General features: G+C 46.9%; 65 protein-coding genes and 4 riboswitches (2 of these 69 running past the window's edge). Of the genes, 22 read left to right on the top strand and 43 right to left on the bottom strand.

Going from position 1 to position 55199, the window contains the following annotated elements:
- Positions 1 to 1311, bottom strand: the 5' portion of a protein-coding gene (gene menD, locus ACXADP_RS06490; RefSeq protein ID WP_474969264.1) for a 2-succinyl-5-enolpyruvyl-6-hydroxy-3-cyclohexene-1-carboxylic-acid synthase. The gene continues 435 nt to the left of window position 1, outside the view; only the first 1311 of its 1746 coding nucleotides appear in the window; it begins with the start codon at positions 1309 to 1311; its stop codon lies off the left edge, out of view.
- Positions 1311 to 2702, bottom strand: coding sequence for an isochorismate synthase (locus tag ACXADP_RS06485; protein WP_474969265.1), 1392 nt, complete (start codon positions 2700 to 2702; stop codon positions 1311 to 1313). The genes menD and ACXADP_RS06485 overlap by 1 nt, the downstream gene beginning before the upstream one ends.
- A gap of 223 nt (positions 2703 to 2925) precedes the next feature.
- Here ACXADP_RS06485 and ACXADP_RS06480 point away from each other — a divergent pair, with 223 nt between their 5' ends.
- The 3 genes from ACXADP_RS06480 to ACXADP_RS06470 all read left to right on the top strand — a co-directional run bounded on the left by ACXADP_RS06480 (position 2926) and on the right by ACXADP_RS06470 (position 4801).
- Positions 2926 to 3867, top strand: coding sequence for a 1,4-dihydroxy-2-naphthoate polyprenyltransferase (locus tag ACXADP_RS06480; protein WP_474971122.1), 942 nt, complete (start codon positions 2926 to 2928; stop codon positions 3865 to 3867).
- A 124-nt stretch (positions 3868 to 3991) separates the two neighbouring features.
- On the top strand, positions 3992 to 4387 hold the full coding sequence (locus ACXADP_RS06475; RefSeq protein ID WP_474971121.1) for a hotdog fold thioesterase: 396 nt from the start codon (positions 3992 to 3994) through the stop codon (positions 4385 to 4387).
- 33 nt (positions 4388 to 4420) lie between these two features.
- Positions 4421 to 4801, top strand: coding sequence for a TraR/DksA C4-type zinc finger protein (locus ACXADP_RS06470; protein WP_474969267.1), 381 nt, complete (start codon positions 4421 to 4423; stop codon positions 4799 to 4801).
- A 38-nt stretch (positions 4802 to 4839) separates the two neighbouring features.
- Here ACXADP_RS06470 and ACXADP_RS06465 read toward each other — a convergent pair whose 3' ends face one another.
- Both ACXADP_RS06465 and ACXADP_RS06460 read right to left on the bottom strand, forming a co-directional pair.
- A complete protein-coding gene (locus ACXADP_RS06465) occupies positions 4840 to 5148 on the bottom strand; it encodes a hypothetical protein (protein ID WP_474971120.1) in 309 nt (102 codons plus the stop codon).
- A gap of 236 nt (positions 5149 to 5384) precedes the next feature.
- The gene (locus ACXADP_RS06460; RefSeq protein WP_027956467.1) at positions 5385 to 5987 is read right to left on the bottom strand and encodes an ECF transporter S component; all 603 of its coding nucleotides are present in this window, start codon (positions 5985 to 5987) and stop codon (positions 5385 to 5387) included.
- A gap of 160 nt (positions 5988 to 6147) precedes the next feature.
- Positions 6148 to 6294: riboswitch (FMN riboswitch) on the bottom strand.
- A gap of 193 nt (positions 6295 to 6487) precedes the next feature.
- Between ACXADP_RS06460 and ACXADP_RS06455 the strand changes: the two genes are divergently transcribed.
- Entirely contained in the window at positions 6488 to 7198 is a 711-nt protein-coding gene (locus ACXADP_RS06455; protein WP_474971119.1) for a hypothetical protein, read from the top strand.
- 281 nt (positions 7199 to 7479) lie between these two features.
- Positions 7480 to 8187: a hypothetical protein gene (locus ACXADP_RS06450; RefSeq protein ID WP_474969270.1), complete on the top strand. Its 708-nt coding sequence runs from the start codon at positions 7480 to 7482 to the stop codon at positions 8185 to 8187.
- Positions 8188 to 8236: 49 nt separating this feature from the next.
- Here the strand turns inward: ACXADP_RS06450 and ACXADP_RS06445 are convergent, their stop codons facing one another.
- From ACXADP_RS06445 to ACXADP_RS06435, 3 genes are all read right to left on the bottom strand, one after another.
- Entirely contained in the window at positions 8237 to 9148 is a 912-nt protein-coding gene (locus ACXADP_RS06445) for a methyl-accepting chemotaxis protein (protein ID WP_474971118.1), read from the bottom strand.
- Positions 9149 to 9280: 132 nt separating this feature from the next.
- On the bottom strand, positions 9281 to 9493 hold the full coding sequence (locus ACXADP_RS06440; RefSeq protein ID WP_474969272.1) for a hypothetical protein: 213 nt from the start codon (positions 9491 to 9493) through the stop codon (positions 9281 to 9283).
- Between the two features lie 423 nt (positions 9494 to 9916).
- The gene (locus tag ACXADP_RS06435) at positions 9917 to 10915 is read right to left on the bottom strand and encodes a M20/M25/M40 family metallo-hydrolase (protein WP_474972293.1); all 999 of its coding nucleotides are present in this window, start codon (positions 10913 to 10915) and stop codon (positions 9917 to 9919) included.
- Between the two features lie 179 nt (positions 10916 to 11094).
- On the opposite strand from ACXADP_RS06435, the gene ACXADP_RS06430 reads away from it, so the two are divergent.
- Together ACXADP_RS06430 and ACXADP_RS06425 are read left to right on the top strand one after the other, a co-directional pair.
- Positions 11095 to 11652: a thioredoxin family protein gene (locus tag ACXADP_RS06430; protein WP_474971117.1), complete on the top strand. Its 558-nt coding sequence runs from the start codon at positions 11095 to 11097 to the stop codon at positions 11650 to 11652.
- Positions 11653 to 11744: 92 nt separating this feature from the next.
- Entirely contained in the window at positions 11745 to 12743 is a 999-nt protein-coding gene (locus ACXADP_RS06425; protein ID WP_474969275.1) for a potassium channel family protein, read from the top strand.
- Here the strand turns inward: ACXADP_RS06425 and ACXADP_RS06420 are convergent.
- From ACXADP_RS06420 to ACXADP_RS06410, 3 genes are all read right to left on the bottom strand, one after another.
- Positions 12726 to 13142 (bottom strand): YugN-like family protein, encoded by a 417-nt coding sequence (locus ACXADP_RS06420; RefSeq protein ID WP_474969276.1) that lies wholly within the window; start codon positions 13140 to 13142, stop codon positions 12726 to 12728. The genes ACXADP_RS06425 and ACXADP_RS06420 overlap by 18 nt on opposite strands.
- Positions 13143 to 13226: 84 nt before the next feature.
- The gene (locus ACXADP_RS06415) at positions 13227 to 14573 is read right to left on the bottom strand and encodes a glucose-6-phosphate isomerase (RefSeq protein WP_474971116.1); all 1347 of its coding nucleotides are present in this window, start codon (positions 14571 to 14573) and stop codon (positions 13227 to 13229) included.
- Between the two features lie 158 nt (positions 14574 to 14731).
- The gene (locus ACXADP_RS06410; RefSeq protein WP_474971115.1) at positions 14732 to 15898 is read right to left on the bottom strand and encodes an iron-containing alcohol dehydrogenase; all 1167 of its coding nucleotides are present in this window, start codon (positions 15896 to 15898) and stop codon (positions 14732 to 14734) included.
- Between the two features lie 141 nt (positions 15899 to 16039).
- Between ACXADP_RS06410 and ACXADP_RS06405 the strand changes: the two genes are divergently transcribed.
- Entirely contained in the window at positions 16040 to 16285 is a 246-nt protein-coding gene (locus ACXADP_RS06405; RefSeq protein ID WP_474969279.1) for a DUF378 domain-containing protein, read from the top strand.
- 40 nt (positions 16286 to 16325) lie between these two features.
- Here ACXADP_RS06405 and yugI read toward each other — a convergent pair whose 3' ends face one another.
- The gene (gene yugI / locus ACXADP_RS06400) at positions 16326 to 16709 is read right to left on the bottom strand and encodes a S1 domain-containing post-transcriptional regulator GSP13 (RefSeq protein WP_027956455.1); all 384 of its coding nucleotides are present in this window, start codon (positions 16707 to 16709) and stop codon (positions 16326 to 16328) included.
- 167 nt (positions 16710 to 16876) lie between these two features.
- Between yugI and ACXADP_RS06395 the strand changes: the two genes are divergently transcribed.
- Positions 16877 to 17233, top strand: coding sequence for a helix-turn-helix domain-containing protein (locus tag ACXADP_RS06395; RefSeq protein WP_027956454.1), 357 nt, complete (start codon positions 16877 to 16879; stop codon positions 17231 to 17233).
- Between the two features lie 192 nt (positions 17234 to 17425).
- Positions 17426 to 18607, top strand: coding sequence for a MalY/PatB family protein (locus ACXADP_RS06390; protein ID WP_474971114.1), 1182 nt, complete (start codon positions 17426 to 17428; stop codon positions 18605 to 18607).
- Positions 18608 to 18732: 125 nt separating this feature from the next.
- Here ACXADP_RS06390 and ACXADP_RS06385 read toward each other — a convergent pair whose 3' ends face one another.
- Positions 18733 to 19302: a superoxide dismutase family protein gene (locus tag ACXADP_RS06385; RefSeq protein WP_474969281.1), complete on the bottom strand. Its 570-nt coding sequence runs from the start codon at positions 19300 to 19302 to the stop codon at positions 18733 to 18735.
- Between the two features lie 88 nt (positions 19303 to 19390).
- Positions 19391 to 19585, bottom strand: coding sequence for a hypothetical protein (locus ACXADP_RS06380; RefSeq protein ID WP_474969282.1), 195 nt, complete (start codon positions 19583 to 19585; stop codon positions 19391 to 19393).
- A gap of 119 nt (positions 19586 to 19704) precedes the next feature.
- On the opposite strand from ACXADP_RS06380, the gene kapB reads away from it, so the two are divergent.
- Positions 19705 to 20088: a kinase-associated lipoprotein KapB gene (gene kapB / locus ACXADP_RS06375; RefSeq protein ID WP_474971113.1), complete on the top strand. Its 384-nt coding sequence runs from the start codon at positions 19705 to 19707 to the stop codon at positions 20086 to 20088.
- 75 nt (positions 20089 to 20163) lie between these two features.
- Positions 20164 to 20874, top strand: a complete 711-nt coding sequence (gene deoD, locus ACXADP_RS06370) for a purine-nucleoside phosphorylase (protein ID WP_027956449.1) — start codon at positions 20164 to 20166, stop codon at positions 20872 to 20874.
- Between the two features lie 74 nt (positions 20875 to 20948).
- On the opposite strand, the gene ACXADP_RS06365 is transcribed toward deoD, so the two are convergent.
- Both ACXADP_RS06365 and ACXADP_RS06360 read right to left on the bottom strand, forming a co-directional pair.
- Entirely contained in the window at positions 20949 to 21143 is a 195-nt protein-coding gene (locus ACXADP_RS06365; RefSeq protein ID WP_474969284.1) for a hypothetical protein, read from the bottom strand.
- 229 nt (positions 21144 to 21372) lie between these two features.
- Entirely contained in the window at positions 21373 to 22848 is a 1476-nt protein-coding gene (locus ACXADP_RS06360; protein WP_474971112.1) for a leucyl aminopeptidase, read from the bottom strand.
- Between the two features lie 162 nt (positions 22849 to 23010).
- Between ACXADP_RS06360 and ACXADP_RS06355 the strand changes: the two genes are divergently transcribed.
- Complete coding sequence (locus ACXADP_RS06355; protein ID WP_474971111.1) at positions 23011 to 23493, top strand: divergent PAP2 family protein; 483 nt, start codon at positions 23011 to 23013, stop codon at positions 23491 to 23493.
- Positions 23494 to 23533: 40 nt separating this feature from the next.
- Here the strand turns inward: ACXADP_RS06355 and ACXADP_RS06350 are convergent, their stop codons facing one another.
- From ACXADP_RS06350 to ACXADP_RS06340, 3 genes are all read right to left on the bottom strand, one after another.
- Positions 23534 to 24157 carry a 3D domain-containing protein gene (locus ACXADP_RS06350; protein ID WP_474971110.1) on the bottom strand — a complete coding sequence of 208 codons (624 nt, stop codon included), beginning with the start codon at positions 24155 to 24157 and terminating at the stop codon, positions 23534 to 23536.
- Between the two features lie 106 nt (positions 24158 to 24263).
- Positions 24264 to 24581, bottom strand: a complete 318-nt coding sequence (locus ACXADP_RS06345) for a YuiB family protein (RefSeq protein WP_474969287.1) — start codon at positions 24579 to 24581, stop codon at positions 24264 to 24266.
- 138 nt (positions 24582 to 24719) lie between these two features.
- Complete coding sequence (locus ACXADP_RS06340) at positions 24720 to 25943, bottom strand: NAD(P)/FAD-dependent oxidoreductase (protein WP_474969288.1); 1224 nt, start codon at positions 25941 to 25943, stop codon at positions 24720 to 24722.
- Between the two features lie 298 nt (positions 25944 to 26241).
- On the opposite strand from ACXADP_RS06340, the gene ACXADP_RS06335 reads away from it, so the two are divergent.
- Positions 26242 to 27228 (top strand): NAD(P)/FAD-dependent oxidoreductase, encoded by a 987-nt coding sequence (locus ACXADP_RS06335; protein WP_474969289.1) that lies wholly within the window; start codon positions 26242 to 26244, stop codon positions 27226 to 27228.
- Between the two features lie 156 nt (positions 27229 to 27384).
- Here the strand turns inward: ACXADP_RS06335 and ACXADP_RS06330 are convergent, their stop codons facing one another.
- From ACXADP_RS06330 to ACXADP_RS06320, 3 genes are all read right to left on the bottom strand, one after another.
- Entirely contained in the window at positions 27385 to 27744 is a 360-nt protein-coding gene (locus ACXADP_RS06330; protein ID WP_474969290.1) for a HesB/IscA family protein, read from the bottom strand.
- A 145-nt stretch (positions 27745 to 27889) separates the two neighbouring features.
- Positions 27890 to 28120, bottom strand: a complete 231-nt coding sequence (locus ACXADP_RS06325) for a YuzB family protein (protein ID WP_027956440.1) — start codon at positions 28118 to 28120, stop codon at positions 27890 to 27892.
- A gap of 66 nt (positions 28121 to 28186) precedes the next feature.
- Complete coding sequence (locus ACXADP_RS06320) at positions 28187 to 28522, bottom strand: YuzD family protein (RefSeq protein ID WP_474971109.1); 336 nt, start codon at positions 28520 to 28522, stop codon at positions 28187 to 28189.
- A 160-nt stretch (positions 28523 to 28682) separates the two neighbouring features.
- Between ACXADP_RS06320 and ACXADP_RS06315 the strand changes: the two genes are divergently transcribed.
- A complete protein-coding gene (locus ACXADP_RS06315) occupies positions 28683 to 28904 on the top strand; it encodes a NifU family protein (RefSeq protein ID WP_244713039.1) in 222 nt (73 codons plus the stop codon).
- A 46-nt stretch (positions 28905 to 28950) separates the two neighbouring features.
- On the opposite strand, the gene ACXADP_RS06310 is transcribed toward ACXADP_RS06315, so the two are convergent.
- Positions 28951 to 29919: a 2-hydroxyacid dehydrogenase gene (locus ACXADP_RS06310; protein WP_474971108.1), complete on the bottom strand. Its 969-nt coding sequence runs from the start codon at positions 29917 to 29919 to the stop codon at positions 28951 to 28953.
- A 172-nt stretch (positions 29920 to 30091) separates the two neighbouring features.
- Between ACXADP_RS06310 and ACXADP_RS06305 the strand changes: the two genes are divergently transcribed.
- Both ACXADP_RS06305 and ACXADP_RS06300 read left to right on the top strand, forming a co-directional pair.
- Entirely contained in the window at positions 30092 to 30604 is a 513-nt protein-coding gene (locus ACXADP_RS06305; protein WP_474969293.1) for a phosphatidylglycerophosphatase A family protein, read from the top strand.
- Positions 30605 to 30700: 96 nt separating this feature from the next.
- Positions 30701 to 32260, top strand: coding sequence for a hypothetical protein (locus tag ACXADP_RS06300; RefSeq protein ID WP_474971107.1), 1560 nt, complete (start codon positions 30701 to 30703; stop codon positions 32258 to 32260).
- Between the two features lie 515 nt (positions 32261 to 32775).
- Here the strand turns inward: ACXADP_RS06300 and ACXADP_RS06295 are convergent.
- Both ACXADP_RS06295 and hepT read right to left on the bottom strand, forming a co-directional pair.
- Positions 32776 to 33552, bottom strand: a complete 777-nt coding sequence (locus ACXADP_RS06295) for a TIGR01457 family HAD-type hydrolase (RefSeq protein ID WP_474971106.1) — start codon at positions 33550 to 33552, stop codon at positions 32776 to 32778.
- Positions 33552 to 34007 (bottom strand): type VII toxin-antitoxin system HepT family RNase toxin, encoded by a 456-nt coding sequence (gene hepT, locus ACXADP_RS06290; protein WP_474971105.1) that lies wholly within the window; start codon positions 34005 to 34007, stop codon positions 33552 to 33554. The genes ACXADP_RS06295 and hepT overlap by 1 nt, the downstream gene beginning before the upstream one ends.
- Positions 34008 to 34141: 134 nt before the next feature.
- On the opposite strand from hepT, the gene ACXADP_RS06285 reads away from it, so the two are divergent.
- Both ACXADP_RS06285 and ACXADP_RS06280 read left to right on the top strand, forming a co-directional pair.
- A complete protein-coding gene (locus ACXADP_RS06285) occupies positions 34142 to 34408 on the top strand; it encodes a DUF3055 domain-containing protein (RefSeq protein WP_474969297.1) in 267 nt (88 codons plus the stop codon).
- A gap of 49 nt (positions 34409 to 34457) precedes the next feature.
- Positions 34458 to 34748 carry a cytosolic protein gene (locus ACXADP_RS06280; RefSeq protein ID WP_474969298.1) on the top strand — a complete coding sequence of 97 codons (291 nt, stop codon included), beginning with the start codon at positions 34458 to 34460 and terminating at the stop codon, positions 34746 to 34748.
- Positions 34749 to 34782: 34 nt separating this feature from the next.
- Here the strand turns inward: ACXADP_RS06280 and ACXADP_RS06275 are convergent, their stop codons facing one another.
- Positions 34783 to 35058: a YutD family protein gene (locus ACXADP_RS06275; RefSeq protein ID WP_027956430.1), complete on the bottom strand. Its 276-nt coding sequence runs from the start codon at positions 35056 to 35058 to the stop codon at positions 34783 to 34785.
- A 136-nt stretch (positions 35059 to 35194) separates the two neighbouring features.
- Between ACXADP_RS06275 and ACXADP_RS06270 the strand changes: the two genes are divergently transcribed.
- Positions 35195 to 35818, top strand: coding sequence for a YhcN/YlaJ family sporulation lipoprotein (locus ACXADP_RS06270; RefSeq protein WP_474969299.1), 624 nt, complete (start codon positions 35195 to 35197; stop codon positions 35816 to 35818).
- A gap of 74 nt (positions 35819 to 35892) precedes the next feature.
- Positions 35893 to 36837 carry a M23 family metallopeptidase gene (locus tag ACXADP_RS06265; protein ID WP_474971104.1) on the top strand — a complete coding sequence of 315 codons (945 nt, stop codon included), beginning with the start codon at positions 35893 to 35895 and terminating at the stop codon, positions 36835 to 36837.
- 214 nt (positions 36838 to 37051) lie between these two features.
- Here the strand turns inward: ACXADP_RS06265 and ACXADP_RS06260 are convergent, their stop codons facing one another.
- The 17 genes from ACXADP_RS06260 to ACXADP_RS06180 form a co-directional block, all read right to left on the bottom strand.
- Positions 37052 to 37297, bottom strand: a complete 246-nt coding sequence (locus ACXADP_RS06260; RefSeq protein ID WP_474971103.1) for a hypothetical protein — start codon at positions 37295 to 37297, stop codon at positions 37052 to 37054.
- Positions 37298 to 37988: 691 nt separating this feature from the next.
- A complete protein-coding gene (locus ACXADP_RS06255) occupies positions 37989 to 38087 on the bottom strand; it encodes a MetS family NSS transporter small subunit (protein WP_156896525.1) in 99 nt (32 codons plus the stop codon).
- Between the two features lies 1 nt (position 38088).
- Positions 38089 to 39615: a sodium-dependent transporter gene (locus tag ACXADP_RS06250; RefSeq protein WP_474969301.1), complete on the bottom strand. Its 1527-nt coding sequence runs from the start codon at positions 39613 to 39615 to the stop codon at positions 38089 to 38091.
- 270 nt (positions 39616 to 39885) lie between these two features.
- Positions 39886 to 41436 (bottom strand): Na+/H+ antiporter NhaC family protein, encoded by a 1551-nt coding sequence (locus tag ACXADP_RS06245; RefSeq protein ID WP_474969302.1) that lies wholly within the window; start codon positions 41434 to 41436, stop codon positions 39886 to 39888.
- 134 nt (positions 41437 to 41570) lie between these two features.
- Positions 41571 to 41754, bottom strand: a riboswitch (Lysine riboswitch).
- A 54-nt stretch (positions 41755 to 41808) separates the two neighbouring features.
- Positions 41809 to 42585 carry a sporulation protein YunB gene (gene yunB, locus ACXADP_RS06240; RefSeq protein WP_474971102.1) on the bottom strand — a complete coding sequence of 259 codons (777 nt, stop codon included), beginning with the start codon at positions 42583 to 42585 and terminating at the stop codon, positions 41809 to 41811.
- A 162-nt stretch (positions 42586 to 42747) separates the two neighbouring features.
- The gene (locus ACXADP_RS06235) at positions 42748 to 44133 is read right to left on the bottom strand and encodes a bifunctional metallophosphatase/5'-nucleotidase (protein WP_474971101.1); all 1386 of its coding nucleotides are present in this window, start codon (positions 44131 to 44133) and stop codon (positions 42748 to 42750) included.
- Between the two features lie 11 nt (positions 44134 to 44144).
- Positions 44145 to 44957 carry a sulfite exporter TauE/SafE family protein gene (locus ACXADP_RS06230; RefSeq protein WP_474971100.1) on the bottom strand — a complete coding sequence of 271 codons (813 nt, stop codon included), beginning with the start codon at positions 44955 to 44957 and terminating at the stop codon, positions 44145 to 44147.
- Between the two features lie 148 nt (positions 44958 to 45105).
- The gene (sufB, locus tag ACXADP_RS06225; protein ID WP_474969305.1) at positions 45106 to 46503 is read right to left on the bottom strand and encodes a Fe-S cluster assembly protein SufB; all 1398 of its coding nucleotides are present in this window, start codon (positions 46501 to 46503) and stop codon (positions 45106 to 45108) included.
- Positions 46504 to 46536: 33 nt separating this feature from the next.
- A complete protein-coding gene (gene sufU, locus ACXADP_RS06220) occupies positions 46537 to 46980 on the bottom strand; it encodes a Fe-S cluster assembly sulfur transfer protein SufU (protein ID WP_206933576.1) in 444 nt (147 codons plus the stop codon).
- On the bottom strand, positions 46970 to 48190 hold the full coding sequence (locus ACXADP_RS06215) for a cysteine desulfurase (protein ID WP_474971099.1): 1221 nt from the start codon (positions 48188 to 48190) through the stop codon (positions 46970 to 46972). The genes sufU and ACXADP_RS06215 overlap by 11 nt, the downstream gene beginning before the upstream one ends.
- On the bottom strand, positions 48190 to 49497 hold the full coding sequence (gene sufD, locus ACXADP_RS06210) for a Fe-S cluster assembly protein SufD (protein WP_474969307.1): 1308 nt from the start codon (positions 49495 to 49497) through the stop codon (positions 48190 to 48192). The genes ACXADP_RS06215 and sufD overlap by 1 nt, the downstream gene beginning before the upstream one ends.
- A gap of 18 nt (positions 49498 to 49515) precedes the next feature.
- A complete protein-coding gene (sufC, locus tag ACXADP_RS06205) occupies positions 49516 to 50295 on the bottom strand; it encodes a Fe-S cluster assembly ATPase SufC (RefSeq protein ID WP_027956417.1) in 780 nt (259 codons plus the stop codon).
- A 239-nt stretch (positions 50296 to 50534) separates the two neighbouring features.
- Positions 50535 to 50675, bottom strand: coding sequence for a YuzK family famiily protein (locus tag ACXADP_RS06200; RefSeq protein WP_169516222.1), 141 nt, complete (start codon positions 50673 to 50675; stop codon positions 50535 to 50537).
- 226 nt (positions 50676 to 50901) lie between these two features.
- Complete coding sequence (locus tag ACXADP_RS06195) at positions 50902 to 51267, bottom strand: carboxymuconolactone decarboxylase family protein (RefSeq protein ID WP_474969309.1); 366 nt, start codon at positions 51265 to 51267, stop codon at positions 50902 to 50904.
- 66 nt (positions 51268 to 51333) lie between these two features.
- Positions 51334 to 52176 (bottom strand): MetQ/NlpA family ABC transporter substrate-binding protein, encoded by an 843-nt coding sequence (locus ACXADP_RS06190; protein WP_474969310.1) that lies wholly within the window; start codon positions 52174 to 52176, stop codon positions 51334 to 51336.
- Positions 52177 to 52199: 23 nt separating this feature from the next.
- Positions 52200 to 52868 carry a methionine ABC transporter permease gene (locus ACXADP_RS06185; RefSeq protein ID WP_160838465.1) on the bottom strand — a complete coding sequence of 223 codons (669 nt, stop codon included), beginning with the start codon at positions 52866 to 52868 and terminating at the stop codon, positions 52200 to 52202.
- The gene (locus ACXADP_RS06180; protein ID WP_474969311.1) at positions 52861 to 53886 is read right to left on the bottom strand and encodes a methionine ABC transporter ATP-binding protein; all 1026 of its coding nucleotides are present in this window, start codon (positions 53884 to 53886) and stop codon (positions 52861 to 52863) included. Before ACXADP_RS06180 ends, ACXADP_RS06185 begins: the two co-directional genes overlap by 8 nt.
- Positions 53887 to 53964: 78 nt before the next feature.
- Positions 53965 to 54078: riboswitch (SAM riboswitch) on the bottom strand.
- A 164-nt stretch (positions 54079 to 54242) separates the two neighbouring features.
- Positions 54243 to 54343, bottom strand: a riboswitch (SAM riboswitch).
- 98 nt (positions 54344 to 54441) lie between these two features.
- Here ACXADP_RS06180 and ACXADP_RS06175 point away from each other — a divergent pair.
- Positions 54442 to 54861 (top strand): TlpA family protein disulfide reductase, encoded by a 420-nt coding sequence (locus ACXADP_RS06175; protein WP_474971098.1) that lies wholly within the window; start codon positions 54442 to 54444, stop codon positions 54859 to 54861.
- 132 nt (positions 54862 to 54993) lie between these two features.
- Here ACXADP_RS06175 and ACXADP_RS06170 read toward each other — a convergent pair whose 3' ends face one another.
- Positions 54994 to 55199: the 3' portion of a thioredoxin family protein gene (locus tag ACXADP_RS06170; protein ID WP_474969313.1), read on the bottom strand. 103 nt of this gene lie beyond the right edge of the window; 206 of the gene's 309 nt are visible here — the last part of the coding sequence; its start codon lies off the right edge, out of view — the gene reads right to left on this strand; the stop codon is at positions 54994 to 54996.

Here is a 55199-nt window from a genome sequence, read left to right as displayed (position 1 = left end):
ACTAATGACACCGTCAATCCCGTTGGCTCCCCGGTTGGCCATCATGGTCACCCGCTTCGGCGTCGACATGAAGAAACTGTCAACATCCCGGATCGGCATACTGTTTCCAATAAAAAAGGTGGACTGATCCGGAAGAGCCTCAGCGAGGTAAGCCACCGCATGCCCTTCGTTCAACGCTTTACCCGGGTCTTTCATCATTTCAGTTTTGGAAATCGTGTTCATCTGCTGCCACTCTGCAAGCCACGGTGTCTGAACATTCCCCTCCGGAAGTTCAGCAGCTAACCGGCGGCAGAGTTCCACGGATTCTGCCCAGATATACTGGACAGCAAGCCCTGCCGGCTCCCGGTATCCGGGTTCATCATCGACAACAAAATGTTCGACGGCCTCCTTATGGTGCTGAACCCACTTCAAGTACGTTTTGGATACAGGCATGGCTCCAAAACGGAGAATGTAGTCCGGCTTCATGTTCTCTTTTACCCAGGAGGATTTCAGCAGGGCCCCGTAACTTTCAATAACATGCCGTTTATCGTGATCCCCGGCCCTGAGCTGGGATAAAGGATCAGCAAAAACCGGAATGCCGAGGCGGGCAGCCAGGTCCGTGACAGCTTCCGCGAGCTCCTCATCAATTTGAGGACCTACGACGATCAGTCCTTTATCCAAACGTCCAAGCTGCTCCAACAGATGACTGAGCGCCTGTGAATCGAGCTGTTTTTTCCCTGCTGAAGGAACCGGAACGGGAGGCGTGTCCCCGCGCCAGGCCCCTTCCAGGGAAAAGTCAGGGATGAGCGGCTCCCTGAAAGGAAGGTTTAAGTGAACCGGACCCTGCTGTCCAGTGACGGCCTCCCCTACAGCTCTTGCCGCCTGTCTTCGTGCATACATGAAGTTATTTTCCTCGGGAAGCGCTAAATCCACATGGAATTTTGCGTAACTGCCATACATCTGGAGCTGATTGATGGCCTGAGGAGCACCGGTTTCACGCAGCTCGTGCGGCCTGTCCGCTGTCAGAACTACGAGTGGAACACGGCTGTAGTACGCTTCCACGACAGCGGGATAATAGTTGGCGGCGGCTGTCCCGGACGTACAGACAAGAGCCACCGGCTCATTGGTCTGCCTGGCTATCCCCAAGGCAAAAAAAGCAGCTGAGCGTTCATCAAGGTGAACCCAGTGTTTCACCTCTGAATGCTCAGCAAATGTCAGGGCCAGCGGCGTAGACCGGGACCCCGGAGAAATAACAACCTGTCTCACTCCTGAAAATGCAAGCTGGTCGACAAAATGTGTCACATACTTCGTTAAAGCTTCCACATGTCCCATTACAAGCCTCCTAAAACTGTCAGCATCGGCTTAAGTTTAACAGCCGTTTCCTCATATTCCGCCTGTGGGTCGGAATCTTCCACCACACCACATCCCGCAAATAAGGACGCCTTATCCTGTTGAATAAGCGCGGAGCGGATGGCAACCGCGAACTCGCCGTTATTCTTTGCATCAAACCAGCCTACAGGACCGGCATACCACCCTCTGTTCAAACGCTCATACTGACGGATATAGGAAACGGCTTCCTTCTGCGGCATCCCGCCTAAGGCTGGTGTCGGGTGAAGTTTTTCAACAACATCCAGAAGCGTATACCCTTCATCCAGTACGGCCGTTACAGGCGTATACAAGTGCTGAAGATTTTTCAACGGGTACAGCACAGGAGCTTCCGGAATCGAGACTGCGCTGGAACAGGCTTCCACCGCCTCTTTAATCATATCTACGACAAATTGATGTTCCTGGCGGTTTTTTGAATCGTTCAACAGCTCCAGCCCGAGTGCCTCGTCCTCTTCAGACGTAGCTCCCCGCGGTATTGTTCCTGCCAGACAGGTAGATACAAGCGTGCGGCTTTCAAGCTTGGCAAGCCGCTCAGGAGTAGCGCCGACAAAGTAATCCCCCTGGCTCTCAAAGGCGAAAATATAGCTGTTCGGCTGTGAATCAGCGAGCTCCTTAATCACAGAAGCGGCCTGAACAGCATCCTGAAACTTCAGACGCAGTTCCCTGGCCAGGACAACTTTGCTGATTTTTCCCTGTCTGATATCTTCTGTTGCTTTCTTCACCGTTTCTTTCCATTGGGCAGGCGCTATTTCCTCCCTGCCAGTCACTACGGGAAATAATGGTTCAAAAGTTTCGGATTGAAGCAGCATTCCGCGCTGCTCCAAAAGCTGATGGACCATCTGCTTCAAATGGTCTTCGGGGAAAATGAGAACATTCATTGTTAAGTAAGAAGCCCCGTCCACTTTCGTGAGCAGAAAAGCCGGAATTGTCATCTGACTGTCGGGGAAGCTTTCCCACAGACGTTCCTCCGCTTCTCCCGGATCAAAGCTGAATCCCCCCAAGGCGGTTAATCCTGTACCCTTTTTCTGATAATCGTCATAGACAACAGCATTGTCCATAAGCTTCTGCCACAATCTCTGCACTTCCTGAAAACGATCAGCACGTTCGGCGTAAAGCTGGCTGGCCCGTCCGATGCCGACCATCGTCAAGTCATTATCCGCACTCTGCCAGAACGTCCGGTGAAGATCAACCGCCTCACCGGTATGAAAAAACTGAAAAGCATCCATATCATCTATATGTTCAACGATACTTATACATTGAGGTTCCCCAAGAAGATGCGCTCTCTGAAGGGCTTCCCCTGCTATTTCTTCTATATGAGGGGCCTTCGTATGAAGCATATTCATTCCTCCCATTCCTTAAGGGACGTTGAGTAATCCATATTTACTACACAGTTAAATGGAACTGCATGCACCACTCTCTATTTTATTCTCTTTTTTCTATTGACTCAAGAAATCTTACCTTCCAGGAGCATTTTCACCGAATGATTGACACCCCGGGACTCTTTCCCTAAACTTAAATTGTTATCATAAAAATTGTAGAATGACAAGGGAGAGAACATCCATGAGTTCCATACAAAACCAAAATATAAAAGCTTCCTTGAATGAACGTGAAGGTTTTCAGGTGTGGTGGAGACTGCTGCGCCCCCACACCTTGACGGCTGCTTTTGTCCCCGTTTTCGTCGGGACGATGCTGGCCGCCATCGAACAGTCCTTTAATTTCTGGTTGTTCGCAGCCATGCTGCTGGCTTCCATTCTCATTCAAGCGGCTACGAACATGTTTAACGAATACTACGATTATGTCAGGGGGCTGGATAATGAGAACTCCGTCGGCATTGGAGGGACCATTGTCCGTGACGGGATCCGTCCGCAGATGGTATTGCTGCTGGCTCTCAGCTTTTTCGCTGCTGCCGGACTGCTCGGTGTCTATATATGTGCCTCCTCCAGCTGGTGGGTGGCTGCTGTCGGACTGGTATCCATGTTGTTCGGTTATCTTTACACCGGCGGACCGTTTCCCATCGCCTATACACCGCTCGGTGAACTGACAGCAGGCTTCTTTATGGGCACCATCATAATAGCGATCAGCTACTATATCCAAACGATGACGCTAACCGCAGATGTGCTGATCGTTTCTGTTCCCGTCGCCATCTTCGTCGGCTGCATCCTGTTAGCGAACAATATCCGCGACAGGGAAAACGATGCTGAAAACGGCAGGAAAACGTTAGCGATCCTTTTCGGCCATAAAGGATCCATCCGCTTTTTGACAGCTCTCTTTGCCATCGCTTATATTTGGACGGCTGTCCTAATGATGATCGGCCTCCTGCCATGGTGGTCGCTGGTGACTCTCATTAGTTTAGGAAAAGCCAGAAAGGCCATTCAGGGATTTATAGGAAAAAAAGAACCCCTGGAAATGATGCCGGCTATGAAAGCAACAGCGCAGACGAATACCCTGTATGGATTCCTACTCGGATTGTCGCTGCTTATACAACTGTACTTCCCTCTTTGATATAAAAGGGAAACGGCGTAAACACATTACACCATTGTCTGAAAGAAGGATGGAGAACCATCCTTCTTTTCTATAGGTTTGACCATTGGATCAATGGGAATATTACATAAAGGATGGGATGACTATGAATGAGATGGTGATGAAGAATACATTGATGGAAGCCCTGGGGATGGAAGTCATGAAAGCAGAACCGGATGCAGTGGAAATGCGCATGCCAGTGGATGCTCGCACTCATCAGCCGATGGGGTTCCTCCACGGCGGTGCGAACGTTGCCCTGGCTGAAAGCGCCGCAAGTATCGGCGGATTTTTAAACATCGATACCAACGAGCAGCAGGTCTTCGGTATTGAAATCAACGCCAACCATATAAAGAGCGCAAGAGAAGGCTGGGTGACAGCAACAGCCGTCCCTTCCCATATTGGTAAAACGACAATGGTGTGGGAAATCCGTATCGTCCATGAATCAGGCACGCTGCTCTGTATTTCCCGATGCACCCTCGGGGTTGTCCCTTTAAAAAAGTAAGCCATCCTTATAAAAAGGAAGGAGACATGAAGCATGTTATCAGACAAGCAGATTCAACAATTCAAACAACAGATCATAGAAATGAAAGAAGAAGCTGAACAGGAAATGGAAAAGTACAAAGAGGATGATGCCAAGGAGCTTTATCCGAATGACCGTACAGGGGAAATCTCCAGTGTCGCGGACCACCCGGGAAACCTTGGTACAGATCAGCACGAACGGGAAAAACGCCAGACGTTTTATGAACAGGCAAGGGAGAAGCACATGGCAGCGGAAGATGCCCTGAAACGAATCGAGGAAGGCCGTTACGGCGTCAGTGAGAAATCAGGGGACCCAATCCCTGTCGAAAGACTTGAAGCTCTTCCAACCGCCCGCTACACCGTTGAAGAAGAACGGGAAATAGAAAAGGATGCCTGATAAAAAGGATGCCGTCATCAAAACGGCATCCTTTTTTGTCAATCCATCTCACGAAGCTGTTCGGAAGGTTCTTCATCTAAATCCGGCTCTTCTTCGTCCATATTGAACGGCGTATCCCGTTCCCCGTTCTGACGCACATCCCTTTCATAATCCCGTCTCATTTCATCGATGTCCTGGTGCTCCCGGTTGTTGCGGAAACGCTGTTCCTCCGGCATTTCATTCCTATCTGTACGTTCATAACGGGCAGGCTCATAATTGATATCCTCCGGCCCATCCTCGTTCCCGTTCATTCCGCAGCCACTTAATGTAACCATCACCAGCAAAGCAGCTCCCATGATTTTTTTCATCCATAAACACCTCTTTCAAAATAGTAAGAGCATGTTTACTTTCTCCTTTTACGATGCTTTTACACATGGGAGAACGCACTGGTTTTCCAGCTCATAGATAAAGACCCTGACACCCCAGCCAGCATCTTGAAAAAAACCTTATGTTTTTCTATAAGGGAAGGATATTCTTTCCTCTATATCATTTTCCTTTTCGATATAAAAAGAGCCGGCGAGTTCATAACTCGCCGGCTCTCCCTTTACGCTGCGGATGAGGACCGCGGACTTTTCTGTTCGATCCAAGGTTTCATCCGTACAAAGAGCAGGGTGAACAGTGCACTCACAATGATTCCTTTAAGAGCATTGAATGGCAGAATCCCTGCTACTACTGTTATCCATTTCACTTGTGCACTCATCGTTTCCCATCCCATGAACCAGCTGTAGGCCGGAAGGATGACAAAGTAGTTCAGTACACCCATGCCGAACGCCATAATCAGAGAACTCGTCACAAGTCCTGATACAAGCGATTTAACACTCTTGAATTTATGATAGATCATCGTAACCGGAAGGATAAACAAGAGGCCTGCGGCAAAGTTTGCGACCACTCCCACCGGATCTCCTGCACCGGTATATATAAAATAAAGACCATTTTTTAACGCTTCAACAAGGATGCCTGCTGCGGGTGTAAACATGATGCCTGCAAGCAGGGCAGGAACATCACTGAAATCCACTTTCAAGTACTGCGGAAGCAGCGGCAGCGGAAAGTTCAGCAGCATCAGAACCATGGAAATGGTCCCAAACAAAGCAATCGTAATCAATGTAAATAATTTTCTTGATGACTGAGCCGGATAACGGTTCATCATCGATCTCCCCCTTCATCTTTACACATTGATTCACATCCCAGATGAAGGTGAGCGGCTGAGCCTGACCAATAAAAAAACCCCTGAAGCATTGGGCTTAGGGATGGTCTTGGTCCACGGCTAAATAGAGGCAGCATATCTAGCATGCGCTGCCTGTTCCGCTCGACATCTTCTCCCATCCAGACTGTAACTGTCGGTCCCGGACTCTCACCAGGTCAGCCATGCAGAAGAACTGCACGGGTCACGGACTTAAAGGTCACTATGCCTTCTTACCGTCGGTCGGGAATTTCACCCTGCCCCGAAGATGGAATCAATATAATTTTGTATCTTTATTTTATACAAAACCTGTACTCTGTGCAAGCAGGAAGTTCTGACGGCCGTTTCCCTCCTCTGTTTTGATCAAAAAGCAGATCTGTTAAATCTATCATTGGCCTACACCGGCTATCCGGGGATGAATACGATACCAATGTACCACACAATATTATGGATAAAGGTGGAAAAACATGGCGAATTGCAGGAAAGTTTCCGTTCCAGGGAAACTGCCGATAAAGTTTCCTAAGAAAAAAGAGAAAGGCGAGACAAAACATGACTGTCCATCCGGATGTAAGTGTCATTTTAAAAAGCCTGAACGTAAGCCCGCCAAACTAAACAGTGACTGCTTTGTAGAAAATGCTCTGGTTGGGACAAAACAGGTTCAAAAAGTAGCTGAATCCACCCTGCCACTCGGTTTATTCGCAGCTACCGGAATTACAATTGGCAGCCTGGTGTCTGTAGAAGTCGTCCCTAATCTGGAGAATATCACTATGAACGCCCGGATCATTAAAAACAAAGTCGTCAACATTGGTTTAATTCCGGCTGTAGTGACTGTCAGTTTCCTTGATAACGATGGTGCCTTGGGAACTGGTGTATTGAATACTTCCATCCCATTCCAAGCCCACACGGATTTCCCCGGGGCATGTCCGGAAGATACCCTGACAGAAACACCACTCGAAGTCGAAGGGATTTTTACGCAGGAGGGAGTTCCCGTTGTCGATCTGGCTGGATTAGGGCTGGTAGACGGGATCATTGTGAAAATCATTCTTCAAACCACCATTACGGTTACAAGACCTGTCATTCGTGACGCGCACGGCAACGTTTGTGATTTGAACCCCAACCGCTGCAAGCAGGACACAGAAACTTCATCCTTCACTTTCTCCGGATCCGAAGACGACTAAATTTTTCATTTGGAAGGAAAGAGAGCTTATCGATAAGCTCTCTTTTATCATTCCATTACCTATCATTCCTTAAAACAAATGCCCTTCTGTGCGGAGTCCATGACCGATAAACCGGTTTGCTGCAGACAGCCGCGTCCGTGATCAGGAAGTTCTTTCAGCAGCATCTAAACGAATCTTACAGCCTATTCCAGTAAATCTATCACACCGGCCTACACCGTCCATCTCTTCAGGAATAGTATACCTATGTACAACACAAATTTATTGATAAAGGTGGAAGAAATATGGCGCACTGCAGGAAAATTTCCGTGCCCGGGAAACTGCCGATGAAGTTTCCTAAGAAAAAAGAGAAAGGCGAGAAAAAACAGTATTGTCCGTCCGGATGTAAGTGCAGCTTCAAAAAACCTGAAATGAAGCCGGCTAAACTAAACAGCGACTGCTTTGTAGAAAATGCTCTGGTTGGTACAAAAGAAGTGCAGAAGGTTGCTGAAACAACGCTTCCTCTATCCCTTTTTGGTGCAATTACTATTGCCGGAATCTTATCAATTGAAGTCGTTCCTGACTTGAATAACATCACAATGAATGCAAGAATCATCAAAAATAAAGTCGTTAACATCGGACTGATCCCCGCTACAATCAACATCCGCACAAACATTCTAGGGTTGGAATTAGTTACCCTTTCGACAACCATTCCGTTCCAGGAACACACAGATTTCCCTGGTGCATGCCCGCAGGACACCCTGCAGGAATCACCGCTTGAAGTTGAAGGAATCTTCACTCAGGAAGGAGTTCCTGTAGTAGATTTAGCTGGATTGAGTCTTGTCGATGGAATCCTTGTGAAAATCATCCTTAAAACAACCATTACTGTCACCCGCCCGGTTATCCGGGATGCCCACGGCAATGTTTGCGACTTAAACAAGGACCGGTGCCAAAACAGCATGACACCTCCATCCTTCACCTTCCCAGCTCCAGATGATACAGGGATCCTATAATTAATAAGGGGGCCTATCAGGTGATAGGCCCCCTTATTTTTCTGACATGCTATATCATTTCCTTCAAGGACTGCGCTTCTTTGTTAACGGCTTCTCCTGCTTCGACAACCTGCTGGTAGCCACGGGATGCACCATCAAGGTTATTCAGTGCTTTCATCAGTTCCTTCTGAATCATCTCGGTTCCTTGATTGATACGAGAAATCTCCTGCGTAATCTGGTCCACATTTTCCCGGACTTCTCCAATGGAATGCTCCACTTTGTTGGAGAGCTTCCGGACTTCCTTCGCAACCACATCAAATCCTCGACCGTGCTCCCCAGCCCTTGCGGCTTCTATAGCAGCATTCAATGACAAAAGATTCGTCTGGGAGGCAATATCCTTAATGGTCTTCACGACACCCTGGATGTTCTGCGCCTGTATTTTCAAACCTTCCAGTGTTTTCGTGTTCTCTTTGGAAGTCTCATTAATGAGAGCAATCTGACTGTTCAAAGCCTCATGCTCCTCCATCCCATCCTCAGCCCTGGTGTTCAAGTCCAAGGATACACTCTGAAGCTTTTCCACCGTCCCATTTAATTCATTCTGCCTCGCTGTGATGTCAGAAGCCACCTTCATTATCCCTGTTATGCTCCCATTCTTATATACAGGCATATAAGTAGCTTCCAGCCACACTTCATGACCTGATGCATCTTTGCGCTTGATCTTATCCTGAAAGCTTTTCCCATTCCACAACGCACGCCAGAATTGTTCATAGGCGTTGCTTTCCGTGAAATCACTGAAGCAGAACTCCTTATGGTGCCTGCCTATCAAATCACGGCTCTTCCGATAGTTCATCGTCTGTGCAAAAATATCGTTCGCATAGGATACCCTGCGGTCCTTCCCAAAAAATATGAGGGCCAGATGATCTTCCACCGCTTTAAACAATTCGACATGGGTCGTTTCTTTTTCTACGACATCCCAATCCAAATTCCTCCGCCTCCAGAAATTGCAAAGTTTTTAAATCCAATCGTCTTGATTTCAGTATAACAGAGGCGGTTCCTGAACAGTCTTGAAAATGAACCGGGATCATGCAAAAAAATGCATAAAAAAATCCCGCTCCTAATGAGCAGGACCATCCACTTTATCCGTCGCGTCCAACAGCAGCCTCAGTGTTGCAGACACCGTTGAGACGTCTACGAGGCCGTCTTCACTGTCTTTTACTTTTCCTAACTGAAGCATAATGTAGTCATCATACCCCTGAACGTGAATTTGGCCGGCATTGATTCTTCCTTTCAACATTACAATCTGCTGATGCAGTGCTTCACGGTCCATGCCGATCACTCCTTAACACTATAGAAGATTATATCGGCTAGTGTCTCCAAATATGCATAAAAATAAACAACATACTATAGGACATTAAGGGAGTGGCTCGTATAAAACACTTTACAGACAGATGGTTGGTGATATCGGACTTTGTGAGAGCCATTGTTTTTCATGTAAGATCCATTCAGCTGTTAAACATGGAGCTCAACAGCTGGATGGATCTATGAGCACTGGACACGATGGTTTGGACAAAAAGAGGATTGTCAAACAGGTGCCAATTTCTCTCTTCCCTATTACTTCAGGTGAATGCACGATGAGTGCCCGGTGATAACGCCTGCAGGAACCGCTGAGTCCGTGCCCGCAGTAAGCATCCACCGATAAGCGGTTCACAAAATCCCTGACTTATTGAAGGAAAAACAGGTTTCAATCTCTTTATTCATCCAGTGGATTTAAGCTTTCTTTTCCCGTCATGCCGGCAATCATTTCGACAAGAAGGGTGATTTCCTCTTCCATATCTTGAATGCTCGCTGTTTCTACAGGGGAATGCATATACCGAAGCGGGAGCGAGACAAGACTGACCGGCACCCCTTTCCCTGTCAACCGCATCTTGTCAGCATCCGTACCTGTCGCTCTGGGAGTCAGTTCATATTGAACATCCATATCGAGAGAGGCAGCTGTCTTTTCCAGCAGTTGATTAATCTTGCGGTTAATCGGAGCTCCTTTAGCAAGTACCGGACCCTTTTCAAGACGGACGTCCCCGTGTTTCCGCTTGTCTACACCCGGATAATCAGTAGCGAACGTCACGTCACAGGCAATGGCCATCGTAGGTTCTACGCCGGCTGCGGCAAAATAGGCACCGCCCATATTCGTTTCTTCATTCACCGTGCTCGCTGCATATACACCGACATTCAATGTTTTCTCAGATAAGCGGCGCAGCACTTCTCCGACAACGAACTGGCCGGTCCGGTTATCAAGACCACGGCCGGCTATGTAACGGTCCATCAGGACTTCCGGTTCCCTTTTATAAACGGCCAGATCGCCAATCTGTACGAACTTTTCGACTTCCTCCTTGGACTTGGCTCCGCAGTCGATAAACAGTTCTTCAAGTCCGAAGTCTCCCTTCAGTCCACCATGGTGCTGGGCATTGACTCCAATGACGCCTGTTAACGTCCCGCCATGACCTTGAATACTCACTTTCATCCCAACGGCTGCTTTAGGGTTAATGCCGCCCATCTTATCGACATACACATACCCGTCCTCATCGATCCGATTGACGACAAGAGCAATTTCATCACAGTGACCGGCCAGCATGATTTTGAAATCCGCTTCCGGGTTGAGCACAGCAATCGCATTGCCGGCATGATCGGTTTGAATCTCATCTGCATACGGACGCATTTCTGCGATCCAGCGTTTTTGTATTTCCATCTCCATACTTGACGGAGACGGGGTATTTAACAATTCCAATAGAAAGTCCAGACGTTCTTTTTCCACAGGTAAACACCCTCCTTCGTAATTATCTTAACAAAAAACCAGACGGACTTCATACGGATGCATACTTCTGTTCTTTTTAGGGAAAAGGAATGGGTAGGCAATAGAAAGGAGAATTTCTTATGGACTTGAACCAGCAGTTTTATGAAGGCATGCATCCTCAGGAATATGTGGATCAGATGCAGTCCCACCAAAATGATTTTTTGTACATATATGAACACTTCTCTACACAAGTGGAGGATGTACCCCTTTTTGAAAACGTACAGAACAAACAGTGGAGAGCTTTGATACTGACCGAAGACTGGTGCGGCGATGCAATGCTGAACCTGCCTATTTTCCTCAGAATTGCAGAAGCCGGTCAGATCGATACGCGCTTTTTCCTCCGGGATGATAACCCGGAGCTGATGGACCGCTATTTAACAAATGGCACATCCCGATCGATTCCAAAAATTATTCTGATCGATCCAGAAGGGAAAGAATCAGCCGTCTGGGGTCCTCGGGCACCGGAGCTGGAACAGTACGTAGCCGATTCTCTGACAAGCCTCCCCGATAAAGAAGCACCGGATTATGAAGAAAAGCGCAGGGAAGTCCTGCTTTTCGTTACAAAAGCCTTCCGCGATAACCAGGAGCTGTGGCAGTACGTCTATGAAGATATGAAACAGACCATCAAATCCCGATAAAGCAAAACCTGCTTTCTCCTTGAAGCAGGTTCTTTTTACGTTTGTTTTGCCCGGATTAAAGCCATACTGTAGGTAAAAAAGGGGGCCGGGTTATGCAGCACCTCATCCGCCTTTACTTTCAACTGCCTTTATTTGTCCGCCTGTTAAGTACGGTTTTCTTCACGATGACGTTATTCGGCATCATTATCCATATCATAGAACCTGAGAACTTCCCCACCTTTTTTGACGGATTATGGTGGGCATTCGTAACAGGTGCCACTGTTGGGTACGGGGACTATGTGCCTTTAAGTCCTGCCGGGAAAGCTGTGGCTATTCTATTAATCCTCTCAGGAGGAGGGCTCGTCACCTTTTATATGGCCACATTGTCTGCTTCTACGGTGAAGCATGAAACGAGTTTGTCCGAAGGTCGTGTTGCGTATAAGGGAGCCGATCACATTGTCCTGATCGGCTGGAACGAGCGGACCCGCCATTTGATTGATATGCTGCAGGACCAGAACCTTCACGAACGGATCGTTATGATTGACCAGACTATGAACCAGTTTTATCAGCGCCTGCCGAGCGTCCACTTTATCAGCGGCAGTGCGACAAATGAAGACACGCTGGAGCATGCCAATATTAAAGAAGCCCGGATGGCCATCATTACGGCCGACCCATCCATGGAAGAACAGCAGTCGGATCAGGCCGTGATCCATCAGATCGTCGCCTTGAAAGGGCATCACCCGGAATTGTTCATTATTGCGGAAGTACTGACGGACCGCCAGAAAATTAACGCGCAGCGGGCCGGCGCCAGTACGATCATCCGCTCCAATGACTTTATGAGCAGCCTGTTTTACCAGGAGCTTTACCGCAATGATCCAGTCAAACCATTTGAGCTCCTCCTTTCCCTGTTGACCGAGCGTCAATTTCACGAAGAGAAAGTTCCCGAAACACTCGCAGGCCACCCGATATTAACGGCATACGAGTTTTTCTTGAAAAAAGGATGCCAGATTATCGGCATCCGAAAAAATGGAGAGCTGTCGTTTCACCTTGACGAAAGCATCGAATTGGAAAAGGGAGATGAGCTCATATTGTTCTCACCTCTGAGAAAGTAGCACCTCTTCCGCGGCCTGAAGAAGTTCTTGACCTGATTGGATGTGTTCTTCTGGAAAAGAGGCATCTTTATCCACGGGCTCCTGGAACTGGTCAAAAATGGCCCGTATGTTTCCTTCTTTTACATTGTCGTCAAGGCCGGGATTGTATTTATGAGAAAGCAGAAACGGTTCCGTCATTTCGATCATGGCGTAATCGGAAGGGGCATCAAGGGATCCGGACGTCACTACAAAAGGCAGGCGGATAAATTGATAGCCGACGCGGTCGTCAATTTTATAATCAAAATAGCCGTGTTCATAATCCCAGTTGTCCGCCAGTTTAAATCCGATTGTTTTCAAAGCTGCTTCTGCATCCTGAAAAGAAAAGACCTGTCCCGTCAATGAAGAGGTTAAAGGTATCATTGTCATTCCTCCTTTACGTTTTACTATGCCCAATAAAAAAAGCGCGGCTCATCCAATTCATGGATGAACCGCGCTTTTTTTGCTTTACAGGCGTTTTTCGAGTTTTTCTTTTTCTTCTTCAAATCCCGGCTTGCCAAGAAGGGCGAACATATTCTTCTTATATGCTTCCACTCCAGGCTGGTCAAACGGATTGACACCGAGAAGATAGCCGCTGATGGCACAGGCTTTCTCGAAGAAGTAAACGAGATAACCAAACGTGTAGGCATCACGCTTCGGAAGGTGGACAATCAAGTTCGGAACGTCCCCATCTGTATGCGCCAGCATTGTACCAAGGTAGGCTTTTCCATTGACCTTGTCCACGGTGCTTCCAGCCAGGTAGTTCAACCCGTCAAGGTTCTGATCATCTTCTTCAATGGTCATGTCAGAGCTTGGCGTCTCCACGTGAAGAACCGTCTCAAACAAGTCTCTGCGTCCTTCCTGAACATATTGTCCAAGAGAGTGAAGATCTGTAGAGAAGTTGGCAGAAGCCGGGAAGATCCCCTTCTGGTCTTTTCCTTCACTTTCACCAAACAGCTGCTTCCACCATTCAGAGAAGTACTGAAGGGATGGCTCATAGTTGATCAGCATTTCAATCGTTTTGCCTTTGTTGTAAAGGACGTTACGCACCGCCGCATATTGATAGGCCGGGTTCTCGGAAAGCTTTTCGGCACTCAGCTCCTGGCGGGCCTTCTGCGCCCCTTCCATCATGGCATCAATATCAATGCCGCTCGCTGCGATTGGAAGCAGTCCAACAGCAGTAAGGACAGAATAACGACCGCCCACATCATCAGGGACGACAAAGGATTCGTATCCCTGCTCATCAGCAAGCGTCTTCAATGCCCCTTTGTTGGCATCTGTCGTAGCATAAATGCGTTTCTGAGCTTCTTCCTGCCCATATTTGTCCTCCAGGAACTTACGGAAGATACGGAACGCAATCGCCGGCTCTGTCGTCGTTCCGCTTTTAGAAATGACGTTAATGGAAACATCTTTATTTTTAAGAACGTCAAACAGCTCATTCATGTATGGAGCACTGATGCTGTTTCCTACGAAGAAGACCTGAGGGGTGTCACGGTCTTCCTTCGCCAACGTGTTGTAGAAGCTGTGGTTGAGCATTTCAAGAGCTGCTCTCGCCCCTAAGTATGAACCGCCGATACCGATGACAAGAAGCACGTCTGAGTCGGATTTAATCTTTTCTGCGGATTTTTTAATGCGGGCGAACTCTTCCTTGTCATAGTCCTCGGGAAGATCGACCCACCCTAGAAAATCATTACCTGCGCCAGTTTTTTCATGGAGTGCCTGGTGTGCTGTCGATACAGCTCCCTGCATATATTCCAATTCATGTTCGCCAAAGAATGGCAGCGCTTTTTCATAATCAAAACGAATATGTGTCATATGATAGCCTCCAGATTGTCAATTTTATACCTGACCAATTTCACTTTATCGAAACCTCCATAGCAAATCAAGCAAAGCTCCATTTGTAAACGGATACATAAGGAAAATGTTTTGGAAAAGAAAAAGGCACGGATCTCCGCGCCTTTTTTCTTTACCCCTTATTTAGACATTTCAAGGATTTCTTGAACATCTTTTTCGTGAAGCTTGTTAAAGTTACCGAATGGTCCGCGTTTCATCGCACGGTCAACGATTACGTCAAACTTATCATCGCCGATGTCATAGTCAGCAAGCGTTTGGGGGGCACCAAGAGATGTCCAGAACTTACGAAGTTCCTGAATACCTTCTTCAGCCACTTCACGCTCTGATTTCCCTTCTGTTTCTACACCAAACACTTTTTCACCAAGACGGGCAAAACGGGAAACATTAACCTCAAGGTTATGCTTCATCCAGTTCGGGAACAGAATCGCCAGTCCACCGGCATGCGGGATATCATAAACCGCTGATACCGCGTGCTCGATGTTATGGCTTGCCCAGTCTCCGCGGTAACCCATCTGCATCATCCCGTTCAGTGCAAGCGTACCTGCATAAAGGATCGTTTCACGATGCTCCAGGGATTCAAGGTTTTGAAGCAGCTTCGGACCTGTTTCAATGACAGAGCGAAGGACACCTTCAATCATCTCATCCTGTACAGGAGACGGTGTCGGATTGTGGAAATACTGTTCGAACAAGTGTGTCATCATATCGACAATGCCATATACCGTCTGATCTTCAGGAACCGTTGCTGTGTAGGCCGGATCAAGAATAGAGAAGGCCGGGTTGGTCAATGGAGCCGCACCCCATCCGTATTTCTCATTCGTTTCCCAGTTGGTAATAACAGCGCCCGCATTCATTTCAGAGCCTGTCGCTGCAAGCGTCAGCACTGTACCGAATGGAAGAGCATCTTCAGGTGTCGCCTGGCGGGTGACGAGATCCCAAGGGGCACCTTCATATTTAGCACCTGCAGCGATGGTTTTCGTAGCATCAATCACACTACCGCCACCGACAGCAAGAAGAAAATCAACATTTTCCTGTTTGGAAATCTCCACCCCTTTTTCGACCGTTGTCAGTTTAGGGTTGGGTTCAACTCCGGAAAGCTCAAGAACTTCAGCCTCAGCTTTTTTCAGCTGGTCCATGACCTGGTCATAAACGCCGTTTTTCTTGATACTGCCCCCACCATAAACAACAAGGACTTTTTTCGTCCCTTCCGGCAGCTGGCCGGGCAGTTGTTCAATTTGATCTTTACCAAAGATCAGTTTGGTTGGGTTATGAAATGTAAATGTATCCATGGATTGGAAGCTCCTTTCTGTTCTTAACGTGCTTTCCTATTATCCCCGATAATTTGAAGAATCTCAAAAGAAATGCTGTCTGGAATGAACATCGGCTTTGAGATCCATACTAATTCCAATAGAAGAAAAGGAGGTCTGTATATGAGCTGGATACAACGGACGGCTCTCCTGCTGATCATCATCGGCGCCATCAACTGGGGACTCATCGGACTTTTCCAGTATGATCTCGTTGCCGGGCTGTTTGGCGGTGGTGAGCAGCGTGCATTCCTTGCGCGTCTCATTTATACGGCTGTAGGGATCAGCGGACTTATTGCCATTTCCCTTTATTTCATCCCCGCAGCACAAAATAGTGATGTACCGGCTGACACAGCTGTTGAACAGGAATAAAAAAAGAGACCAGGGAAGGCCCTGGTCTCTTCTTCATTCCTTATTTGCGGAATTTTTCGCGGTCATCAGACTGTTTGATCCAGTCTTCAAGCTTGTCTTTCAGCGTGTTGAAGCCTGCAGCTTCTTCCTGCTGTTTTGGAGCCGCTTGTTTACGTGGACGACGCTCCTGCTGTTTAGGTGCTTCCTGAGTCGCACGGATGGATAGAGAATATTTGTTGCTCTTCTCATCGATGTTCAGAATTTTAACCTGAACTTCATCTCCTTCAGAAAGGTGCTCATTAATATCTTTCACATAACCGTGAGTAACCTCGGAAATGTGTACAAGACCTTGAACCTGCTCATCCAATGCTACAAACGCGCCGTAGGGCTGAATGCCTGTGACTTTACCTTCTAATACTTGACCTTCTTGGAACTTCTCTGACATGCTATACAACTCCTGATTCATTAAATATTCGCTTCTTTTCACGCAATAAATGATTTTACCACAAAGACGCGAAATAAGCAATATCCCGTCTATGTTCACGAATCGTTCAGACATCATTTGTCCGCAGCGTGATATACTAGAAAAAAGAATAAAGGAGGGTTCAGCGTATGTCCGTAGGAAACAATATCCGAAAGTACAGGGAAATGAAGAAATTCACGAAAGAGGAACTGGCTCTCAAAGCCCGGATGGGCGTTCACACACTGGAAAGTTATGAATCTAATGAGCGCACACCAGAACTTGATACCGTCTTGAAAATTTCGACGGTTCTGGATATTCCCGCTTCCGAACTGATGGAATTCCACGATGAAGATGAATCTCCTTTTGACGAAGAACTTACACAGCTGGTTCAGGACATCGGCGTCAAAAGCTCTAAACTGATCTTAAGGAAAGCCCGTGACTTTTCAGAACAGGACGTACTTCGGGCTATGAATCTGCTTTATGACCTGAATCAGCAGAAAAATTAAAAAAGAGGTTTATAAACTATGAAACAGGGTTATATTAAATAACGTAAGACTTTCTCGTATTCCCCCTGTGTAAGCAAAGCGAACGTTCGCTTTGCTTTTTTTTCGGCCAAAATTCCTTCCCGAACAAGTTAGTTTCATGAAGGACCTGGTTTCGGTTATGATAAGGAAAAATGGCTGATGGAGGCGAGTACTTTGGAAGAATTTCAAAAATACACCCCAAGAACCGGGACACGCTCGGTCAAATGGGATCTCATTGAAGACTTTTATCAAGATAAAGATGTCCTGCCGATGTGGGTGGCCGATATGGATTTCAAGACACCACAGGCTGTCACAGACGCACTGACCTCAAGGGTCGAACACGGCATCTTCGGATACACCATCCCGGATCAGGATGTGAAGGAGTCCATTACAGGATGGCTTCGTAATCGTCACGGATGGGAAACAGAAACGGACTGGATCACGTTCAGCCCGGGTGTCATTCCATCTCTGCACATGATTATTCAATCGTTGACGGAAATCGGCGACAACGTTCTTATCCAGACACCGGTTTATCCTCCGTTCTACAGTGTTGTCAAAGACCATGGCAGACATATCGTAAAAAACCCACTCCTTCATAAAGAGGACAGGTACGAAATAGACTTTGAAGATTTCGAGAACAAAATCAAAGACAATCAGGTTACCATGTTTATCCTATGCAACCCTCACAATCCTGTCGGGAGGGTATGGACGAAGCAGGAACTGGAAGAAATGAGCCGGATCTGCCGGAAGCACGGTGTGAAAATCGCAGCGGATGAAATTCATGCCGATTTGATTCTGCCACCGAACAAGCATATACCCATGGCTTCTCTTTCTGAAGAAACGAACCAGCAGACGGTCACATGCCTTTCTCCTACGAAAACATTCAACCTTGCCGGTCTTCAGGCTTCCTATGTTATTACTGCAAACAAGGAAGACAAGAAAAAGCTGGATAAACATTTTAAAAATCAAGGCATGATGATGTTGAACACCCTTGGTATTACAGCGATGGAAGCTGCGTATAACCATGGATCCGACTGGGTTGACACATTGACAGAAGTGCTGAAGGACCATCGCGACTATGTGATTCAGCGGCTGGAGAACGAAACAAAATCGGTGCGTGCGCTACCGATCGAAGGAACGTATTTGTTATGGCTGGACTGTACACACATGGGACTTTCCCAGACGGAATTGAAGAAGTTCATGCAGAAAGAGGCCCGTGTCGGCTTAAACGACGGTGCGTCCTTCGGAGAAGAAGGCCGCGGCTTTATGCGCCTCAACCTGGCTGCTCCGATGTCTACACTTGAAGAAGGTGTCACACGCATCATCAAAGCTGTCCAGACCTTTGAACAATCTTAAATCGAATGAAAACTAAGGCTGCCTTAAAAAACGGCAGCCTTTTTTTATTCCATCATTCCTTCTGTCTGCATAGAGGTATCTGAAAACACCAGGATGGCCGTCCCGTCCAGTTATCGAAGGTTCGGTTATTCCTGCTGTTTATCCGGTTCGGCAGGATCACTCGTTTCATCTTTGTCTGCGTCTATGGTAATCACACCACAGGCCACACGTTCCCCGGCATCTCCTGCCGGCTGGGTCATCCCATCATCTGGTCCGCTCTGGATGATCAAGGAGGTCCCTTCATCCCTCAGAAGCGACTTCTGGTCTTCTTTCAGCTTCGCCTCCGGCAGCATGACCTCAACATCAATCATACCGCTCTGGTCAGCCTCCACATTCGGCATATCCCCCACATGCGCCCCTTTTGGATTCATGAGACCATGCTCCTTGGACAAGGGATTGAAATGATTCCCGGCACTCTTGAACTCAGGCGCATCACATTTTGGAAATTCATGAACAGCTATCCCGTGCATCCCTGGTTCAATCCCTTCTACTTTCAATTTCACTTGTACGCCTTCAGGCTGTTCGGTCAATACAGCTGTCCCGATTTTGTCATTATCTTTGTTATAGATTGATGTTTCCAGCGGCGATCGTTCCTCTCCGGAACACGCCGTCAAAACAACAGCGATCGTCCCGGCACACATAAAGGCACGCTTCATGGGTCCAAAACCTCCATTTGATGAAATCTGCTTTTTCTAGTGTCCCCCATGCTGCTGAAAATATAATAAAGCCGCATCAGGCAGGCACCTAATGCGGCTCTTTCGATTCGCGATCTTCCTTTTCATTTATAGAGTAATTCTGATCAAATGTATGCTCTTCTTTTTGAGAGGCTTTAATAATCCAGATCATAGTAACCGCTGCAGCCACAATGAACAGCAGAAGCATCAGGACAGCAGGAATATATTCAGACTTATCTTCTGGGAAGTACAGAAATTCCATCATGGTGGACCCCACCCTTCTTCCCTAAGTATATCAAACATTTGGAAATCCGCATCCGTTTTCATAAGATCTTCATAATTTTTGTTACAATGGAAAAGGAGATGAATTTAGGAGGGAATAAGATGTCTGATATTCAAATCGGCTCTATAGTGAGAGCGCATTATAAAACAGGCATATACATCGGAGAAGTGAAAGAGGACCGGGGGAATTTTTATCTGGTTCAAATGCTCGCCGTTGAAAAACACCCGATGCAGGGCGATCTTCACAATCCTGGTCAAACAGAAAATGTTTTTTTCCATCAGCGGAAAGCGTTGAGTTATCTTGAAAAAGCCAACGTTCAGAAAGAAGCGGTCCACCCTTATGAAGAGACAGAAATACCGGATTATAATGATTCTCTCAAACAATCCGTTGAAAAGCTGAAACAAAAGTTAAATCGGCGGGATACCGATTTTAACAGCCATGCCGCAGATCAGCTGAGTGATCTCGAAAAACAGTATTTCGGGTAAAATCAGCCACATTTGTATTCGCTTTCGTGGTGTGGTAATTTTAAAATGTTGAAAGAAATGAAGGAGGAAAAACCTATGACAACACATATTGGAGCACAACAGGGAGATATCGCGGATAAGATCCTGCTGCCAGGAGACCCGCTCCGCGCCAAATATATTGCTGAAAACTTTCTGGAGGATGCCGTCTGCTATAACGAAGTACGTGGCATGTACGGATACACAGGTACATATAAAGGAGAGCGCATTTCTGTTCAGGGAACAGGGATGGGGGTACCTTCCATCTCCATCTACGTCAATGAACTGATGGATAGCTACGGCGTGCAGAAATTGATCCGCGTCGGCTCATGCGGAGCACTGCAGAACGATGTAAACGTGCGTGACGTGATTCTTGCTTCCACATCGACAACGGACTCCCAGATGAACCGTATGGTATTCGGCGGCATTGATTATGCACCGACAGCGGACTTCAATTTGTTGAAGAATGCCTATGATGCAGGAACAGCAAAAGGGTTGGACTTGAAAGTCGGAAACGTCTTTACAAGTGACAGTTTCTACCGTGACAATGCGATGGATCTATTCAATCTGCTCGCTGAGTACAACGTGCTTGCTGTAGAAATGGAAACAACCGCTCTTTATACGCTTGCCGCGAAATACAACCGACAGGCGCTGTCCGTTCTTACTGTCAGTGATCATATCCTTACCGGAGAAGAAACGACGGCCGAGGAACGTCAGACCACCTTTAACGAAATGATTGAAGTGGCTCTTGAAGCAGCCATCCAGGATTAATAAAAAAAGCACATGCGCTTCCAAGCGTATGTGCTTTTTTTATATCCACAGTTGAGATGTGGACGAGAAATTCTTCACGTGGAACAAACATGAACAAGGGTTCGGCCGTCGATGATCAGGACACGGTCACCGATGGTCATATAGATTTCCCGCCCCTGCACCCTGTCCACCTTCCCGTAGTATACATGGGAGGCTGTATAAAGCAGCAGCATCGTACCTATATGCTTATCCACTTTGGACAGCAGCAGAGGCGTTCGGACGATCTGCATCAGCTGCCGGGTCTTGTTTCTTATTGATACAGCAATAGAGATAGGAAGCCCTCCTTGAAAAACCGCTTCCTATACAATATCCATCCGCACAAAAAAAGTCTGGGCTTCAGCCCAGACTTCAACCTTTGATCTAGAGTTGCTGCCCGTATTTCGTTCACACGATCCCGCTGCGCTTATCGATAGTGCCTGCCGCGGGAACGGCCTCAGCTAACATGAACAGGCCCCTTTTTTAATGATTCACATAATAAGCCAGTGTCCTCGCCATGACTCCTGTAGGTCCTTCAGGCCCAAGGGCGTGCCCGGATTCTGCTACAGACGTTCCGGCAATATCGAGATGCACCCACGGAATCCCCTCTGCAAATGCTCCGACGAACGCACCTCCCATGATCGCGTGAGCTTTGCGTGTTGGAGAATTATTCAAGTCAGCAATCCTGCTTTTCCTTACCTGAGCTTTATAATCTTCGTTATACGGCAGAAGCCAGATCCATTCTCCCGTCTCCTGACCCGCCTTTTCGATTTGTTTATAAAAGGACTCGTCATTCGTCATTGCCCCTGTCATCCATGATCCGAGGGCCGTGACTACTCCTCCGGTAAGCGTAGCCACATCAATAACCCTGTCTGCCCCTTCTGAGCGGGCATACGTTACAGCATCGCCCAGGGCCAGACGCCCTTCGGCATCTGTATTCAGTACTTCAATGGTTTGACCACTCATGGAAGTAATCACATCATCAGGTTTAAATGCTCCACCGGATATCATGTTATCGGTAGATGGAATCACGGCCATGACGTTCTTCTCAGGCTTGATGCGCCCTATGGTTTCCAAAGCTCCGAGAACAGCAGCAGCGCCTCCCATATCCCCTTTCATACCAGGCATGCCTGTTTTCGATTTAATGGAATAGCCTCCTGTATCATACGTTATGCCTTTTCCTACAAGAGCGGTCACATCCTTCCACTCCTCCAATCCTTGATACTTTAGAACAATCAGCTTTGGCGGCTCTACGGAACCCTGGTTTACAGCGAGGAGCGCTCCCATCCCCAGATTTTCCATATCCTCTTTCTCTAGGATTCTGGCATCGAAACCAAACCGCTCTGCCATTTTCAAGGCTTGTGCGGCGAGTTCGGATGCTGTAAGAATGTTGGAGGGAAGATGAACCAGCTTTCTTGCTGTATTGGCCCCTTCTGCATAAGCCATCCCTTCCACAATCGCTGCTTCCATCGTATTTTGATCAAACAGAGCAGAAAAAACAGACAGGCTCTTCAGCCGTTTGACTTCATCCGATCCGGTTTTATAATTTTCCTGCTTATAAGTTGATAAGCCGATCGCTTCTGCTAACAACGCCGTCCACTCTTTATATTTCTGACGATCAGGAATTAGGGTCTCCAGCAAAAGGGAGCACTGCTCCACCCCTTGCGCCTCAATCTGCTGAAAAGCCTGCCCCCACAAGTTTCTCCTGTCGGCTTTTGTCATCATCTTTCTGGATCCAAGACCGATACATAAGACCCGGACCATTTGATTCTCATAGGGAACAATCAAATGGTCCACTCGGCCCGGCGGGGGTTGAACGAGACCACTTTTTAAATAATCCGCTGTATGTAATCCTGCTGCATCTTTTATCTTCTCTGCCAGAATGCTTTGATCCTCATCCGCGAACACCCCGACGACAAGGGGGTCTATGGGTTTCCACTTCTGTGTTATTGTCAACATAACGCCACCTCCTTCTCCAGTATACAAGATCTGCATCCGTCCTTCCTTATGAAGGGACGTTCTATCAGAATGTATGATATAATGTTTTTGTTTATAAGCAACAAATGACTTACATAAAGATCAATCATCTCGATACCCTGCCGGATGAGAAAGGATGTTACAATGCTGTTAGATTTACTGCAGAACTTCCCCCTCTGGGCCTCCATCGCTGCAATCGTTTTTGCCCAGGCGGTAAAAGTCCCCATACAATTTATTGCTTCCAGACAGTTCAATGCCACCCTTGCCTTCAGTACAGGAGGTATGCCGAGCAGCCACTCTGCCGCTGTAACAGCTCTGGCTACGGGCGTAGGGATTGAGCAGGGCTTCGATTCATCCATTTTCGCTGTCGCCTGCGTTTTCTCCATCATCGTCATGTTCGACAGTACAGGTGTCCGACGGCAGACAGGGGAGCAGGCCATCATGTTAAACATCTTATTGAATGATTTTAACCGCTTCGTCAGTGAAGCGAAAAGCTGGCAGCAGAAAGAAGGGTATCAGAAAAAAGAGGAATTGAAAGAGCTGCTCGGACACCAGCCCATTGAAGTGTTCTTCGGGGGCCTGACCGGTATCCTGCTTACATTCCTGCTTCATTCTCTGATCTATTAAATAACAAAAACACTTCCGCCATCAAAACGGAAGTGTTTTTTTATGGTTTGATTGCAGACCGGAATACCTGCTGAGCTTCATTTTCATTCAAAGTGGCCAGTTCTTCTTCCGTCAGCTGGCCTTCTCCTTCTTTGATCACGTACACGTCCAAGGTTTTCTTTCCCCATTGGTCATACACATCCTCCACGCTTGAGAAATAAAGATCCAGTTCCTCCCCTTTAATAGCCCCTCCAATATCAGCCACCACTCCATACCCGTACCCGGGAATAAAAAGGATGGTCCCTAAAGGAAACACGTTCAAATCAGCAGCAATCGTGGAATACAGGTCCCTCGTTACATTCACCCCGGAGAACGTAATGCCATAGGCCGGATGTTCAGGCGTTTTCCCCGTCGATTCAAACCCGGCTGTATAGCCCGTAGCGGTAACCTGACGGCTTTGATACTGGGACAAATCAATCGACTGCTCCAGCGTCTGGACCGCCTCAACAGCCGCGCTTTTCACCTGTGGATCTGGATCTGCAGTTGTGTTCCTGTCTTTTATTTCAGCTGTCATCCATTTCCCCAAATCAACTAAAGATAGATTTGTTACATAAGAAGCCGTACTCACCACAGCCCCTGCGAATAAGAAAGGAAGAAACAGTCTTTTCGTACGTCCTGAAAACATGTCATCACCTCTAGATGTAAGCATGTCCAAGACCGGTCATTTTATTCAAATAATTGAATCAAAAGAAGGGGCATCGATCCAAAGATCGATGCCCCTTCTTCTCTTCTCAGAACATTTGATAACCGCTTTTCCTCAATTTCTTTATGACAATGCCGGCTGCAATGGTCCCGGCAAAACCGCTGGTCAGGATCACAACGTCCACGACACCTAGACGGCCGAGCTGTTTAAACACAGTTGGAAAGGCTGTGCCAGGCTGTGAGAAATACTCCGTCCACGGAAAGTTATCCACGATAAACAACACGATGACAGGATACACGATGGACATGATCCAGGATGAGCGCAGAATCATATTTAATAGAAAGGATATCCCGAAAAACAGTACAAAAAACAAAAGAATGGATACAGCAAATTGGACAATATTCAACGTCGCTTCCCCCTACTCCCCTTAAAAGGGACGTGCAAATCCATTATTCATTTTAAACCGCTTCCTATGAAAGCGCAAGCATATCCGGATGTACGAAAAACGCGAAAGCATGAACTGCTTTCGCGTTTCCTATATCTTTTAGAAGTTAAAGAAGTTCAACTTCCCTTTCTTCAGAACGAGCGGAAGGCCGCCTAATTTTAGAAGATAGCGGTTGTCGATGACTTTCTTCATGGCAGTCGCTGACCAGCCGAAGAGTTTCTTATCATCAAAGACAACACCGATGGCATCATTGTGCCCAAGGGAAGCAACCGTACCTTGAATGTTAGGCTTGAATGGCTCAAGGTGATCGTCACCTTTCACGAGACGGGTAAGGTTTTTCGCTGTATGCTCCGCTTCCTGGATGGCAATCTGCGCTGTCGGAGGATAAGGGCGCTCCGTTTCCTCATTCATAATGAGAGCACAGTCCCCTACAATGAATACATCATCATATCCTTCTGGACGAAGATCATCACGAACCGGGATACGTCCGCGGTTCGCTTCGAAACCGGCTTCTTCAACCAGTGAGTTTCCGCGTACACCGGCCGCCCATACGACGGTGTTCGTATCAATTTCTTCACGCTGTTCGTCTTTTTCGAAAACCAATTTATTTTCGGTTACTTCTTTGATCATCGCACCGATTTTGAACTCGACACCGCGCGCTTCCAAAGAGTTCATCGCATATTCAACAAGTTCAGGATCGAAACCTGGAAGAGCTGTCGGGGCAGCTTCTACGTTGACAATACGCACTTTGTCACGTGGAACATCGTATTCCTTGCATAGTTCAGGGATACGGTTCGCCAGTTCACCAACAAATTCAATCCCTGTAAACCCGGCACCGCCGACAACAATGTTCAAGCGCTTCTGCTGTTTTTCAGGTTCGTTGTTGTACTTCGCAAAGTTGTATTCGATATGCTGGCGGATCAGACGAGAGCTGTTGATGCTGTTGATTGTGTACGCATGCTCTTTAAGTCCAGGGATACCGAACGTAGCCGCTTCGAATCCAAGCCCAATGACAAGGTAGTCATAAGAAAGTTCGCCGTCTTCAAGGATCACCTTTTTATCGGCCGCTTTAATATCTGTCACTGTATCCTGAATGAAGTTGACTTTGCTTGTATCCACAACATCTTTGATTGCGATACGTGTGCGGTCATGGTGAAGCGTACCTGCTGCGTTTTCATGCAGCCAAGTTGTTTGATAGTGGTAGCTGTGCTTGTTCACAAGTGTGATGTTGGCATCGTTCGCCCCAAGGCTCTTCTGAAGTTTGACAGCTGTCATGATGCCCCCGTAACCGGCACCGATAATGACAATGTTCGGATTCTTCATGAATAATCACTTCCATCTCGTATTTTTTTCCATCCGTCACCTATATCATTGTGACCTGTTTCACACAAAAAGACATTAAAAAAACCTGTTGAAATCAGGCGAAAAGTGTCACAAATCATAACTATATGGTCTATCATCATCTTAGACCTTTTTCCCCTTATTTTCAACCCAAAATCAAGTTATCAAAATTATTGAACAATTGCCGCCTTTGGAAAGGTTTACATATGTTCAGTGTTCCCATTGCAAATTTTTTTATGATAGAATAAATTTTAGTGAAATTTTTTTCAGGAGGTTTATTATGAGCGATAAAATATACGATATTACAGTCATTGGCGGCGGCCCCGTCGGTCTGTTCACAGCTTTTTACGGTGGAATGCGTGAAGCGAGTGTCAAAATCATCGAAAGCCTCCCGCACCTCGGAGGGCAGCTGACCGCCCTTTATCCGGAAAAATACATTTTTGACGTGGCCGGCTTTCCTAAAGTCCGTGCACAGGAGCTGATTGACAACCTGGAAGAGCAGGCCATGGCATTCAATCCGACCATTGCGCTTGAGGAGGAAGTCATCCATATAGAACGGATGGAAGACGAGTCTTTAAAACTGACCACGAACAAAGATGTCCACTACACGAAAACCGTGATTGTCACAGCTGGTAACGGAGCATTCCAGCCACGGAAACTTAAAGTGGACGATTCCGAACGGTTTGAAGATACCAACCTGCATTATCACGTCAGTAACATGGACAACTTCCGTGACAAGAACGTAATGATTGCCGGCGGCGGTGATTCTGCTGTCGACTGGGCACTCATGCTGGAGCCGATTGCCAAACAGGTCACTCTTGTCCATAGAAGAGATAAATTCAGAGCTCACGAACACAGTGTGTCCCAGTTGAACGAATCCAACGTCAACGTCATGACCCCCTTCACTCCTGAGCAGTTTATCGGGGAGGAGCGCATTGAAAAGGTCGAGCTTCAAGAAGTTAAAGGCGAACGTACAGAGACGATTGACGTTGATGATGTCATCGTCAACTACGGGTTCATTTCCTCCCTTGGCCCCATCAAAGACTGGGAGCTTGAAATCGACAAAAACAGCATCGTTGTAAACTCCAAAATGGAAACGAACATCAAAGGCATCTATGCAGCCGGCGATATCTGCACCTATCCGGGTAAAGTAAAACTGATTGCATCCGGTTTTGGTGAAGGACCGACAGCTGTCAACAATGCGAAAGCCTATATCGATCCAGGAGCGCGTGTGCAGCCGAAACATTCGACGAGCATGTTTTCCTAAAGAACTAAAGCTGCAGAGAAACCCTGTGTTTTTCTGCAGCCTTTTTTTCATCCAGTCAAAACTGAAAAAAGTTCTGATGCCCTCCCACTTCCGGTTGTGATTGAGAGTGGTTGTTCCCATAAAAAAACCTTCCGTGAGCCGGAAGGTTGGAATCTATCAGCAGTTCGGGTCTGGTGTTCCAGCGTTCGCCGCCGTTTTAAAGGAAGACCCGCAGCCACAAGAAACGATGGCATTCGGATTATCGATCGTGAAGCCTCCGCCCATCATATTTTGTTTATAATCAATGGTCGTACCTTCTACAATCGCCGCATCCTGACGGTTGATGACAACAGGAATACCGCTGGAATCTTCAAGAAGATCAAGTTCTTCATTAATCTCATCCTCGAAGCCCATCGCATATGACAATCCACTGCAGCCGCCGCCTTTTACACCGAAGCGGAGACGGACATCTCCACCCTCTTCCTTCATCATCTCTTTGATCTGATGACCCGCAGCTTCTGTAATGTTCAGAATCATACCAAGCCTCTCCTTTCTCTTCTTCTTTTCAGTATACTAAACCGGCCTGCTTTTTATCAAACAGCAGCACCTGCTCATCCAAGTAAAAAGACACCCTTTACCGGGTGCCTCTCATTGTATTGAAATAGTCATGCCTTTTCACTTGTTACAGGGTTTCGTCCAAGTGTTGATAAATTTTATCGACTAATTCTTCAGGCGAATCGGCAATGACACGTTCTCCTTCAACAAGGGCATAATTGCTCTGCGAACAAAGACCGCAGTTTCTCAAACAGCCGTAATCCATCACATCAAGATCCGGATCTTTTTCCAGTTCATCCTTAGCTTTCTGGGAGCCTTCGGCTAAATTATTGATACAAAATTCGATCAATGGATTCATCCACGTCACCTCTTTTTCGGAAGAACCCTGTGCCTTACGATTTTATCATACGCTGGTGGTTCTGCGTTAGGAGTTACTGACCTGTTGAAGACCATGTTCTTCCAGAGATTTGCAAATCGTCTTCAACCTTGGATTTCCTTCCGCCACGATTCGGTCTTCCACCAGCACCAGCGGGTAAAACAAGTCATCATTCAACAGCTGCTGGACGATTTCCATATCCACACCTTCCTGGTTTTCTGTATGGATATCAAAATAGTGAAACTGCAGGCTCTTCTCCCCATATTTTCTTGTTAAAGCGGCCTCCAGCCACTCATAGGTCTCTTTTGAGCCGGGAGCGTTCACACAGCTTGCACATTTCACTTCCGCCCCGTATACATAAACGCGAACAACCGGTTGATTCATGAGGCCCTCTCCCCTTTTTTATACGTACTTTCATTTTACAAAAGAAGTGGAAAAAGATAAAATGATAATAGTTCTCAATCCAAAGGAACATAAGCAGAGACCATAGATTTTTTCGTCACTTCGTTTTATAATGATACTATAAGAAAGGGGAAGATTGAACATGCATGAACAGGTTCAAGAAGTACTGAACAAACTTCGCCCATTTTTACTTCGTGACGGTGGAGACGTTGAGCTGGTGGATGTAGAGGATGGTATTGTACGTCTGCGTCTTATGGGTGCCTGCGGGAACTGCCCAAGTTCAACCATCACTTTGAAAGCAGGTATTGAGCGTGCGCTTTCTCAGGAAGTCCCTGGCATTTATGAAGTGGAGCAGGTTTTCTAAAACAGATAATCAGAAGCCCGTACACGTTGTCGTGTACGGGCTTCTTTTATCTGGAAACCGGACTGAGCAGCGGCTTCTCCTCGAAGTAACGGACAACATTATCCAGACAGAGACGCATCATCTTATAACGGGTCTCTTTCGTTGCCGAGCCGATATGAGGAAGACAGACAACGCCGGGCATGGAAACGAGCGGGTGGTCGGCTCTGATCGGCTCTTGTTCAAACACATCAAGACCGGCACCGGCGATCTGCTCTTCTCTGAGCGCTTTTTCGAGTGCTTTTTCATCCATCAGTGCCCCCCGGGATGCATTGATAAAGATTGCGGTGTCCTTCATCTTTTGAAAAGCCTCCGCATTGAACATATGCCGGGTTTCATCCGTCAGCGGAGCCAGGCTGACCACATAATCCGCATTCTCCAAAAGCTCATCAAACGATGTATACCTTGCGCCGATTTCACTTTCTACATCCTTTTTTCTGGAGCGGTTGTGATAAAGAATGTCCATTTGAAAACCTCTGGCTCTCCGTGCCACGGCTTCTCCTATACGCCCCATCCCTACGATTCCGATTGTTTTATGATGCACATCCGTTCCGGCAAGCAGTAAAGGAGACCAATGGTTCCAAGCGTCCTCCTTAATATAGTTCCCTGCCTCCACAATCCGGCGGGCAGCGGCCATGAGCAGACTGAACGTAAGATCGGCCGTCGTTTCTGTCAAAACATCCGGGGTGTTCGTGATGGCCGTCCCCATGTTCTCTGCAGCTTTCACATCCACATTATCGTAGCCAACCGCCATATTGGCAACAATCCCAAGAGAATTTCCAGCGCCCAGAAGCTCCTCGTCCACCTGGTCGGTCAGCATCGTTACGAGCCCGTCCACGCGACCCGACTTAGCTAAAAGCGTCTCCCTGTCGACAGCTTCATCCTCTTCCGGCCACATCTCAATGTCCAACTGCTCCTGATAAGGTTCAACAACTTCTGCCGGCAGACGGCGGGTAATAAAAATTGACGGTTTCCCCATAACAGCATCTCCACTCCTTTTTCTTCCAGTGTAACACATAAGAAAAAGGGCACGTTTTTTCACGGAGAACCCGGACTTTTGATATAATGAACATAACACCAGTCGTTTGTGAAACAATAAACGCGGGTATAGTAACATCGCGACCAAAGAGAGAGCAGGGAGGTAGTTCGCTATGGCAAATGAGAAGAAAGTATCCAGTCTTGAAAAAACAGCACGGGAATGGCTGACAGAAAGAGGCGTCACCATCGACGATATCGCCGATCTTGTCTATTATCTGCAGTCGAAATACCATGATGACCTATCGATGGATGAATGCCGGTTCAATGTAAACAAAGTCCTCACCAAACGGGAAGTCCAGAACGCTGTGATCACAGGGATCGAGATGGACCGCCTGGCTGAAAAGAAAATGCTTACAGAGCCGCTTCAATCCACCATCGAAGTGGACGAAAGCCTGTATGGAATCGATGAAATCATTGCTTTTTCCATCGTCAATGTATACGGATCGATCGGATTTACCAACTACGGCTATATTGATAAGCAGAAACCTGGAATTCTCCAGAAACTGAATGATAAATCTTCCGGCGAATGCCATACATTCCTCGATGATATTGTAGGAGCCATTGCAGCAGCTGCTTCCAGCCGGCTGGCCCACAGCATCGTAGGCGACAACGAAGATGACGAATAGAACGTACCCACACCAGGCAGCTGCCTGGTGTTTTTTTAATCCAATGAAACTTCTCTGCCCTCCATCACGTATACATAGGAAAAGGAGGCGGATAACGTGAAGACGCTGCGTTTAAAACTTGTATGGATCCTGCCGTTGATCATCATTGCAGCAGGAGTTGTGCTTTTATTCTTTGAAAACTATCAGGAAGTTACGGAGCCTGCCGATCAGGACTGGAGCAGAGATTGGGAGATTGGAGAAACAACCGCTGTTAAGCAGCCCCATATCCAGAAGACAGACGATGGCATACAAATCTCTTATCTCACGGAAAGCGGTATTACCCGGCATACCTATGATGACAACTACACTGAAATGGATGAGAAGCAGTACACGATTCCCGTGGATAAGTTCACAAGCTTTTACATAGAAAATGACAAACTCCTCTATTCTGATTACTACAGCTTATACCGCGGGGATACAGAAGAAAAACTAACGGATATTGACGGCTTTATCCCCACATCCTCGGCTGCGCTTTACCAAAAGGAGAACGCCCTTTACACCATAGATCCAGCCAATTATGAAAGCAGGCAACTGATGACACTCACCTCCAGTGATTCCAAGGTGAGAACGTCAGAGACGGATGAAGGCACTTACCTTATGGAAGAGTACACAGACGAGGAAGGCCGTCACCTGCACTTCTTTGAACACGTGGACAATGAGGTGAAAAAGATCGGAGAAGCCGCTTTTCTACCGTCCGGTTCTGAAAGTATTAAGGACATCCAGTTTACAATACAGAACAAGGAAGCCACTGTTCTTATATCGACAGTCCAGAAACAGTCCGCTTCCGGTCAGATGGAAAACCATTATTATTACGGAACCACTTCCTTTCAAGAACCTTTAAAGACCACCAGCCTTTCTTTTATTGATCCCGTCTCTTCGAAGCCTCTCAAAGAAATATCGGATATGAGTCTGCATCCTCAGAAAGAGGGAACCTCCCTGCTGTTTAAAGCGGTCGGGGACACCAATACAAGATTCGGTGAAAACAGCCAGTTTAACATTTATAAAGCCCCGCTCGGTACTTCCGGGGTTGAAGAAATCACACGGATCAGCAACACACCGGATCTGTCCACCCACCCGGTCCAAATTCAAGAGGACAGTGTAGTCTGGGTCGATAAAGGCGGGGACAGTCACAAGCTTCTCTTATCTTCCCAGAACCCTGAAATCATCGAGAAAGCTGACACATGGAACTCCCGTGTCCTTTTAGGAGCACTGGGAAAAACAATGGGGATGCTTTCCTACAGCTTTTTCGGACTCCTCATTATGACCTTCTGGTATATATGGCCGCTTTTGTTCCTTGTCATTCTTATGTTTGTTAAAAGAGACGCGCTGGACCAGGATCGTACATGGATTCTGCTCACGGGTATCGCCATTTACCTGGCAGCCGCCATTCTTGTGCGCAGTCCCTTATTTTCAGAAAAGCTCCTTGCCAGAGCCCCTGATTATTTAAGCTTCCCCTGCAGTCCTATCCTTTTCATCCTTGGTTTTGCCCTGATCGCCTTTGGAATTCTGAAAACCGGTGCGAAACAGAGAGATTGGTCAATCCCTGTTCAGATCACCTACTTCATCAGTGTTCACGTCGCATTGATCACTATTTTCTTCGGCCCTTACGTTTTATAAAAAGGCTCTGTTATTGCTTGGTGTTGTTATTTAACATATGAGCTCCTATCACCCCTTTCTGTCATGGGATTTGCATGAGGCGGCCTTGGGAATGACTCCCTTTCCGTGGGGTACCGTGAGCCTCCTCAGGCTGCGCCTTCCGGGGTCTCACGATGTACCTTCATCCCACAGGAGTCTCGCCATTCCCAAGGCCGCCTCTTCAAAGAAGGGTAGTTAGAAAGGACATAACCGAAGTCCGTTACACCACTACGAAAGGGATGGCAGGGAAAACAGGTAGACTCCTGCGGGAAAAAGGAACAAGGTGAGACCCCGGAGAACGAAGTTCGAGGAGGCTCATCGTTCCCCGCGGAAAGCGGACGGTTTTCCCTGCCATCCCATGCTCTGAGTAAACAACGGACCGGACCCTAATTCCAGACGGAGACGATTTAGTAATCATTTAAAATATCAACAACAGACTTTAACAGAGCTTATAAAAAAATCACCACCTGCCCCATGAGGCAGGTGGTGATTTTTATTTATTCTTTAAGTTCAACTAACCACTCGTGTAAGTTCAGCTTTTTATAGGTAGGCTGATGGGTATGAGCTTCTATCTCATGGAATGAGCTCAGTCCGGTTTCCACCATCAACGTGTCCACCCCTGCTTTCATCCCGGCGAGGATATCGGTGTGATAGTTGTCGCCCACCATCAATACGTGATCCGCCTGAAGCTGCAGCTCCTTTAAAGCCCGCTCCATAATGATCGGCTCCGGCTTACCGACAAAGACGGGATCCACACCTGTACTAACAGCAACAACACTTGTCATGGCTCCGTTTCCAGGCAGCATCCCCTTATCCGTCGGAATGGCTGTGTCGCTGTTCGTACTCACAAAACCGGCTCCCTTCCTCACTTCGAGGCAGGCCCTGGCAAGCTTGGAATAGGAAATTTCCCGGTCGATGCCGATGACTACAAAATCTGCCTCCTCCTCCACAAGGATATGGCCCCGGTCTGTAAGAGCCTTATGAAGACCTTCCTCCCCGATTACATACACTCGTGCCTGCTCCTTCTTCTCCTTGATGAAGTCAGCCGTTGCTAAACTGCTTGTATACACTTGATCAGGCCGGGCTTTCACACCAAGCTTGTTTAATTTCGCTGCAATCTGATCCTGCGTACGGGAGGAATTATTAGTCAAAAATAAAAAAGGGACCTGAAGACCGATCAGATGGTCAATAAAGTGCGAAGCCCCGTCCACGGCCGCTTCCCCTTTATACATCGTCCCATCCAAATCCACCAGGTATCCCTGATAATGTTTCATCAGGCTTCCCCTTTCGTAGTGTTTTTTGAAAAAGCGGATACAGGACCCAGTTCGTGATCGAGGTACATGCGGATCCGCTCCGGGAAAGCTTCCAGTGCATGTTGATGCGTCGCCCACGCACGTTCGACAGCCTCATGATCCACCTCTGTATACTCGTGGACGATCATCTTCCTTAACTGAATGAACTGTTTAAATGCTTCCTCATGTTCAGCAGGAAGAACCTTTTCATCCAGCAAAATATCGATAATATCATCATAACTGCCCGGATCACGCATAATAAAACCATCAATCATCATATTGCCGACATCTAGTACAGCCTCGACAGTAAGGTGTGTCAAACGCTCCAGTACAAGCTTCTCCCGGAATGAGGAAAACCCCTGCTTTCTCACTTCTGCTTGTATCGTTGCCATATAAGATAAGATCTTTTCGATTTTCTCCCGATCCACAAAATACATGTAAAATCCTCCTGACTGTTAAAGTCCATGCTACCGTTATCATACCACAACTATTTTCGGTCGATAAATTCCAGCGTAATGGATATACTACCTGATAACTATGCAGAAGAGCACGAACAAAAGGAGTGTAAAAGATGTACCAACGTCCACTATTAGAAGATGTTACCCAGGATACAAGCACACGATTCGTTTCATTTACCGCAGGCAGTCATCGATTCGAGCTTGCTATTATGAAGGCAGAGTATTTCCAAGACCAATCTCTCGTCATCAACCTGCCTAAAAACAGGCAGGGGCTTTTGGATGAAGAGAACATCAACAGGGACGGATACCTGGAGCATTTATTCCAGCTGAGTGCGATGGAAGCCGAAGAGCTCAGAAACTATCTTCCATATCTCCTGTAGCATAAATCCGTTCCTTACGCTCACTCTAAGCCTAAGGAGGTCGAATAGGATGAATGACAAGAAAAAGAAAGATTATTCCGATTTTGCCAACGTGGAAGCCCAGCGGAACTATCTGGTCCCGGAACAGCTTCCGGAAGGAGCCTATGGATCCCCCCGGAATAAGCATGAGCCAGTTTCCAATGAGAAAAGTTCCCCATGGACAAATAAGCAGAGGTATTACAGTGCGTTTAATTACGAGTACAAGTCCCTTCATGAAGATCTGCCCCGTCAGGAGGATGGAGCCCATCCCCTGCACGACGAATCAAACGCTGATATTAAACCCTCCCAGGAAGATCATTAAAAAAACCGGCGTGTGTTTTGTAAACACGCCGGTTTTACTGTCGGATCCGCTTAAGAACAAAATAAGCACAGCCAAAATTGCAGTATTCATATAAGTAATCTTCCAAAGTGCTGATTTTCGTATCGAAGGTCGCCTTGGAATTCTGATCGTCGTAAAATCCCTTCAGACGGAGCTGACCATATCCCCAGTCCCCTACGATAAAATCATATTTATTCAATATGTCGCTGAAGCGGCCTTCCACTTCTTCCTGCTGAAAGCCCTCCTGGTGATTCTCCAGGATATCAAACGTTTTACCTGAAATTTCAATCACATCCATCACCTCTATCTACCCATTAGTGTATCACATTTTTCCAACAGGAAGGAAACGTCCTGAAAAAATGAACAGGTATGTTTCCAACAAAAGTGCCCACTATAAAAATACACCCATATGGCAAGGAGGATCTATGATGAAGCTTAAACAAATGGCTGCCACTCTTCTCCTCTGCGGTCTTCTAGCCGGATGCCAGGAGACGAAGGAAGAAGAAGCTCAACAGTTGATGGACGGTGATACGCTCAGCGGAAATGCTATGGACGGATACAATACCGAACCGAAAGACGGCCAGGTCGGCTATGTACGCTTCGAGAAAAACCAGCTGGACCAGGACGAGGAAAGAAACCGTCAGATTAAAGTGAACAGAGAACAAATGGCGGATATGATTTCCCGCATGATTTTACGATACGAGCAGTTTGATGACGTAGCCACAGCTGTAACGGACAACGAAGTGCTTGTTGCCTATAAGCGTGCGGATGACACCGATAGACAAACAGCCGCCGACATGGTTCAGAAAACCGCCTATTCCCTTGTCCCGAGTTTTTACCACGTTTATGTGTCCGATAATCCAGCTTCCTTTGGAGATGTCCAAAGTCTGAGCAACTCCACCGTCTATGATGAAGGATATAACAGTACCATCAGCAGTATCATTAAAAAAATGAAGCAGTCCCCTCAAGGAAAAGTGGATGAAACCAATCCAAATCAGCCGAATGTAGGGCCAAATACGAATACAGAAGCAGAGACCGGGATGGAAAATTAGCCTCCCGAATTTACCATTCATACCTGAAGATTCTTTGTTCATCCTAAGAGTATCAATTTGTTGTAGGTGAGAATATGAAAGGTACAGCACTCGTGACAGGAATCTTGATGGCCGTTCTCTCTTTTTCAACTGGAGCTGTCCATGCAGAACCAGATGAAAAAGAAAGCCAGGAGCGGATGGCCCTTTATAAAAAAACTTCAGCCGTTACCGATATCCCGTGGGAATATCTCGCGGCTGTCGACCAGTATGAACGTCAGGTACACGATGATCCTGATGAAGGCCGGGTTACAGCTATCGAATTTGATCCCATGTTCTGGTCAGGCTCCGCTGACGCTTTCCCTTCTGCCGTCTCCCCTGATGGATGGGGGTCAGACGGCAATGGAGATGAAAAAGCAGACATCCATAACGATGAGGACGTACTATGGTCGCTCGGCCGGTATATAAAATCGTTCGGAACCACAGAAGATGATATCAAGATTGCATTATTTCAATACTACAAGCGGGATTTAACCGTTCAGACGATTATGCATTCCGCCGAAGTATTCCGCACGTTCAAAACGGTGCATTTAACGAACCGTGATTTCCCTCTTCCTAAACAGTACAACTACAGTTACCGGAGTACATGGGGAGATGCGCGGGGATTTGGTGGACGGAGGATTCATGAAGGAACCGATATCTTTGCCGGCTACGGAGTTCCTGTCAAATCCACGACGTACGGCGTCGTCGAAATGAAGGGATGGAATACGTATGGAGGCTGGCGCATTGGAATCCGTGATATTTACAACATTTATCACTATTACGCCCACCTGCAGAACTTTTCCAAAGAGATTAAAGTCGGCGACGTCGTTCAGCCTGGCGATGTTATCGGAGCCGTTGGTGCTTCGGGTTACGGGCCGCCGGGCACGTCCGGTAAGTTTCCACCGCATCTGCACTACGGGATGTACCAGGATAATGGGAAGAATGAATGGTCCTTCGACCCCTATCCGTTCTTAAGACGATGGGAACGGATGGCAGAATAAAAAAAGCCCATCTTGTGGATGACCATGTTCCGTTTATCGGTGGATGCTTGCCGCGGGCACAGCCTCAGCTAACTTGGACAGGAAAACCATCTGTCCAAGTGGATCTTCGTCTCGTGCTTTTCCCGCAGGCGTCACCACCGAACACTCCACTTCATCTGATCAAATGATGAGCTGAAAAGAAGAACGCCCTTCATTCAATGGAAGGGCGTTCTTTTCAAATTAAAGAAATAACGAGTGCTGCCAAGAAAAACAAACTCAAACCAAGAGAGGCAATAGCATCAATTTTATGTCCTTCACTTTGTCGGAAAATTGCCCTACCCAACGGAATGACAATGAAAAAGGCAAAAAGAATTGGTGGAGATAAAACTATATCAGTGATAAATACTAAAAGTAAATAAATTAAACATAGTGTTGTGAACCCTATATGAATGGGCTTCATTATTCGCTCAATCTTATTCAATATGACCCCCCTACAAAAGTTATAATCAAATGCGATATTATTTTAAAAGAAGGCTCTGTTATAGCTTGGTGTTGTTATTTAACATGTGAGCTCCTATCCCCCCTTTCTGTCCTGGGATTTGTATGAGGCGGCCTTGGGAATGACTCCCTTTCCGTGGGGTACCGTGAGCCTCCTCAGGCTGCGCCTTCCGGGGTCTCACGATGTACCTTCATCCCACAGGAGTCTCGCCATTCCCAAGGCCGCCTCTGCAAAGCAGGGGAGTTAGAAAGGACATAACCGAAGTCCGTTACACCACTACGAAAGGGATGGCAGGGAAAACAGGTAGACTCCTGCGGGAAAAGGAACAAGGTGAGACCCCGGAGAACGAAGTTCGAGGAGGCTCATCGTTCCCCGCGGAAAGCGAACGGTTTTCCCTGCCATCCCATGCCCTGAGTAAATAACGGACAGGACCCCTAATTCCAGACGGAAACGATTTAGTACTCGTTTAAAATATCAACAACAGACTTTAACAGAGCTTAAAAGAAAAATCAGAAAAGCGCAAACATTAGTTAATAGGGAGCCAGGCAGCATAACGAAAAAAAACTTGGATACCTTTATCTGCGGAAAGGGAATGATCACACTTCTTGAAAGGGCAAGTGAAACGCTCGATCATGGCACAAACTAAAAGGCGCCGCAGATGCGGCGCCTTTGATTATTTAGCTTTTTTCACAGCGTTCGTAATGCTCGCTGCCAGACCTCCCCAGATGACAACCATTCCGATAACCATGGTAATTACTGCACCTGCTGTCATGTCAGCTTACCTCCTTTTTTTCCTCTTCGAAAGCTTTGGCGTTCCAGCGTTTAAACATCATCAACACTCCGACAATGAGGGCGAACGCTGCCACAAACCAGCCACCGAAAAGAATGAACCCATCTGCGTATCCTTCGTAGTTTCCTGTTTCTGTGTCGAACTCTTTCGCCAGGTTCGTTTTAAACAGGTCGAACATCATATATCCAAGTACGAGTGGTGTAATAAGTCCAAGGGACACTTTCCACCATGTTCCGAGACGGATATCGGATATTTCATTAGCGTGCGACTGAAAATCATTGAGCTTACGAAGGAACCAGGCAATGACTACGACTTCTACAAGCCCGACGAAAGCGACACCAAACTGGTTGATGAAATAGTCAGCAGCATCCAGGAAGAACAATCCGCCCTGCGTAGCAAACAACAGAGAGATAACGGCTGCTGTTCCGCCGCCGAAAGCGACTGCCTTCGTTCTGGAAATTCCAAATTTCTCGCTGATCCCGGCTACGTATGTCTCCGAAATGGAAATCAAGGAAGACAATCCGGCCAGCACGAGTGAAAGGAAGAACAAAAATCCGAACAATCCATTCAATGCTGGAAATTCATTAATGATCTGTGGGAAGACAACAAAGGCAAGTCCCACCCCGCCGCTAACGACTTCGTTTACAGGCACTCCACTCTGGGAAGCCATGAAGCCAAGGGCAGCGAATACTCCGATACCAGCAAGCAGTTCAAAACCTGAATTACTGAAACCGGCAATAAACGCGTTATTTGTAATATCCGATTTTTTCGGAAGGTAACTGGAATAAGTAATCATAATAGCAAAAGCAATAGAAAGACTGAAGAAAATCTGTCCATAGGCGGCGACCCATACCGAACTGTCCATAATCGCTGAGAAATTCGGTTCGAAGAAAGCCTGCAGCCCCTGTGCTGCTCCCGGAAGTGTAAGGGCTCGTATAACAATGATCATGAAAAGGACGACAAGTGTAGGAATGAAGATTTTGTTCGCAGTCTCAATTCCCTTTTTAACTCCCTTGAATAGAACTCCAAGTGTAATCGCCCACACAATAAGCAGAGGAATCAGTACACCGGGGACGAGGCTTCCGGTCTCGCCGGGATTCACAGATAACTGAAGGTAGTCACTGAACAAAAAGCCTTCGGTATCATCACCCCATGATAAATTGAACGAAAACACACTGTATGAAATGGCCCAGCCGATAATGACCGCATAATAAGTGGAAATAACAAACGCGACCAGCACACCCCACCAGCCGATCCACTCTGCTTTTCTGCTCATCCGGAAAAAGGACAACGGTGCAGATCCACGGTACTTATGACCGATGGTAAACTCCATGATCAATAGAGGAATACCTGCGGTTAGAAGAGCGAACAAGTAAGGAATAAAAAATGCTCCTCCTCCATTTTCATAAGCAACAGCTGGAAAACGCCAAATGTTCCCCAAACCAATGGCAGAACCTACGGCTGCCAGGATAAATCCGGCACGTGTACCCCATTGTGCGCGATTTTCCATGTGAAAGACCTCCCTGAGAGGAACGGTGATAAATGTCCCTCATTTTTTATTTTTCTGATTATTCTGTTTTAAATTATAACGGCAGCGCATAGGCTTGTCAAAATATTTTTAAAATTTTCAGAAAATACCAGATCAGGAAGTCTTAGGACTTAGGAATGAAATAGACAGAGGCATGCTTTCTCTGCCTTACAGCTTGTAAAGAGATAATAAATAAAGAGGAGGAACTCCTGTTTAACAGAAGTTCCCCCTCTTTTCAACTCATCATTTTTTCTATCTTTTTTCGGGATTCAGTTTGTGAATGACCAGAGCTGTGATGAGAACAATGATAAGGGACAGCAGCAGCGGCACCCAAACCTGTCCTGTAAGGCCCAGCACAACATAACCGACCGAGGCAGCCACAGCTGCAATGATGGCATATGGCAGCTGGGTCAATACGTGATCAATGTGGTTGGCTCCCGCTCCTGTGGACGAAAGGATCGTCGTATCGGAAATCGGTGAACAGTGATCACCGAACACAGAACCAGCGAGAACGGCTGAAAGGGCTGGAAGAAGGAATGCTGGATCGGTGACAGCAGCAATTTCTCCAGCGATCGGAAGCATAATTCCGAAAGTTCCCCAGGACGTTCCTGTAGATAAGGCCATAAAACCGGATAACAGAAAGATGATCAGCGGAAGATAGGCGATGTTCACATCCGCCTGACTGAACTGCTGGGCGAGATATTCCCCTGTCTGCAGGCGGCTGATAATGTCGCCGATCATCCAGGCAGCAATCAGAATGTAGATCGCCGGCAGCATCGCTTTAAACCCTTGTAGAAATACGTGCAGCAAACCGGATTTCGGTGACGGCTGCCCGACATATAAAAGCAGGGCTGTGACTACGGAAATGATCCCTCCGGCAAACAAGGAAATGTTTACGTTTGTGTTAGCAAAGATGGAAAGGATATCCGCGGTTCCTTCTGAACTTTGAATTCCTGTATAAACCATCATTCCTACTGTACCGATGATCAACGTTACAATCGGCCAGATTAAGTGGGAAATCTTCCCGTTGTCATGCTCCTTGAATTCATTGTTCAAGTCGCCGGGCACATCCCCTCTATCCGGGTTGTGAAGCTCGCCTGTATCCTTGGCTCTGTTTTCGTGCGTTTTCATCGGACCAATATCCAGACGCAGATAAATCGTCAAAAATACAAGAAGCAGTGCTGCAAATACATAGAAGTTTGCCGGGATCATAAGAACAAAAGCTTCAAAAGCCTGATAGTTCGAAATCTCATTGGCTGCAAGAATGCTTCCAATCGTTCCGATAATATAAGCTCCCCAGCTGGATATCGGTGATATGACCGTAATCGGCGCTGAAGTGGAGTCTATATAGTAGGCCAGTTTGGCTCTGGATACTTTATAGCGGTCTGTTACAGGACGTGCGACCTGTCCGACTGCAAGAGCATTAAAGTAGTCATCAATAAAAATGATGATACCTAGAATGGACGGAACGAGCTTGGCCCCTTTTCTCGTCCGGATCCTTTCAACAGCCCATTTACCGAAAGCGCGGCTGCCTCCGGAGGCCGTCATAAAGGCTGTGGCGACTCCGAGCAGAAATAAAAAGGACAAGAGATACAGATTCCCTGTGTTTAACGCCCCTTCGCTGACGAAAATACCGGCAAATATAGACCAGATCAAGCCCAGACCTGCTCCAATATCCATTTGTGTGAGCATGAATGCTCCGACGATAATCCCTATCCCAAGGGACAAGATGACGCGCCTTGTGACTAAGACAAGGATAAGCATAAGTATTGCTGGAACTAAAGAAAAGATGGTTCCTTCCATGTGTTTCCCCTCCGTATATCTTGATGTTACGGGAATGGAAGGCTACTGGTGGGTATAAAATGAGGAATAAAATAAAAAAACAATGACAGAAAATAATCCATCACTGTCTGCAGACAACTTGATTATCCTCCATTTCGATCAGTAGCGCCCCATGCACCCAAAAGCATGCATGACAGTGTATGCCTTCTTCAGGTATACACCAGCGTGTCAAAACTTGACGTGTTCAGCCACACTTCGGCAGGCCTTCCCTTTCACTAATGATCCCGGCTTGTCAAACTCCCATCAGCTACTCATGATGCCTGCGCCTCTACCTCACCGATCTGATAAGGTCACGCATATTCAGTTCTTTGGTATTGTATCAGTGACCGGCCATTATTGCAAGGGCTCCATAGGAAGGGAGAACGAAGGGTTCCCGCCGTCACCTCCGGACATGCCTCCGAAATATTCCGGTACTTCCCCGAGAATCGTAGCCTGGTCGATTGGAATATTGTTGGTGACGACCGTCGTTTCTGTGGAAAAAGGGATGACGATTCGAACATTTACCTCAAAGTGGATGGTCAATTCAAACAAGGCGGCATTGATTCCGTATTCCGTCATTTCAATATCTACTTCAGACTGAACATCTCCAATGACACGCAGCTGTACAGGCACCTTGGGTCCAAGGTTGGCAAGCAGACTGTTGTTGGTAGCCATCCCAATCGGAAGTTCAATGAGTGTTGCGGGCTGTTCCCCCTGCTCTTCCGGAGTCCGATCCGGGTCGAGGTCCGGTTCCAGTGTCGTATCTTCCATCGGCAGTTCACCAAGCTCCATCCGCTTCAGGAAATTTTGGACCCTGATGGTTGTATCCCGGAGAGCTCGGTTGACAAGCACAGAGTTCCATCCCATATAAACGACATTTCCCTGATCATCTTTTTCCATCTTAACCAAGTCATTAAATTGCAGGTCTTCTGCAATCTGTTTGCTTACAGCTTCATTAATGGCATCTCTTGCCAGCTGCTGGGCTTTTGTTTCAGCAATCTCGACCAGCGCCGGCGTCACCCCTCTGTTGATATACCAGAGACTCAGCACCGTGAAAAAGGCGAAAAACAACAGGCTGATGACAATCCGCCTGCCTATGGTGGATCGTTTAGTCACTCGGTTTTTAGGCATACAGGCACCCTCCCCCTCTATATATATGAGGAGCGCCCTTTCTCTAATCACCAAAGATAGTCCCTTTCGCAGAAATACAGGATATCTTTATACATCTCATACAGCACAAGAAGACAATAAAATAATCCCCCTGCCGCTTTCTTTCCCGGCAGGGGGATCATTTTATTTTTTCAGTTCTTTTTTCAGTAAATCCCTTAAGAGTTCCGGCATAAAATACTGCTTCGTTTCTGCATAAGCAATTTCCGGGAAGAAACGACCGAACGTAAATGTGTCTGCTGTAGCAAAGCTGTACGTCTGATCGTATTCCACAGGCTTGCCTTTGTACAGCACTTGAACGACACGCTCTTCTCCGTCCTCATCCTGCCGTCGTTCAATATCAACGCCGGCAAAAACCATTCTGCCTATAACTTCTCCTCTGAAACCGAACCCTTTCAGACGGATTTCCGTCAGCTTCTTCGTATGAGCCGCCCGGATGACTTCAAGAAGTTCATCTCCTCTTAACTCCACCCTGCATGGATTCATCGGATGCGGACAGATCCGGTGAACGTCCTCATACGTAATATCCCCGGCCGGCAGATGGTCCAGAAGAACGCCAGCATTCAACATGGCTATATCAGATGAAGTCCATGTGCGGAGCTGCTCCGTAAGTCTGGACATAAGCGGACTGTCCTGGAACCAGGCAATATGCATCGGCTCTTTCAAATAGGCTACAGGGGTTTCCAGACGGCGTACAGCCTCCCCGCGGATCCACCTTAAGTATTCGGTCACCTGATCGTCTTTTCTCATCTGCTCTGTAGGGACCGCATAAGCTTCTTTCCTGGTGATTTCACCGGCCTCGCAATCCCATTCCAACAGCACCTCCCCGAGATGGGTGCCGTGCTTCCCAGCGGCTGTCAACAGCGTACCTTCTACATGCTCGCCGTTTTGAAAAAGGTGATGCGTGTGGCCTCCGATAATGAGATCAATTCCATTGTACCTTCGTGCGATCTCTTCATCTTCATTGATCCCGAGGTGGGATAATAGAACGACGATGTCTGCTTTTTCCTTCACTTCCGGCAGCAGCTTATCCAGCCAGTCATATGGTGAATGGACGTCCCAGCCAAGTTTCTGATAAAAGGCTTGGAAAGGGGCCGTCAAACCAATGACGGCTACCTTCGTGCCTCGGCTGGAGTGGAGGATATGATACGGTTTGAGCCATTCCGGTGCAGGAGATTCCAAACACTCCAGGTTGGCACAGACCACGTGAAAGTCCGCTTCGTCATAGAGTTTATGAAGGTCCTCTTTGGCAAGTGTAATCCCTTCGTTATTTCCAAGGGTCGCTACGGAATAACCAGCCTGATTCAATAGGTCAACGTTTCCCTTGCCCATCAATCCTTCGGTTATAGGATGAAAACGGTCGACGTGATCGCCGTTATCCAACAGCCAGTAGTCTTCCCCTTTTTGATCATGGATTTTTTTCTTCTCTCGAAAATAGCCGACAATCTGGGGCCAATTCTCAAAGTGACTATGAAGATCACTTGTATAGTATACGTGCAGTTTTTCCTTCATCATCAGTCTCCTCACCCTAACCCTTGCCAGATTAAGCGTATCCCTATCATAATCAGCAGAATCCTTAAGAACCATTCCACTGCTTTCCCGTTCAGGTGACGGTTGATTTCAGCTCCAAGCATCCCTCCTGCATAGGCCCCTGGAATAAACCAGAGCGTGACGCCCCAGTCCACATGCCCCATTGCAACGTGGGTGGCTGAACTCGTGATGCTGGCAAAGAAAATCATAAACATCGATGTAGCCGTCGCGATATGCGGGGGAATATTCAACAGCAGAATCATCGCAGGCACCATCAAAGAACCGCCGCCGATGCCGAGCAGACCCGAGAGCATGCCAACAGCAAAAGACAAGGACAGCCCGAGCCATACAGGCATTTGATAAGTGTACGTTTGTCCATTTATTGTTCTCTCTCTTTTAATCCCGCTTGTGAACAACGGTGTGCCCGGTGGTCTCCTCGGAATAAAAAACAAGAGAGAAACGAGTATCATTACAATCCCAAAAAACAAAGAGAACCCGTCTGTTTTAAAAAATTGATTCAGCCAGGAACCGAAGATGCCTCCAGGAATACTTCCATATAAAAAGATAAAGCCGATTTTTTTATCCACCCGGTTATGCCGGATATACGAAATCGTCGACGACATACCGGTGAAAATCATAACGACCAGTGAAACTCCAACGATGGACTGGGGGCTCACCCAGTCAAAGGCTGGAAGATGATCGGCCAAAAAGAGGAGCACAGGCACTAAAATAACACCGCCGCCGAGGCCGGCGATGCTCCCCACTAAAGCCGTCACAACACCAATCAAAAACATTAAAAGAAACATAAGGGACCTTCCTCAACTCATTATAGATAATATTATAGTATCATGTTTTCTATTCATAAAACATCCTGCCCGCTTCTGCTTCTCCATTCTGTGTCTGCCCACAAAAAAAAGCCGCACAGAACGGGATCTGTGCGGCTTCTGTATTCGATTAACCGATGGAACCTTCCATTTCAAATTTGATCAGGCGGTTCATCTCAACGGCATATTCCATTGGAAGTTCTTTCGTGAATGGCTCGATGAAGCCCATCACGATCATTTCTGTTGCTTCCTCTTCAGAAACACCACGGCTCATCAAGTAGAACAGCTGCTCTTCAGAAACTTTGGAAACTTTCGCTTCGTGCTCAAGAGAGATGTTCTCGTTCATGATTTCGTTGTATGGAATCGTATCTGACGTAGATTCGTTATCCATAATGAGCGTATCACACTCAACGTTGGAACGAGCGCCTTCGGCTTTACGGCCGAACTGCACGATTCCGCGGTAGGTTACTTTACCACCATGCTTGGAGATGGATTTGGAAACGATGGTCGATGACGTATTCGGCGCCAGGTGGTGCATTTTCGCACCGGCATCCTGGTGCTGGCCTTTACCAGCAAGAGCGATGGACAACGTCATACCGCGGGCTCCTTCTCCTTTAAGAAGGACAGCTGGATATTTCATCGTCAACTTGGAACCGAGGTTACCGTCGACCCATTCCATCGTTGCATTGGACTCAGCAACCGCACGCTTCGTAACAAGGTTGTAGACGTTGTTGGCCCAGTTCTGGATCGTTGTATAACGGCAGTACGCATTATCCTTAACGAAAATTTCAACGACCGCACTGTGCAGGGAACTGGACGAATACGTTGGAGCTGTACAGCCTTCTACATAGTGGACAGAAGAACCTTCGTCAGCAATGATCAGCGTACGCTCGAACTGTCCCATGTTTTCAGAGTTGATACGGAAATAGGCTTGAAGCGGCGTTTCCACCTTCGTATTTTTCGGAACATAGATGAAGGAACCACCGGACCAGACCGCAGAGTTCAACGCTGAGAATTTGTTGTCGGATGGAGGAATGACTTTACCGAAATATTCTTTGAAAAGGTCCTCGTTTTCTTTAAGAGCTGAATCGGTATCCTTAAAGATTACACCCATATCTTCCAGGTCTTTCTCCATGTTGTGATAAACCACTTCGGATTCATACTGGGCAGATACACCGGCAAGGTATTTCTGCTCCGCTTCCGGAATTCCAAGACGGTCGAACGTATTCTTGATTTCTTCCGGAACTTCATCCCACGAACGCTCGGAACGTTCGGATGGTTTTACGTAATACGTAATATCATCAAAGTTCAGTTCCTGGAGGTCGCCACCCCACTGTGGCATCGGCATTTTATAAAACTGCTCAAGAGACTTCAGGCGGAAATCAAGCATCCACTTCGGCTCTTCTTTATAATTAGAAATTTGTTCAACGACTTCCTTCGTCAAACCTTTCTGTGTACGGAAAATGGATACGTCTTTTTCGTGGAAACCATATTGGTACTCTCCCACTTCTGGCGCTTTTTTGGCCATGGTACATACCTCCTTTTGGTATTGGCAAAAGCTTTAGTCCTGCTTCTCTTCTCCGACACCTTTTTCCATGGCTTTCCATGCCAGTGTCGCACATTTGATGCGCGCCGGGAACTTGGCTACTCCCTGAAGGGCTTCAATGTCGCCAAGGTCAAGGCCGTCTTCATCAATGTCTTTCCCCTGCATAAGGTCGGAAAACAGCTCGGACATTTTTAATGCTTCATCAACGGGTCTGCCTTTAATCGCCTGCGTCATCATGGATGCGGAGGAAAGGCTGATGGAACAGCCTTCTCCGTCAAACTTCGCTTCCTGGACCAATCCGTCCTCCACTTGCAGGTAAACCTGTATCCGGTCCCCGCAGGTCGGATTGTTCATATCTACGACCATTGGATTTCCTTCAATGGAGCCACGATTGCGCGGGTTTTTATAATGATCCATAATGACTTGACGGTAAAGGGTATCTAGGTTATTAAAAGACATCGCCAAAATACTCCTTTGTTGTTTGTAATCCAGCGACAAGTCGGTCTATATCTTCTTCTGTGTTGTAGAGATAAAAACTTGCTCTGGCCGTAGCTGAAACGTTCAGCCAGCGCATCAGCGGCTGGGCACAGTGATGTCCCGCACGTACAGCCACCCCTTCAGCGTCAAGCACGGTTGCGAGATCGTGAGGGTGGACATCGCCGAGATTGAACGTTACAAGACCGGCACGATGTTCAGGACCGAAAATCTTCATATCGTCCATCTTGTTCATTTCCTGAACCGCATAGGCAGCCAGTTTTTCTTCATGCCTGCGAATGTTATCCAGTCCGATGTCTGAAAGGAAGTCGATCGCTGCGCCAAGACCAACAGCGCCTGCAATGATCGGCGTACCCCCTTCAAATTTCCACGGAAGCTCTTTCCACGTGGAATCATACAGGTTAACAAAATCGATCATCTCACCACCGAATTCAACCGGCTCCATATCATTCAACAAGGCTTTCTTACCGTAGAGAACACCAATGCCGGTCGGACCGCACATTTTGTGGCCGCTGAAGGCGTAAAAGTCAGCATCCAGGTCATGGACGTCGATGCTCATATGAGGGACACTCTGAGCTCCGTCCACGAGCATGACTGCACCTTTACGGTGGGCGATTTCAGCCACTTCCTTCACCGGGTTGATCGTACCAAGTACGTTGGATACATGCATCATTGCTACAATTTTCGTTTTGTCGGTAATCGCTGCTTCTGCATCTTCCAAACGAACGGTTCCATCGGGCTGCATCGGAATATACTTGAGGACAGCGCCTGTTTCTTTGACGACCTGCTGCCACGGGATGATGTTGCTGTGGTGCTCCATCTGAGTAATGACGACTTCGTCACCTTCAGAAAGGTTCGCACGGCCGTAGCTTGATGCTACCGTATTGATCGCTGTCGTTGTACCACGTGTGAAAATGACTTCCTGTGTACTGGAAGCATTTATGAAGCGGCGGACTTTTTCGCGGGCACCTTCATATTCGTCTGTTGCTTTCGTTCCCAGTGTATGAACACCTCTGTGAACGTTGGAATTGTATCCGCGGTAGTATTCATCAAGCTTCTCAATCACCTGAAGGGGTTTTTGGGAAGTCGCGGAGGAATCCAGGTACACGAGCGGATGCCCATTCACTTCCTGTTGAAGGATTGGGAACTGTTCGCGTACAGCTTTTACATCCATTAATAGACTTTCCTTTCAATTACCTGTCTAAGCTGGCGTTTTACCGCCTCTACAGGCAATTGATTTACCACAGGTGCCAGGAATCCGTGAATAATCAAACGCTCCGCTTCAAAGCGAGAGATTCCACGGCTCATTAGATAATAAAGCTGGATTGGATCCACACGGCCGACAGAAGCAGCGTGACCAGCGGTAACGTCATCTTCATCAATAAGAAGGATCGGGTTCGCATCACCACGTGCATCTTTGCTGAGCATCAGTACACGGGACTCCTGCTCGGCATTGGATTTACTGGCGCCGTGTTCGATTTTTCCGATTCCGTTAAAGATTGCAGAGGCTTTGTCCTTCATAACTCCGTGCTGAAGGATATATCCATCCGACCCTTTTCCGAAATGGGTGATATTCGCTGTAAAGTTCTGCTTCTGCGCTCCACGGCCGATGGCTACTGTTTTCGCATTGGAATGGGAGTTGTCACCGATCAAATGCGTGATGTTTTCAGAGACGGTATCTCCTTCATTCATCTGGCCGAGAGCCCATTCGATCACTGCATCACGATAGGCTACACCGCGGCGGTTCGCATAAACTGTCGTTCCGGCTTCGAAGTTATCCACCGCACCGAAGGAAACCTTCGCTCCGTCTTTAGCGATCACTTCTGCCACAATGTTGGAAGAAGTTTTTTCTTCTTTATTGTGGGAAATATAGTTCTCCACATACGTAACAGAACTGTTTTCCTCTGCCACAACAAGAATGTGGTTAACGAGAGAGGCTTTAGGATCCTCCTGCCAGAAAATCGCCTGAATCGGTTCTTCGATCTGAACGTTCTTTGGAACATAAAGGAAAATCCCGCCGTTCACTAGAGCCGCATGCAGCGCAGTCAAACGGTGTTCGTCCACGTGCACCGCATCATTCATGAAATACTTTTCAACGAGATCGCTGTGCTCACGGACAGCTGTCAGCATGTCTGTAAAGATGACACCCTTGTCCTTCAGCTGCTGTTCAATCGCTGCATAGGCAACGGTATGGTTACGCTGAATTACAAGGTTCTGCTGTTCTTTTTCCTGATCTAAAAAGTCCTTGATTTCAACTGGAAGATCGTCAAGATTTTCAATCTTATCACTCGTTACGTGATGATCGAATTCCGTGAAGTTCCATTTGGATATATTGGTTTTATCTGGTTTTGGTAATGGAAGAGATTCTGATTTCTCCAGAGCACTTAGACGAAGGTTCTTCATCCATTCAGGTTCCTGAAGACCCTGGGAAAAGTTTGTAACATACTCTTTGTCGTATGGTAGTGTGACTTCTACTGTCATGGTTACCCTCCTATCTTATTACGCGTTGACCGTTTCGTCTTCGATGCCAAGCTCCTGCTTGATCCAGTCGTATCCTTCTTCTTCAAGGCGCTGGGAAAGCTCCGGACCACCGGACTTCACAATACGACCCTGCATCATCACGTGTACTTTATCAGGAGTGATGTAGTTCAATAGACGCTGGTAGTGAGTGATGATCAGGCAGCCGAAGGAGTCGTTGCGCATTTCGTTGATCCCTTTGGAAACGACTTTAAGAGCATCAATATCCAGGCCGGAATCAATCTCATCCAGGATGGCAATCGCCGGTTGAATCATCATCAGCTGCAGAATTTCGTTACGTTTTTTCTCACCACCGGAGAAACCTTCGTTCAAGTAACGCTGAGCCATGTTCTTATCCATTTCAAGTGTATCCATCGTGTTGTCCATCTCTTTAATGAATTTCATAAGAGAGATTTCATCACCTTCTTCACGGTGAGCGTTAATGGAAGAACGCAGGAAGTCGGAGTTGGTTACACCGCTGATTTCACTCGGGTACTGCATGGCCAGGAACAAGCCGGCTTTCGCACGCTCGTCTACTTCCATCTCCAGTACGTTTTCACCATCAAGGATGATTTCACCTTTGGTTACTTCATACTTCGGATGACCCATGATTGCAGAGGACAACGTGGACTTACCTGTTCCGTTTGGTCCCATAACTGCGTGGAATTCACCGCCGTTGATTGTTAAGTTTACACCTTTAAGGATTTCCTGACCTTCAATCTCTACGTGAAGATCTTTAATTTCTAATGTTGATCCTGCCATAATGTATACCTCCAGTATCTATTATTATCGAATGTCCAGTCAGACTGAAAACAAACATTCATTCTCAATTTATTCTCATTATAATCTTAAATCATTTTTTATTTGTAATCAACTTTTTCCCACTGGTAAAAGGAGAGGGAAACCTGGACATTGATACATGTTCATTCTCACTTTCCTACATTAGTATAACATGAAAAAATCAGGTGACTAAAGCCACCTGATTGATTCGTTCCTAAACATTATCTATGCAATTGACGGTCCACCTGGGCATGCATTTTCTGAGTTTGTTCGAATTCACGCTGACGCTTTTGTTCTACTTCCAGCCGAGTGTCCAGTCTACGGCTGTACTCCGCATAACTCGTATTGTGAGCCTGATGCATTGCCTTTTCCATTTCAGCGGTGAAATTCAACTGCAGATGGTCATTAATAACGAATCAACCCTTTCAGATTATTTACACAATTTAGGTTACCACAAACCTCTACCCTGTATAAAATCTTCTGAAACCGCATTTTCATTCATATGCGGACCCGCGGACCGATGTAAGCGTTTAATAATTGCATTTCCATTTAATACATTACTTTTTCTTTAATTTTCTAATAATTCAATTAGTTAACGTTGTTCGTTAAATCACTGTAGGCGTCCTGGACAAGGGTAACAGCTTGACTGAGAGCTGCTCCGCCTCCAAAAGCTGCGGCGACTCCACAAGCTTCCATGATCTCTCTTTCCGAAGCTCCCTGATCGACACAGCCTTTGGTGTGGTAGATCATACAGTATTCATCCTGGGCCACGATGCTGATTCCGAGAGCCATCAGCTGCTTGTCTTTTTGTGAAAGCTCTCCGGCTTTAAAACATTCCTGGGAAAATTGACTGAACTGGTGGGCGACTTCAGGCATGTGTTCCGCAAAGACACCCATTCCTTCTTTATAATCGTGTAAATATGTCTGCGTCCACGTCATATTCTGATCCTGCATGTTAAAACCTCCCATAAATAATAAGTGACTGCGGTTAGTATCAACCGCAGTCACTTATTTTATCCGTTATTCAGAATCGTCGGAAACAGGGATAACTGCTCCTTCGTATTCCTCTTCAATAAAGGTTTGAATGTCTTCAGAACGCAGGACTTCCACTAGCGTGTTCAGTGCCTCGTTGTCCTCGTCTTTGCTTTGAGCAGCGATGACGTTCACATAAGGGGAGTTTGTCCCTTCAAGGATGATCGCATCATCTTTTGGTACAAGGTCCGCTTCAATCGCGTAGTTCGTGTTAATCGCTACAAGGACTTCTTCCTCTTTGTTGTACACTTCAGGAAGGCCGGCTGCGTCCACGCCGGTATCAAACTGAAGGTTTTTAGGGTTCTCGACAATATCATTGACCGTGGCATCCACTTTTTCTACACTCTCATCCAGTTTGATCAACCCTTCTTTTTCAAGAAGTGTCAATACACGACCGTGGGTGGATACAGAACGGCTCATGACGAACTCGGTACCTTCTTCTACGTCTTCAAGGTTGTCATACTTTTGGGAGTACACACCGATCGGCTCAATGTGAATCCCGCCGAGATTGGCAAAATCGTAATCATCATTATCCTGCTCTTGAAGTTCCATATAAGGAATCGTCTGGAAATAGTTTGCATCAATACGTCCTTCGGCCAAATCCTGGTTTGGAAGGATGTAATCCTGGTATTCCTCGATATTTAACGTGATCCCTTCTTCTTCAAGAAGCGGCTTTGCTTCTTCAAGAACTTCAGCGTGAGGAACACTTGTTGCTCCTACTGTAATTTCCGTATTTCCTTCACCGCTGGAGGAATCTTCCTCAGAAGAACCGCAGGCGGCAAGAACAAGAACGAATAACAGCGCAACCGCTGTTGTCCAGATTTTTTTCATGAATAATCTCTCCCTTTTGTTTTTTATCTTTTGTCCAATTTACGGGAAGCATAATCACCGATGAATTGGAAAATAAACACAATAATAATGATAAGCACCGTGCAAATGAAGACCACATCAAAATTACTACGCTGGAAACCGTAGAAATAAGCAAAGTCTCCAAGACCACCGGCACCAATCGCACCCGCCACGGCGGTATAACCAATCAGTGCAATGGCGGTCACCGTAATTCCTGAAATAAGGGCAGGCATGGATTCAGGCAGCAGGACTTTGAAGATGATCGTTGATGATTTAGCCCCCATCGCCTTCGCTGCCTCTACGACACCTTTTTCCACTTCCTTCAATGCAATCTCAACAAGTCTCGCGTAAAACGGAGCTCCTCCGATAATTAACGCCGGAAGGGCTGCGTTCGGACCGCGGATCGTTCCAATCAAGAAGTCTGTAAACGGGAACAGAAGCAGGATCAATATAATAAAAGGAATGGCACGGAAAATGTTTACGACAGAAGCTGTCACTGCATTGACCACTTTGTTCTGCCAGAGCCCTCCCGGACCAGATAAATAAAGCAGCAGGCCGAGCAGAATCCCGAGGATAAATGTGCCGGCTACGGAAATCAGAGTCATATACAACGTTTCATTTGTTGCTGTAATCATGTCTTCCATGCGTACGTTTGGCAGTAATCCATTAAGCATCCGGGTTCACCTCCACTTCCACAGAAGTCGAGCGTATATATTCGATTGCCCGGGCTGCTTCCTCATCGTCTCCTTCAAACTGAACAAACATCGTTCCGTAAGCTCCTTTTTGCGTCTGCGTGATCTTCCCGTGAAGAATATTCACATCCAGGACGAACTTCCTGGAGACCTCACTGATCAGCGCTTGGTTGGTACTCTCTCCTACAAAATGCAGCCGGACAATTTTTCCGGACTGGTACTTATCTTTGATCAATTTCAGAGAGTGCTCTTTTTCCTGATCACCCATCACCTGATCGACGAATTTCTTCGTCACTGGCTGATCTGGATGAAGAAATACGTCCAGAACATCTCCCTTTTCAACGATTTTCCCCTGCTCCATGACTGCCACCTGATGACAGATCTTACGAATGACATGCATTTCGTGAGTAATCAAAACTATGGTCAGTCCGAGTTTTTCATTGATGTCTACAAGAAGATCCAATATGGAGTCTGTCGTTTCCGGATCCAGAGCGGATGTCGCTTCATCACAAAGGAGGACTTTCGGGTTGTTGGCCAGCGCCCTGGCAATTCCTACACGCTGTTTCTGTCCACCACTCAACTGGGATGGGTAGGAGTTTCCTCTGCCGGATAAACCGACCAGATCGATCAGTTCGTTCACTCTTTTGCTCCGTTCTTCCTTTGGTACACCGGCAATTTCCAACGGAAAAGCGATGTTATCATAAACCGTTCTGGACCAAAGCAGGTTGAAGTGCTGAAAAATCATTCCGATATCCTGGCGGGCGATACGCAGTTTATTCTTACTGAGGCCCGTTAAATCCTGATCACCGACGTGGATGCTGCCCTCTGTTGGATCCTCCAGTCGGTTCAACAGCCGGATAAAAGTACTTTTACCCGCTCCACTATAACCAATGACACCGTAGATTTCCCCTTTATTTATTGTAAGGCTTAAGCCATCAACAGCTTTCACTTCCCGATCCTTCGTTTGAAAAACTTTAGAAAGATCCTTAATTGTAATCATGATGTGTTCCCTCCCATTCAAAAAACGCCATTCTGTTCGAGAACAGAATGGCGTTTCAATAACAATGTATCTTCTGTTCTCTCATCTGTCAGAGCTGTTATGCTCTGCAGGATTTGGCACCTTGACAGGTCGGTTACACCTGCTGGTTGCCGGGCATCGTAGGGCCAGTCCCTCCGCCACTCTGGATAAGAGATTTTAGCTTATTAAATTATTACTGCTTTAATTCATTTCATAACTACAAAGTGGATTTTAGCACTCTGCCACCAGCGTGTCAACATAAATGAGCTACTTTTCAGAAAAGAAGAACATCTGGATATGCAAAAAAGTCTCTCCTAAAATAGAAGAGACTTTAGTGGATCTCATCTATCAAAGCTTTACGCTCCGCAGGATTTAGCACCGTGCTTTTGCCGGTTGCCGGGTTTCAAAGGGCCAGTCCCTCCACCACTCTGGATAAGTTATGATGTCGCTGTGAAATTATATGTTATGTTAGCATGGAGTCTATACGGACGTCAAAGATAATAATCAGGTATATTTTTACAGTAAGGAGATGAAATCATGAAGGAACGTGCTCCTCAATTTGAGCTTTCTTATATAAATCAGCCCTCCACCTATCGTCTGAGCGACCATTTCGGAAAGGTGATCGTCCTGACTTTCTGGGCATCCTGGTGTCCTGACTGTGGGAGAGACTTACCTAAAAAAGAGCAGCTCTTTGAAACGATGGACAAAGAAAAAGTGGAGCTGGTTACGATTAACGTTCCCGGTCGTGAACGCAGCCCTGATGCCGGAAAGGAATATGCTGAAAAATTTCTTAACCAGCCTACCTTGATTGATGATGGGCGAAGCTTATACGATACGTTCGGCTGCAAGGGCGTCCCTTCCACTATTATCATAGATCAGGAAGGCAGGGTCCACGAATCGTTCGGTGATAAAGCTTCCTTTCTCGATATCGTCCAGTCCCTGGGGGAAATTGTTTAATCATCAAAACAGCGGAAGGCCTCCCACCCGCTTATCACTGGTCATACGGCCGATGAATAAAACCCGCCCTGTTTATGCAGGACGGGTTTTTTACCGTTTTTATCTTGTCATTTCCCGGGGAATAAAGGCGGGTTATAGATAGGGAATGATCTTTTCATACATGTGTGGGACGGATTGAAAAGCATAGACCTTTTCAAGAACTTCTCCTTTATGGGTAATCAAGAGGCATGGAACACTTTCCACTCGATATTGTTCCATCAATGCAGGATGCAGAGAGGCGTTCATTTCCGAGAATAGTGTTTTTTTATACATCTCTTCCAACGTTATCAGCATCTTGC

Source organism: Halobacillus sp. AWH4_228, assembly GCF_056158365.1.
This window is presented reverse-complemented; position numbering and strand designations above follow the sequence as displayed.

Coding starts and splice junctions, on each gene's coding strand:
- ACXADP_RS06485 (WP_474969265.1), bottom strand. CDS start 2,702: ATGCTTCATACGAAGGCCCCTCATATAGAAGAAATAGCAGGGGAAGCC.
- ACXADP_RS06480 (WP_474971122.1), top strand. CDS start 2,926: ATGAGTTCCATACAAAACCAAAATATAAAAGCTTCCTTGAATGAACGT.
- ACXADP_RS06475 (WP_474971121.1), top strand. CDS start 3,992: ATGAATGAGATGGTGATGAAGAATACATTGATGGAAGCCCTGGGGATG.
- ACXADP_RS06470 (WP_474969267.1), top strand. CDS start 4,421: ATGTTATCAGACAAGCAGATTCAACAATTCAAACAACAGATCATAGAA.
- ACXADP_RS06465 (WP_474971120.1), bottom strand. CDS start 5,148: ATGAAAAAAATCATGGGAGCTGCTTTGCTGGTGATGGTTACATTAAGT.
- ACXADP_RS06460 (WP_027956467.1), bottom strand. CDS start 5,987: ATGATGAACCGTTATCCGGCTCAGTCATCAAGAAAATTATTTACATTG.
- ACXADP_RS06455 (WP_474971119.1), top strand. CDS start 6,488: ATGGCGAATTGCAGGAAAGTTTCCGTTCCAGGGAAACTGCCGATAAAG.
- ACXADP_RS06450 (WP_474969270.1), top strand. CDS start 7,480: ATGGCGCACTGCAGGAAAATTTCCGTGCCCGGGAAACTGCCGATGAAG.
- ACXADP_RS06440 (WP_474969272.1), bottom strand. CDS start 9,493: ATGGACCGTGAAGCACTGCATCAGCAGATTGTAATGTTGAAAGGAAGA.
- ACXADP_RS06435 (WP_474972293.1), bottom strand. CDS start 10,915: ATGGAGATGGAAATACAAAAACGCTGGATCGCAGAAATGCGTCCGTAT.
- ACXADP_RS06430 (WP_474971117.1), top strand. CDS start 11,095: ATGGACTTGAACCAGCAGTTTTATGAAGGCATGCATCCTCAGGAATAT.
- ACXADP_RS06425 (WP_474969275.1), top strand. CDS start 11,745: ATGCAGCACCTCATCCGCCTTTACTTTCAACTGCCTTTATTTGTCCGC.
- ACXADP_RS06420 (WP_474969276.1), bottom strand. CDS start 13,142: ATGATACCTTTAACCTCTTCATTGACGGGACAGGTCTTTTCTTTTCAG.
- ACXADP_RS06415 (WP_474971116.1), bottom strand. CDS start 14,573: ATGACACATATTCGTTTTGATTATGAAAAAGCGCTGCCATTCTTTGGC.
- ACXADP_RS06410 (WP_474971115.1), bottom strand. CDS start 15,898: ATGGATACATTTACATTTCATAACCCAACCAAACTGATCTTTGGTAAA.
- ACXADP_RS06405 (WP_474969279.1), top strand. CDS start 16,040: ATGAGCTGGATACAACGGACGGCTCTCCTGCTGATCATCATCGGCGCC.
- yugI (WP_027956455.1), bottom strand. CDS start 16,709: ATGTCAGAGAAGTTCCAAGAAGGTCAAGTATTAGAAGGTAAAGTCACA.
- ACXADP_RS06395 (WP_027956454.1), top strand. CDS start 16,877: ATGTCCGTAGGAAACAATATCCGAAAGTACAGGGAAATGAAGAAATTC.
- ACXADP_RS06385 (WP_474969281.1), bottom strand. CDS start 19,302: ATGAAGCGTGCCTTTATGTGTGCCGGGACGATCGCTGTTGTTTTGACG.
- ACXADP_RS06380 (WP_474969282.1), bottom strand. CDS start 19,585: ATGATGGAATTTCTGTACTTCCCAGAAGATAAGTCTGAATATATTCCT.
- kapB (WP_474971113.1), top strand. CDS start 19,705: ATGTCTGATATTCAAATCGGCTCTATAGTGAGAGCGCATTATAAAACA.
- deoD (WP_027956449.1), top strand. CDS start 20,164: ATGACAACACATATTGGAGCACAACAGGGAGATATCGCGGATAAGATC.
- ACXADP_RS06365 (WP_474969284.1), bottom strand. CDS start 21,143: ATGCAGATCGTCCGAACGCCTCTGCTGCTGTCCAAAGTGGATAAGCAT.
- ACXADP_RS06360 (WP_474971112.1), bottom strand. CDS start 22,848: ATGTTGACAATAACACAGAAGTGGAAACCCATAGACCCCCTTGTCGTC.
- ACXADP_RS06355 (WP_474971111.1), top strand. CDS start 23,011: ATGCTGTTAGATTTACTGCAGAACTTCCCCCTCTGGGCCTCCATCGCT.
- ACXADP_RS06350 (WP_474971110.1), bottom strand. CDS start 24,157: ATGTTTTCAGGACGTACGAAAAGACTGTTTCTTCCTTTCTTATTCGCA.
- ACXADP_RS06340 (WP_474969288.1), bottom strand. CDS start 25,943: ATGAAGAATCCGAACATTGTCATTATCGGTGCCGGTTACGGGGGCATC.
- ACXADP_RS06335 (WP_474969289.1), top strand. CDS start 26,242: ATGAGCGATAAAATATACGATATTACAGTCATTGGCGGCGGCCCCGTC.
- ACXADP_RS06330 (WP_474969290.1), bottom strand. CDS start 27,744: ATGATTCTGAACATTACAGAAGCTGCGGGTCATCAGATCAAAGAGATG.
- ACXADP_RS06325 (WP_027956440.1), bottom strand. CDS start 28,120: ATGAATCCATTGATCGAATTTTGTATCAATAATTTAGCCGAAGGCTCC.
- ACXADP_RS06320 (WP_474971109.1), bottom strand. CDS start 28,522: ATGAATCAACCGGTTGTTCGCGTTTATGTATACGGGGCGGAAGTGAAA.
- ACXADP_RS06315 (WP_244713039.1), top strand. CDS start 28,683: ATGCATGAACAGGTTCAAGAAGTACTGAACAAACTTCGCCCATTTTTA.
- ACXADP_RS06310 (WP_474971108.1), bottom strand. CDS start 29,919: ATGGGGAAACCGTCAATTTTTATTACCCGCCGTCTGCCGGCAGAAGTT.
- ACXADP_RS06305 (WP_474969293.1), top strand. CDS start 30,092: ATGGCAAATGAGAAGAAAGTATCCAGTCTTGAAAAAACAGCACGGGAA.
- ACXADP_RS06295 (WP_474971106.1), bottom strand. CDS start 33,552: ATGAAACATTATCAGGGATACCTGGTGGATTTGGATGGGACGATGTAT.
- hepT (WP_474971105.1), bottom strand. CDS start 34,007: ATGTATTTTGTGGATCGGGAGAAAATCGAAAAGATCTTATCTTATATG.
- ACXADP_RS06285 (WP_474969297.1), top strand. CDS start 34,142: ATGTACCAACGTCCACTATTAGAAGATGTTACCCAGGATACAAGCACA.
- ACXADP_RS06280 (WP_474969298.1), top strand. CDS start 34,458: ATGAATGACAAGAAAAAGAAAGATTATTCCGATTTTGCCAACGTGGAA.
- ACXADP_RS06270 (WP_474969299.1), top strand. CDS start 35,195: ATGAAGCTTAAACAAATGGCTGCCACTCTTCTCCTCTGCGGTCTTCTA.
- ACXADP_RS06265 (WP_474971104.1), top strand. CDS start 35,893: ATGAAAGGTACAGCACTCGTGACAGGAATCTTGATGGCCGTTCTCTCT.
- ACXADP_RS06255 (WP_156896525.1), bottom strand. CDS start 38,087: ATGACAGCAGGTGCAGTAATTACCATGGTTATCGGAATGGTTGTCATC.
- ACXADP_RS06250 (WP_474969301.1), bottom strand. CDS start 39,615: ATGGAAAATCGCGCACAATGGGGTACACGTGCCGGATTTATCCTGGCA.
- ACXADP_RS06245 (WP_474969302.1), bottom strand. CDS start 41,436: ATGGAAGGAACCATCTTTTCTTTAGTTCCAGCAATACTTATGCTTATC.
- yunB (WP_474971102.1), bottom strand. CDS start 42,585: ATGCCTAAAAACCGAGTGACTAAACGATCCACCATAGGCAGGCGGATT.
- ACXADP_RS06235 (WP_474971101.1), bottom strand. CDS start 44,133: ATGAAGGAAAAACTGCACGTATACTATACAAGTGATCTTCATAGTCAC.
- ACXADP_RS06230 (WP_474971100.1), bottom strand. CDS start 44,957: ATGTTTCTTTTAATGTTTTTGATTGGTGTTGTGACGGCTTTAGTGGGG.
- sufB (WP_474969305.1), bottom strand. CDS start 46,503: ATGGCCAAAAAAGCGCCAGAAGTGGGAGAGTACCAATATGGTTTCCAC.
- sufU (WP_206933576.1), bottom strand. CDS start 46,980: ATGTCTTTTAATAACCTAGATACCCTTTACCGTCAAGTCATTATGGAT.
- ACXADP_RS06215 (WP_474971099.1), bottom strand. CDS start 48,190: ATGGATGTAAAAGCTGTACGCGAACAGTTCCCAATCCTTCAACAGGAA.
- sufD (WP_474969307.1), bottom strand. CDS start 49,497: ATGACAGTAGAAGTCACACTACCATACGACAAAGAGTATGTTACAAAC.
- sufC (WP_027956417.1), bottom strand. CDS start 50,295: ATGGCAGGATCAACATTAGAAATTAAAGATCTTCACGTAGAGATTGAA.
- ACXADP_RS06200 (WP_169516222.1), bottom strand. CDS start 50,675: ATGCATCAGGCTCACAATACGAGTTATGCGGAGTACAGCCGTAGACTG.
- ACXADP_RS06195 (WP_474969309.1), bottom strand. CDS start 51,267: ATGCAGGATCAGAATATGACGTGGACGCAGACATATTTACACGATTAT.
- ACXADP_RS06190 (WP_474969310.1), bottom strand. CDS start 52,176: ATGAAAAAAATCTGGACAACAGCGGTTGCGCTGTTATTCGTTCTTGTT.
- ACXADP_RS06185 (WP_160838465.1), bottom strand. CDS start 52,868: ATGCTTAATGGATTACTGCCAAACGTACGCATGGAAGACATGATTACA.
- ACXADP_RS06180 (WP_474969311.1), bottom strand. CDS start 53,886: ATGATTACAATTAAGGATCTTTCTAAAGTTTTTCAAACGAAGGATCGG.
- ACXADP_RS06175 (WP_474971098.1), top strand. CDS start 54,442: ATGAAGGAACGTGCTCCTCAATTTGAGCTTTCTTATATAAATCAGCCC.